Source organism: Bacillus sp. ISL-41 (assembly GCF_018613235.1).
Taxonomy (GTDB): domain Bacteria; phylum Bacillota; class Bacilli; order Bacillales; family Cytobacillaceae; genus Mesobacillus.
Genome location: NZ_JAGGQP010000031.1, coordinates 1 through 49,504 on the forward strand (window position 1 = coordinate 1; position 49,504 = coordinate 49,504).

Annotated in this window: 47 protein-coding genes; 37 read left to right on the forward strand and 10 right to left on the reverse strand. The window is 45.1% G+C overall.

Features of this window, described 5'->3' with window-relative positions; genetic code table 11:
* Positions 1–136: 136 nt before the first annotated feature.
* On the forward strand, positions 137–1,087 hold the full coding sequence (locus tag J7I80_RS16690; protein WP_251027823.1) for a TRM11 family SAM-dependent methyltransferase: 951 nt from the start codon (positions 137–139) through the stop codon (positions 1,085–1,087).
* A gap of 52 nt (positions 1,088–1,139) precedes the next feature.
* Here J7I80_RS16690 and J7I80_RS16695 read toward each other — a convergent pair whose 3' ends face one another.
* Both J7I80_RS16695 and J7I80_RS16700 read right to left on the reverse strand, forming a co-directional pair.
* A complete protein-coding gene (locus J7I80_RS16695; RefSeq protein WP_214739605.1) occupies positions 1,140–2,585 on the reverse strand; it encodes a DEAD/DEAH box helicase in 1,446 nt (481 codons plus the stop codon).
* A gap of 206 nt (positions 2,586–2,791) precedes the next feature.
* Positions 2,792–3,352, reverse strand: a complete 561-nt coding sequence (locus tag J7I80_RS16700; protein WP_251027825.1) for a uridine kinase family protein — start codon at positions 3,350–3,352, stop codon at positions 2,792–2,794.
* 254 nt (positions 3,353–3,606) lie between these two features.
* On the opposite strand from J7I80_RS16700, the gene J7I80_RS16705 reads away from it, so the two are divergent.
* Positions 3,607–3,789, forward strand: a complete 183-nt coding sequence (locus tag J7I80_RS16705) for a DUF3896 family protein (RefSeq protein ID WP_214739609.1) — start codon at positions 3,607–3,609, stop codon at positions 3,787–3,789.
* A gap of 120 nt (positions 3,790–3,909) precedes the next feature.
* Here the strand turns inward: J7I80_RS16705 and J7I80_RS16710 are convergent, their stop codons facing one another.
* Positions 3,910–4,407 carry a hypothetical protein gene (locus tag J7I80_RS16710; protein ID WP_214739611.1) on the reverse strand — a complete coding sequence of 166 codons (498 nt, stop codon included), beginning with the start codon at positions 4,405–4,407 and terminating at the stop codon, positions 3,910–3,912.
* 96 nt (positions 4,408–4,503) lie between these two features.
* Between J7I80_RS16710 and J7I80_RS16715 the strand changes: the two genes are divergently transcribed.
* The 8 genes from J7I80_RS16715 (at position 4,504) to J7I80_RS16750 (ending at position 13,248) form a co-directional block, all read left to right on the forward strand.
* Entirely contained in the window at positions 4,504–5,112 is a 609-nt protein-coding gene (locus tag J7I80_RS16715) for a vWA domain-containing protein (protein ID WP_214739613.1), read from the forward strand.
* Positions 5,099–5,683 carry a DUF4352 domain-containing protein gene (locus tag J7I80_RS16720; protein ID WP_214739615.1) on the forward strand — a complete coding sequence of 195 codons (585 nt, stop codon included), beginning with the start codon at positions 5,099–5,101 and terminating at the stop codon, positions 5,681–5,683. The genes J7I80_RS16715 and J7I80_RS16720 overlap by 14 nt, the downstream gene beginning before the upstream one ends.
* A 220-nt stretch (positions 5,684–5,903) precedes the next feature.
* Positions 5,904–6,980 (forward strand): hypothetical protein, encoded by a 1,077-nt coding sequence (locus J7I80_RS16725; protein WP_214739617.1) that lies wholly within the window; start codon positions 5,904–5,906, stop codon positions 6,978–6,980.
* A gap of 127 nt (positions 6,981–7,107) precedes the next feature.
* Positions 7,108–7,794, forward strand: coding sequence for a response regulator transcription factor (locus J7I80_RS16730; protein ID WP_214739619.1), 687 nt, complete (start codon positions 7,108–7,110; stop codon positions 7,792–7,794).
* Entirely contained in the window at positions 7,778–9,190 is a 1,413-nt protein-coding gene (locus J7I80_RS16735) for a HAMP domain-containing sensor histidine kinase (protein ID WP_214739621.1), read from the forward strand. The genes J7I80_RS16730 and J7I80_RS16735 overlap by 17 nt, the downstream gene beginning before the upstream one ends.
* A gap of 295 nt (positions 9,191–9,485) precedes the next feature.
* Positions 9,486–11,357: a polysaccharide biosynthesis protein gene (locus J7I80_RS16740; RefSeq protein WP_251027824.1), complete on the forward strand. Its 1,872-nt coding sequence runs from the start codon at positions 9,486–9,488 to the stop codon at positions 11,355–11,357.
* Positions 11,358–11,427: 70 nt separating this feature from the next.
* The gene (locus J7I80_RS16745; protein ID WP_214739623.1) at positions 11,428–12,576 is read left to right on the forward strand and encodes a DegT/DnrJ/EryC1/StrS family aminotransferase; all 1,149 of its coding nucleotides are present in this window, start codon (positions 11,428–11,430) and stop codon (positions 12,574–12,576) included.
* A 15-nt stretch (positions 12,577–12,591) separates the two neighbouring features.
* Positions 12,592–13,248, forward strand: coding sequence for a sugar transferase (locus tag J7I80_RS16750; protein WP_214739625.1), 657 nt, complete (start codon positions 12,592–12,594; stop codon positions 13,246–13,248).
* A 24-nt stretch (positions 13,249–13,272) separates the two neighbouring features.
* Here the strand turns inward: J7I80_RS16750 and J7I80_RS16755 are convergent, their stop codons facing one another.
* From J7I80_RS16755 to J7I80_RS16765, 3 genes are read right to left on the reverse strand one after another with little or no spacing between them, the layout of a single operon-like run.
* Positions 13,273–14,187: an SDR family NAD(P)-dependent oxidoreductase gene (locus tag J7I80_RS16755; RefSeq protein WP_214739627.1), complete on the reverse strand. Its 915-nt coding sequence runs from the start codon at positions 14,185–14,187 to the stop codon at positions 13,273–13,275.
* A gap of 4 nt (positions 14,188–14,191) precedes the next feature.
* The gene (locus J7I80_RS16760) at positions 14,192–15,196 is read right to left on the reverse strand and encodes a glycosyltransferase family 2 protein (RefSeq protein WP_214739628.1); all 1,005 of its coding nucleotides are present in this window, start codon (positions 15,194–15,196) and stop codon (positions 14,192–14,194) included.
* The gene (locus J7I80_RS16765; RefSeq protein ID WP_214739629.1) at positions 15,197–16,258 is read right to left on the reverse strand and encodes a glycosyltransferase family 4 protein; all 1,062 of its coding nucleotides are present in this window, start codon (positions 16,256–16,258) and stop codon (positions 15,197–15,199) included.
* Between the two features lie 162 nt (positions 16,259–16,420).
* Here J7I80_RS16765 and J7I80_RS16770 point away from each other — a divergent pair, with 162 nt between their 5' ends.
* The 4 genes from J7I80_RS16770 to proC all read left to right on the forward strand — a co-directional run bounded on the left by J7I80_RS16770 (position 16,421) and on the right by proC (position 20,745).
* Positions 16,421–17,071: a YveK family protein gene (locus J7I80_RS16770; protein ID WP_214739630.1), complete on the forward strand. Its 651-nt coding sequence runs from the start codon at positions 16,421–16,423 to the stop codon at positions 17,069–17,071.
* Between the two features lie 24 nt (positions 17,072–17,095).
* Positions 17,096–18,514, forward strand: a complete 1,419-nt coding sequence (locus J7I80_RS16775; protein ID WP_214739631.1) for an oligosaccharide flippase family protein — start codon at positions 17,096–17,098, stop codon at positions 18,512–18,514.
* Positions 18,511–19,704, forward strand: a complete 1,194-nt coding sequence (locus tag J7I80_RS16780; protein ID WP_214739632.1) for an O-antigen ligase family protein — start codon at positions 18,511–18,513, stop codon at positions 19,702–19,704. The genes J7I80_RS16775 and J7I80_RS16780 overlap by 4 nt, the downstream gene beginning before the upstream one ends.
* A 192-nt stretch (positions 19,705–19,896) precedes the next feature.
* Complete coding sequence (gene proC, locus J7I80_RS16785; protein WP_214739633.1) at positions 19,897–20,745, forward strand: pyrroline-5-carboxylate reductase; 849 nt, start codon at positions 19,897–19,899, stop codon at positions 20,743–20,745.
* A 40-nt stretch (positions 20,746–20,785) separates the two neighbouring features.
* Here the strand turns inward: proC and J7I80_RS16790 are convergent, their stop codons facing one another.
* Complete coding sequence (locus tag J7I80_RS16790) at positions 20,786–21,262, reverse strand: hypothetical protein (RefSeq protein ID WP_214739634.1); 477 nt, start codon at positions 21,260–21,262, stop codon at positions 20,786–20,788.
* Between the two features lie 169 nt (positions 21,263–21,431).
* On the opposite strand from J7I80_RS16790, the gene J7I80_RS16795 reads away from it, so the two are divergent.
* The 13 genes from J7I80_RS16795 (at position 21,432) to J7I80_RS16855 (ending at position 34,217) form a co-directional block, all read left to right on the forward strand.
* Positions 21,432–23,153, forward strand: coding sequence for an ABC transporter ATP-binding protein (locus J7I80_RS16795; protein ID WP_214739636.1), 1,722 nt, complete (start codon positions 21,432–21,434; stop codon positions 23,151–23,153).
* Positions 23,154–23,221: 68 nt separating this feature from the next.
* Positions 23,222–23,440 carry a hypothetical protein gene (locus J7I80_RS16800; RefSeq protein WP_214739638.1) on the forward strand — a complete coding sequence of 73 codons (219 nt, stop codon included), beginning with the start codon at positions 23,222–23,224 and terminating at the stop codon, positions 23,438–23,440.
* A 526-nt stretch (positions 23,441–23,966) separates the two neighbouring features.
* A complete protein-coding gene (locus J7I80_RS16805; RefSeq protein WP_214739640.1) occupies positions 23,967–24,350 on the forward strand; it encodes a GntR family transcriptional regulator in 384 nt (127 codons plus the stop codon).
* A complete protein-coding gene (locus J7I80_RS16810; protein ID WP_214739642.1) occupies positions 24,350–25,252 on the forward strand; it encodes an ATP-binding cassette domain-containing protein in 903 nt (300 codons plus the stop codon). The genes J7I80_RS16805 and J7I80_RS16810 overlap by 1 nt, the downstream gene beginning before the upstream one ends.
* The gene (locus J7I80_RS16815; RefSeq protein WP_214739644.1) at positions 25,233–25,979 is read left to right on the forward strand and encodes a hypothetical protein; all 747 of its coding nucleotides are present in this window, start codon (positions 25,233–25,235) and stop codon (positions 25,977–25,979) included. Before J7I80_RS16810 ends, J7I80_RS16815 begins: the two co-directional genes overlap by 20 nt.
* Positions 25,976–26,665: a hypothetical protein gene (locus J7I80_RS16820; protein ID WP_214739646.1), complete on the forward strand. Its 690-nt coding sequence runs from the start codon at positions 25,976–25,978 to the stop codon at positions 26,663–26,665. The genes J7I80_RS16815 and J7I80_RS16820 overlap by 4 nt, the downstream gene beginning before the upstream one ends.
* 90 nt (positions 26,666–26,755) lie before the next feature.
* Positions 26,756–27,814 carry an aromatic acid exporter family protein gene (locus J7I80_RS16825; RefSeq protein ID WP_214739648.1) on the forward strand — a complete coding sequence of 353 codons (1,059 nt, stop codon included), beginning with the start codon at positions 26,756–26,758 and terminating at the stop codon, positions 27,812–27,814.
* 409 nt (positions 27,815–28,223) lie between these two features.
* A complete protein-coding gene (locus J7I80_RS16830) occupies positions 28,224–29,174 on the forward strand; it encodes an ABC transporter permease (protein ID WP_214739649.1) in 951 nt (316 codons plus the stop codon).
* Positions 29,167–30,117, forward strand: coding sequence for an iron chelate uptake ABC transporter family permease subunit (locus J7I80_RS16835; protein WP_214739650.1), 951 nt, complete (start codon positions 29,167–29,169; stop codon positions 30,115–30,117). Before J7I80_RS16830 ends, J7I80_RS16835 begins: the two co-directional genes overlap by 8 nt.
* On the forward strand, positions 30,114–30,875 hold the full coding sequence (locus tag J7I80_RS16840; protein WP_214739651.1) for an iron ABC transporter ATP-binding protein: 762 nt from the start codon (positions 30,114–30,116) through the stop codon (positions 30,873–30,875). Before J7I80_RS16835 ends, J7I80_RS16840 begins: the two co-directional genes overlap by 4 nt.
* Positions 30,876–30,893: 18 nt before the next feature.
* Positions 30,894–31,838: a siderophore ABC transporter substrate-binding protein gene (locus J7I80_RS16845; RefSeq protein ID WP_214739652.1), complete on the forward strand. Its 945-nt coding sequence runs from the start codon at positions 30,894–30,896 to the stop codon at positions 31,836–31,838.
* A complete protein-coding gene (locus J7I80_RS16850; RefSeq protein WP_214739653.1) occupies positions 31,838–32,140 on the forward strand; it encodes an antibiotic biosynthesis monooxygenase family protein in 303 nt (100 codons plus the stop codon). The genes J7I80_RS16845 and J7I80_RS16850 overlap by 1 nt, the downstream gene beginning before the upstream one ends.
* 478 nt (positions 32,141–32,618) lie before the next feature.
* Positions 32,619–34,217, forward strand: coding sequence for an aspartate:alanine exchanger family transporter (locus J7I80_RS16855; RefSeq protein ID WP_353050129.1), 1,599 nt, complete (start codon positions 32,619–32,621; stop codon positions 34,215–34,217).
* 91 nt (positions 34,218–34,308) lie between these two features.
* Here J7I80_RS16855 and J7I80_RS16860 read toward each other — a convergent pair whose 3' ends face one another.
* The gene (locus J7I80_RS16860) at positions 34,309–34,758 is read right to left on the reverse strand and encodes an Lrp/AsnC family transcriptional regulator (RefSeq protein WP_214739654.1); all 450 of its coding nucleotides are present in this window, start codon (positions 34,756–34,758) and stop codon (positions 34,309–34,311) included.
* Positions 34,759–35,039: 281 nt separating this feature from the next.
* Between J7I80_RS16860 and J7I80_RS16865 the strand changes: the two genes are divergently transcribed.
* The 9 genes from J7I80_RS16865 to J7I80_RS16905 all read left to right on the forward strand — a co-directional run bounded on the left by J7I80_RS16865 (position 35,040) and on the right by J7I80_RS16905 (position 44,049).
* Positions 35,040–36,599 (forward strand): ABC transporter substrate-binding protein, encoded by a 1,560-nt coding sequence (locus J7I80_RS16865; RefSeq protein ID WP_353050130.1) that lies wholly within the window; start codon positions 35,040–35,042, stop codon positions 36,597–36,599.
* Positions 36,600–36,674: 75 nt separating this feature from the next.
* Positions 36,675–37,628, forward strand: a complete 954-nt coding sequence (gene nikB, locus J7I80_RS16870) for a nickel ABC transporter permease (protein ID WP_214739658.1) — start codon at positions 36,675–36,677, stop codon at positions 37,626–37,628.
* Positions 37,629–37,630: 2 nt separating this feature from the next.
* Complete coding sequence (locus J7I80_RS16875) at positions 37,631–38,518, forward strand: ABC transporter permease (protein ID WP_214739660.1); 888 nt, start codon at positions 37,631–37,633, stop codon at positions 38,516–38,518.
* 10 nt (positions 38,519–38,528) lie between these two features.
* The gene (locus tag J7I80_RS16880) at positions 38,529–39,185 is read left to right on the forward strand and encodes a DUF1028 domain-containing protein (RefSeq protein WP_214739662.1); all 657 of its coding nucleotides are present in this window, start codon (positions 38,529–38,531) and stop codon (positions 39,183–39,185) included.
* Positions 39,182–40,216: an ABC transporter ATP-binding protein gene (locus tag J7I80_RS16885; protein ID WP_214739664.1), complete on the forward strand. Its 1,035-nt coding sequence runs from the start codon at positions 39,182–39,184 to the stop codon at positions 40,214–40,216. Before J7I80_RS16880 ends, J7I80_RS16885 begins: the two co-directional genes overlap by 4 nt.
* On the forward strand, positions 40,173–41,162 hold the full coding sequence (locus J7I80_RS16890; protein ID WP_214739666.1) for an ABC transporter ATP-binding protein: 990 nt from the start codon (positions 40,173–40,175) through the stop codon (positions 41,160–41,162). The genes J7I80_RS16885 and J7I80_RS16890 overlap by 44 nt, the downstream gene beginning before the upstream one ends.
* A gap of 152 nt (positions 41,163–41,314) precedes the next feature.
* Positions 41,315–42,925: a gamma-glutamyltransferase family protein gene (locus J7I80_RS16895; RefSeq protein ID WP_214739668.1), complete on the forward strand. Its 1,611-nt coding sequence runs from the start codon at positions 41,315–41,317 to the stop codon at positions 42,923–42,925.
* 24 nt (positions 42,926–42,949) lie between these two features.
* The gene (locus J7I80_RS16900; protein WP_214739670.1) at positions 42,950–43,522 is read left to right on the forward strand and encodes a chromate transporter; all 573 of its coding nucleotides are present in this window, start codon (positions 42,950–42,952) and stop codon (positions 43,520–43,522) included.
* Complete coding sequence (locus tag J7I80_RS16905; protein ID WP_214739672.1) at positions 43,522–44,049, forward strand: chromate transporter; 528 nt, start codon at positions 43,522–43,524, stop codon at positions 44,047–44,049. The genes J7I80_RS16900 and J7I80_RS16905 overlap by 1 nt, the downstream gene beginning before the upstream one ends.
* 638 nt (positions 44,050–44,687) lie before the next feature.
* On the opposite strand, the gene J7I80_RS16910 is transcribed toward J7I80_RS16905, so the two are convergent.
* Positions 44,688–45,542, reverse strand: coding sequence for an amidohydrolase family protein (locus tag J7I80_RS16910; RefSeq protein WP_214739674.1), 855 nt, complete (start codon positions 45,540–45,542; stop codon positions 44,688–44,690).
* A gap of 11 nt (positions 45,543–45,553) precedes the next feature.
* The gene (locus J7I80_RS16915; protein WP_214739676.1) at positions 45,554–48,595 is read right to left on the reverse strand and encodes a GNAT family N-acetyltransferase; all 3,042 of its coding nucleotides are present in this window, start codon (positions 48,593–48,595) and stop codon (positions 45,554–45,556) included.
* A gap of 306 nt (positions 48,596–48,901) precedes the next feature.
* On the opposite strand from J7I80_RS16915, the gene J7I80_RS16920 reads away from it, so the two are divergent.
* The gene (locus J7I80_RS16920) at positions 48,902–49,351 is read left to right on the forward strand and encodes a methylated-DNA--[protein]-cysteine S-methyltransferase (RefSeq protein WP_214739684.1); all 450 of its coding nucleotides are present in this window, start codon (positions 48,902–48,904) and stop codon (positions 49,349–49,351) included.
* Positions 49,352–49,504: the final 153 nt, after the last annotated feature.

Sequence of the window (49,504 nt, forward strand, 5' to 3'; positions counted from 1 at the left end):
TGGACAGTCGGCTATACATTTTGATTTCGGTCCGCCCAATGAAGTCAAAGAACGACTTCAATGGTCAGCCCTCCAACGCTTGTCGGGGCTGAGCAAGACGCTTGCGCTTTTCTTACAGCGGAAGGATTTGAACTGATTGGAAGTCACTAACTTTGAGCCTAAGTTTTTTATATACAACTATGCATCTCCAGGTGAAGAAAAAGAGTTGTGCGCACTGGAGATGCGCTCGTTTTTTGGGGAGGATACAGAATCCAGCATCCTGGAGAGTACTTCGAAAATCGATCCAAGCCGAAGTCCTTTTATGAGGGGACGTATGGATGTCATCATTGAAAGTGAGCAATTTGAGGACCTGATTGAGCAAGTGAAGAAGATAGAATTGACAGGCTCTACTTTTAAAGTGATGTATGTAAAAGTGGCAGGTCCTGAAAAGGTGGATTTTGAAGAAAGGCGCCGAATCGAACGGGAAGTGGGTCTGCAAATTCCTGGAGAGCCTGAGCTCGTAAATCCAGATGTCCTGTTTGGGATCATGAATGTAAACGGGCGCTGGGTATTTGGTGAATACCACAGCAGTGAAGCGGTCTGGCTGAACCATCAGCAAAAACCGCATAGCTACTCAACTTCATTAAGCACGCGTGTCGCAAGAGCGGTCGCCAATATTGCCGTTCCTGATCCAACTGGAGTCAAAGCGATCGACCCATGCTGCGGAATTGGAACGGTAGTGGTGGAAGCATTGTCGATGGGCATCGACATCGTTGCCAGTGATATCAATCCGCTCATACTGCCTGGTACAAGGGAGAACATCGCGCATTTTGGTTATTCGACGGAAGTGAAATTCAGGGACATCCGTGAAGTGACGGGCCATTATGATGTCGCTATTATTGATATGCCATACAATCTGTGCTCCGTTATTACGCCAGAAGAGCAGCTCGAGATGCTGCAAAGTACATACAAATTCGCTGATAAAGTGGTCATCGTCACGATTGAACCAATCGATTCTATCATCGGAGATGCCAGCTTTGAAATTGCTGACCGCTGTGTCGTGAGAAAAGGGACCTTCGAACGCGAGATTATTGTATGTAAAAAATAGGATAAAATTAAGGACGATTATGGATGTCATAATCGTCCTTTCTTCTTGAACTCTATTTAATGGCCTTGCTGACTCTAAGTTTCTTTCCTTTGATCGTTGCATTCTCCATTGCCTGAATTACAAGGGAGCCTTTTCCGTTCAGGATATCTACATAGGACATTGTATCGTGGATCGTGATGATGCCGATATCGTCTGCCGTTACTCCGGGGATTTTCGCGATTGTTCCAACGAAGTCGACGGCGCGAAGCTTCTTCTTTTTGCCGCCGCTGAAATGGAGCTTCATGATATCCTGGTTGATGCGGGCTGTTTTGTTGTTTTTCACGACACGGCGCCCGCTGATTTTTTCATCGAAAGCAGCCTGGTTTCTTGCAACGTCCTGCTTGCTCGGGGCTTCTGCCACAGGAATCTCAAAGCCAATGTAACGTTCAATTGCCCTGATGAATTTACCTTCATAATGTGTAGCAAACGTTATCGCTTTTCCTTTGTTTCCGGCGCGCCCAGTTCGGCCTGTCCGATGTACATAGCCCTCTTTTTCCATTGGAACATCATAGTTGATGACAAGTGAAACGTTATCGACGTCAATTCCCCTTGCTGCCACATCGGTGGCCACAAGGTAGCGGAAATTCCCCATTTTGAAGCCATCCATCACAGCAAAGCGGTCTTCTTGTTCCAATCCGCCATGAAGTCTTTCACAAGAATAATTTGCTTCTTCAAGCTGGGCAAACACTGTATCAACATTTTCCTTCGTCCTGCAAAAAATGATGCAGCTGTCAGGGTTTTCAACAACCGTAATATCTTTTAGAAGGGAGATCTTTTCCTCTTCTTTCACTTCGATCAACATATGGTCAATCGTATTTGTCGTAATACCGGTAGAAGCGATTTCGATGTTGACAGGATCCTTCATATATTTATGGCAAAGATTTTCAACATCCTTGGGCAAAGTCGCAGAAAACACCATCGTAACCCGATTTGGAGGAAGTTCTTCTATAATGGATTCAACTGCATCAATAAATCCCATATTAAGCATTTCATCTGCTTCATCGATGATCAGATATTTTATTTGGTCCAAAACCAGCGTTCCTCTTTCAATATGGTCGATGACGCGTCCAGGTGTACCAACGACGACATGAGTTTTTTGCTTCAATTCCTCTTTCTGTTTCGAGAAGGGCTCCTTGCCATAAACGGCCATTGCCTTGATCCTTTTGAACCGTCCGATATTCGTGATATCTTCACGAACCTGAACAGCCAGCTCCCTGGTTGGAGTGAGAATCAGCGCTTGAGGATTCTTTTCCTCCCAATCAACCATATCGCAAATGGGAATTCCGAATGAAGCCGTCTTTCCGCTTCCTGTCTGGGATTTAACGACAAGATCCTGATCTTGCAACGCCATTGGGATCACTTCTGCCTGGACCTCTGTGGGACTTTCATATTTCAGCACACCAAGTGCTCTTTTGATTTCATCGCTTAAATGATAATCCTCAAAACTTCTTTCGCTCATGAAATAACCTCTTTTATTTTTTATTATCCGACTTATATATAGGATTCTCGCAAAGAATCATCATATGCATAAACTGAATGGTATTCATTATACTTGAAATGCAGAAATATGCGACCTGAATTTGAAACTGTAAGCAGAAGGGAATCTTAGAAAAAGTTGTGCTACTTTGGTCATCATGGGTAAAAGATCATATCGCATTGAAGATTTTACTTAGTTCCACTAATAACAATGTCAGCACGCTCAGATGGTTTTTGCTGTTGTACATACATATCCTCCGCTACCATCCAATTGGCTTCCCATATCTCCCGGGCACCCTCGCCATCTCTCTCGATACCGCGGGCAAGCCGCAATTCGCGTGGACAATCGACCCAGATCTTCAGGTCATAGAAGTCCTCAAGTTCCTTGCGAGTAGAATAGACACCTTCAATAATGACAATTCCGCCAGCTGGGACAGTATGGAATTCCGCCAGAGTATCTGTGTCCCAATCATAGCGCTGATAATAGCCATCCTGGTCGCTGCTCAAAGGGTCCAGTACCTGAGCCATAAGGCGTTTCCAGTCAAAATCAGCGCCAATCGGTTTATTTGCAGGCACATCTTTTATGAGCTGAAAGGAGGGGAGATAAAAATCATCCTTATGGACAACCGTAACATCAGGAAGATCATCCTTCAGCATTTTTGAAAGGGTACTCTTACCAGAACCGCCGCAGCCGTCCACACCAATCAGCAGGGTGGACTGTTTTCGCTGCAAATTTCGAATAGCCTCCATTAGTTCGCGGGATGAATGATAGGGACCTTTTAATATTTTCATGCTGATTTTCCTTTCAGCCAGTGGTGTCCAGGAAAAGGAAATGATCCTGACTGGAACATGGCTTTATATAGAATCTAACTTTTAAATATGACTGTAATTTCTATAATAAGGTTTCACAAAATCACAATATTTCGAATGATACCCAGAAGGGTGTAGGGGGTATAATGAGAATATAAAGAAAGCGATTTCATTTCAAAGGAAGGGTGTTGGACATGAACTACCAAGAAGTTAAATCTCAATTAGAAGCATTACAGATGCAGCTGGCGAATAAGATGCAAAATCCAAGCCTGTCTATAGATGAAAAAACTGAACTTCAGAGAGCCATTGCAAACTATGATTATATCATCGAGCTGACTTGCATGAACCATTTTGAGCGCGGTAAGGCGATTCATTAAAACGAAGCCTGGAGGCACATTCCCTCCAGGCTATTTTTATAGACAAAATATAAATTTCAATGAAACAATGCCAGCATCAAGCTATGCCGAATGACCAAGGCGCTTGTGCTTGTGCCTTACTTATAGGACTCCACTTAATGGCTTTTGGCTGAAATAATCAAGTGCATAGTTGACCTGGTCAATTTCATAGATTTTTCTTTCAATGCAAAACTGAATCACAAGGTCAGATGTTTCACTGTCTGACAATGAGTAGCCGGCAGAGCTTAATAGCTTGTCGGTTTCTTTTTTGTTCAGCTCAAGGGCCAAAGCAAGGGCTGTGACCGTATTCTTACTCGGTTTATATTCAGGGTTTGAGCGGATTTTTGAAAAAAGCCTTCGATCGAGGCCAGCTTTCTTATACACCTCGGAATCCTTGCAGCCTTTTTTATCTATAAAGCCAAACAGTACCTTCTGCAGAGTCGGCTTCCGTTTCTCTGCAATGAAGCTTTCAATCTCCAGCGGTGAAATGCTTTCAAGGACATAATCCTCGATTGGGCCCATTGACTTTTCACAAACGACATAGCTTAAATTACGATCTATATACTGCTGCAGTTCTTCCAATAGCATTTTATCCAGCATGTGGCCAGCCTCCTTAAAATGTCGCTTAACAGGCGACCAAAATATGGATGATTCTAGATATGATTATATCAGATTCAGCTTAGGAGGTTGATAGTGATGAAGAATAATTTAACGGAAATCATTTTTTTGCTAGACCGGAGCGGCTCGATGGCAGGACTCGAGGGCGACACAGTTGGCGGGTTCAATGCTTTTGTGAAAAAACAGACCGAACTGGAAGGAGAAACGATCCTGACAACGGTGCTTTTTGACGATCAATATGAAGTGCTTTGGAACGGGATTGATGCGAGGGAGGCGAAGCTGACCGAAGATGAGTACTATGTCCGCGGGATGACTGCGCTTTTGGATGCAGTGGGTAAGACGATACTTGATGTTGGCTACCGTCTCGCCAGGACAAGTGAAGAACACAGGCCAGGCAAAGTCATCTTCGTGATCACGACAGATGGGATGGAGAACGCGAGCAGCGAGTTCACTTATGGAAAGGTGAAAGAACTGATTCGGCACCAGCAGGAAAAATACGGATGGGAATTCATCTTCATGGGTGCAAATATCGATGTAGCCAAAGAAGCTGACAGCCTTGGCATCCATATTGAGAATTCCTTTAACTTCGAGGCTTCAGAAAAAGGTATTGAAAATATGTATGAAATGGTTTCTGAATCTATTATGGAAAAAAGAATGAAAGGAGTACATGATGATGAAAATTTTTAAAAAATGGTGGTTCTGGCTCATTGCAGTTATTATTGTCATTGCTTTAGCAGGGGGCGGAGGAGAGGAGGAAACAGTGACCAAGGTAGATAAAGCTGCGGAAACTTCAGCTCCGGCAGAAAAAGATGAAAAAGCTGTGGAAACCTCAACATCGGCAGAAAACGAAGAAGAAGCGCCGTCAGTAAAGGAAGAATTCTCGGTCGGGGAGAAGGTTCAACTAGGTGACAATGTGCTGACGGTCACGAAAGCTGAGAAGTCAGCAGGCAGTGAGTATGACCAGCCAAAGGATGGACATGAGTATGTCGTGGTAACGGTTATGATCGAAAATGCCGGCGATGAAAACATCTCTTATAATCCATTTGATTTTAAGATGTCGAACAGCCAGGGACAAATCCTTGACCAGGCATTCACCACAATCGATACTAATACCTCGCTCCAATCTGGAGAACTGGCTCCAGGCGGAAAAGTAACTGGAACGATTGCCTTTGAGCAGCCAGCAGGTGATCCTGGCCTGCAGCTTCAGTACACGCCTAGCTTCTGGTCCGATAAGACGATCAAGGTGAATTTACAATGATAGCAGGAAGCGGCTTGACCGCTCCCTGCTTTTGACGTTTTCCTGACATGTTAATCACTGAAAACTCCTTGCAGCAATCTATATTTATAGTATCGAAAAAATTTTTAAAAATATTTCACCTGACATTTTGCTGACATATTCACAGAGTAAAGTATGAGTATAAGGTTCATGTCCCATCTTGAATCTGAAAAAAGAAATGATTTACAGGAGGATGTCAGATATGAAAAAGAAATCAGTTATTGGCTTCACGATCGCAGGCGCATTATTGCTTGGAGGGTATGCAACTACTTCTCTGGCTAATGACGACAGTACGACAAGTACAGCTGCCGCCACTGTCAAAGGTTTTTTTGGTAAAGGTTTTGGCCATAAAGGATTTTACGGAGGGAACTCAGAAGTTCTGCTTGAGAGAGCAAAAGACCTTGGCATCAGTACCTCAGGAAAAGATGCTCAAACATTGATGGGTGAAATTCGCGAAACTACACTTAAAAATGAAGCAAAAGAATTGGGAATCAAGACAGAGGGCAAGGATATCGCAACGCTGGCTGAGGAAGTTCAACTGGCCAACATTAAGGAGAGAGCGAAGGGTTTGGGTGTCTCGACCGCTGGGAAGGATGCAGCAGCACTTCATGATGCGATCCGCTTAGAGAACCTTAAAAATAAAGCGAAAGAACTCGGCATCTCAACAGACAACAAGGATGCTCAGACTCTAATGGAAGAAATCCGCACAGCGAACTTGAATAAAAAAGCCAAGGAGCTTGGCGTTTCCACTGAGGGCAAAGACCTTCTGACACTGCAGCAGGAAGTTCATATTGCATATATAAACAAAGAGGCAAAGAAATATGGGATTACAGTAGACGGCAAGGATATCCGTGAAATTACGCAGGAGGTCCAGTCTGCCAAAGTAAAAGCAGACGCAAAAGAGCTGAACATCACGATTGACGGGAAAACAATCGGCGAAATTGCCCAGGAAGTACAGGAAAAGAAAGTCCTGAACCTGGCCAAAGAACTTGGAATATCCACTGCTGATAAAGATACACGCCAACTGATGGAAGAAATTCAGGCCAAGGATGCTGCCAAACTTGATGAGTTGTTTGAGGATGGCTTAGGGCGCCATGGAATGGGCTTTGGACATGGCGGAGGTTTCGGAAAGGGCAATGGCATGGGAAATGGTGAAGGTTTCGGAAAAGGCAATGGTGTTGGACATGGCGGCGGCAAAGGCGGTATGGGACAAAGCGGTTTCGGCGGTGAAGGCGGTCGTGGCGGCATGCACCAAAACGGCGGCGGACGCGGGTTTTAATTTAAATATATCGTCATAATCCCCCGGTACAAGCGGGGGATTTTCTTGTAAGATTAGAATAGAAAAGTCACCGGGAATGATCCAGTTCAGCCATTGGGACTTGTTGATGATAATGGGAGGGGCGACGATGAAAAGCATATTAATCGTAGAAGATGAACAAACAATCTCTAGAGTGCTGGCGGTTTACCTGAAGCATGAAGGCTATGAAATCGTACAGGCCTTCGATGGAAAAGAAGGCCTCCATTTATTCACTCAGAACCAGCCTGATCTTGTGCTTCTGGATGTGATGCTTCCGGAAATGAACGGCTGGGATGTTCTGAAGGAAATTCGCAAAATCAGCTCCTGTCCGGTCATCATGCTGACTGCCCTTGGGGACATTGACTATCGCTTAAAAGGGCTGAACCAGGGAGCAGACGATTATATTTCAAAGCCGTTTGTTGGCGAAGAGGTAGTTGCCAGAATAAATGCCGTGCTGCGCCGTTCTTCGAATGTCCTGGATACGGATAATACAAAACAGTTTGGCAGCCTGAAAATCAATATGGATTCACATGTCGTAACGGTCAATGGCGAAAAAGTGGTTTTGACGCCCAAAGATCTCAGTTTGCTGATTTTCCTGGCGGAGCGGCCAAACCGGACCTTCACAAGGGAAGATTTGATCGAAAGTGTTTGGGGAATGGATTATGACGGAAGCGATCGCGCGGTAGATCTCTCGATAAAAAGAATTCGCCATTCACTGGCAGAGTGGCCGGCGTCACAGGGAGAAATCAGGACATTAAGAGGATTGGGGTATCAGTTCAGTGTTTACGAAAAATAAAAAGCACGTTCCATTATTGAGATATTGGACAACCAGATATCTTCTGACCTTGATTGTCGGGCTGCTTTTGCTCGGTGCCGGTTCTGTGTGGTGGATAAAGGAAACCACACTGGAAAACCGATTGAAGTTAATGGAGTACATGGCTGTAGAAACTGCCGACCGGGTCGCGCAGTCCAGTGATTTCGGCGGTTTTGACAAAAGGATGGGTGACCGGACCAGATTCTTCGAAATGGAAAATCAGCCACTGCTTATGATTACTGATATGGAAGGGAACGTACTGAACACCGGTCCGATGCATGGCGGATGGGGGCCCCGTCATTTTTCAGGAAAAGTTCCCTCAGAAATCATTGCAAATGATGACAGTATTAAGAGATTCACTGAGAATGGAACAAATATATATGCGGTTAAGGCGCCGATTACCATGAATCAGCTTCAAGCCGGATGGGTCATCGTGATGCAAAACGCTGGCGACTTGACTAACGTTGACCAGGAATACCGTTTGCTGCTCATTTTATTGATGGGACTTGGCTTGCTTGGATGGATTGTCATTTATCTTCTCACCAAAAGAATATTGAAACCAATCCAGAATGTAGCGGCGGCAGCGGCCCAGGTGCGTGAAGGGGATTATGACATCAAGCTTGATTCGGATCAGAAGGAACTTGAAATTTACGAACTTATTACTTCCTTTAAAGAAATGACCAGCCGACTGACCCAGCTCGAGCAAATGCGTGCTGAATTGCTGGCTGGAGTGACACATGATTTGAAAACACCTGTCACCTCGATCAGCGGTCTCGTCCAGGCGGTCCGGGATGGGGTTGTAACAGGGGAGGAGCGCCAGGAGTTTCTCGACATCACGCTAAAAGAAATCAATAGATTGCAAACCATGATTTCTGACCTGCTGGAATTCAATTCACTTGCAGCCGGCGCGTTCAGGGTCCGAGAGGAGAATTGTGATTTGAACAAACTCGTTGAGGACATTGGGCGGCAATGGCAGTTGACTCAGACTGAACCTGTTGATCTGAAGGTCATCACTCCCGGCCACACCATACGAGCTATGACGGATCCTTTGCGTTTGCAGCAAATCCTGATAAACTTGCTGAATAACTCCTATCAGGCAATCGGTGACAAAGGCACTATTACCCTCCAGCTTTCAGAGGGAAGAATTGATGTAAAAGACACAGGATCCGGCATACCAAAAGCTGAGCAGGCATTAGTGTTTGAACGTTTCTTCCGCGGCGAGAAGAAAAAGCTCAAGGTCAGGGGCCTTGGCCTCGGCCTGTCTTTCAGTAAAATGCTCGCCCGGTCATTGGGGGCAGACTTGATTTTAAAAGAAAGCAACCGTACTGGAACGACATTTTCTCTTGTGTGGGAGAAAAGGGGAGATTCAACTTCATAATAAATAGATTGCCTTCCCAGTTTGGGGAGGTTTTTTTATGTCCACCTCCCTGCGGCTGGCCAGGTATTTCTCCCTGGTTAAAATAATACCGGCATCCGTGAGCATCCTTAACATGAGTAAATCGAATTGAATTGTAGGTCAGGAGTCCTCTATGGTATTTCGAATGTAAGAATTAAAATAAATCAATTAATTATCAGATTACAGTAGCAAATGGGCGCATAGGTCAATATCCTAATGTGTATAGGAAGATATTCCCTTAAAGAAGGAAGTGAACGGTAATATTGCAGGAGGGGTTATGATAAAAGTTTTTATAGAAGAGGGTAAAAAGATGCGTAAGCAAAGAAGACGATTGATGTTTTTAATCAGTGATATGGTCATTATTTCCCTGTCAGTCGTAGTGAGCTTTTATATATTAATGGAAGGGAATACGACACGCTTAGATGGTTACAGCATCTTTCAAAGCTTGTTGATTGTTCTTCCAGCGTGCCTGCTGGCCTTTATTTTATATAAGGTTTATCACAGGCTGTGGAAATATGCGAGCATTATCGAAGCAATGCTTGTCTTTAAGGCTGTTTCTCTTGCGGTTATCATCTCTTTTTTAATCCAGTTCCTCCTTGAAAACCTTCGGGTCATAAGCCATATTTCACCTGTTGTTTATTTGCTTTTCTGGTTATTTATATTGACTGGTATATTCACCTCACGCTTTATATTCAGGTATAGACATGAGTCAAAATATCCAATCAGCCTGGAAAGGGAAAGGGCGTTGATCGTTGGTGCGGGGGATGCGGGAATGCTTGTTGTTAAGGAGCTTAAAAACTATCGGAAAACATTGCTGCCAGTAGCCATGATCGATGACAATTCTTCGAAGCAGAGGATGAGGGTTTTTGGCATCCCGATCGTGGGTGGCAGGGAGGATATCCCTCTGGCTGCCGAGCAATACCAGGTTCATACGATCGTTATCGCGATGCCTTCTGCTCCCAAGCATGAAATAGCAGAGGTCGTGAATATTTGCAGGAAGACAAAATGCAATGTGAAAATCCTGCCTCGTGTCAGCGATATTATCGACGGCAAAGTTTCGGTCAACAGGATCAGGGATGTGGAGGTTGAGGATTTACTGGGCAGGGATCCTAGTATTCTTGATCTGGAAGGAATAGCAGAATACCTTGAATTTAAGACGGTTTTGGTCACAGGTGCGGGCGGATCGATCGGGTCGGAATTATGCCGCCAGCTCACACGGTTCAAATTGAAGGAGCTGATTCTATTAGGCCACGGAGAAAACAGCATTTACCAGGTTAAGAGTGAATTAATGCAAAAAAATCCTGATTTCCCTCTTATAGGGCTGATTTGCGATATCCAGGATCAAAAAAGAGTGAACAGCATTTTCAAGAAATATAAGCCGCAGATTATTTTCCATGCGGCAGCGCACAAGCATGTTCCGATTATGGAAGAGAATCCCCTGGAAGCGATCAAGAATAATATTCTTGGCACGAGAAATTTAGCGGAAGCAGCCGATACTAGCGGAGCAGAACGTTTTGTACAGATTTCAACAGATAAAGCTGTAAGGCCGACGAGTATCATGGGAGCCACGAAAAGAGCGGCTGAAATGATCATCCAGGCCATGGATGAAAAAAGCGCTGCTAATTTTTGTATTGTGCGCTTCGGCAATGTATTGGGAAGCCGTGGCAGCGTTGTGCCCTTGTTCAAAAAACAAATCAGAGAAGGTGGTCCGGTGACGCTGACACATCCTGACATGGTCAGGTATTTCATGACCATTCCCGAGGCCGTGCAGCTGGTCATCCAGGCTGGTGCCTTTGTTAAAGGAGGAGAGCTTTTCCTTCTGGATATGGGTGAGCCAGTAAAAATCAAGCATTTGGCCGAGACCTTGATCTCCCTGTCCGGGCTCGAGCCGGGTATCGATATCGAGCTGAAGTACACCGGCATCCGTCCGGGAGAGAAGCTCTATGAAGAATTACTGACAGCTGAGGAAGAAGTAATGGATACAGAGCATCATTTAATATACAAAGCAAAAAATGTCTCGGTCATCGACCCTGACTTTTTTAGAAAACTGCATCAGCTTGAAGATCTGGCAAAACAGGAAATAGAGGACCCAGACCTTCTGCTGCCGGTTCTTAAGTCGATTGTTCCAACCTATCAACCAAACAGATAACAGCCGCACTTTTATCCCCAGTAAGTTTCCTGCCATGACACTGTGACCAACCAGAGAAAGGAGGCTTTTTGTGAAGGTTCCCTTTTATACCCCTTACATTGGCCAGGAAGAAATTGATGAGGTCACTTCGGCAATTCAGTCAAATTGGCTGACCAAGGGCCAGCGGACGAAGGATTTCGAAGGGAAGTTTGCCCAATATGTAGGAAGTAAACATGCTCTGGGCCTGAGTTCCTGTACGGCAGGCCTGCACCTCGCCCAGAAAGTCCTTGGCATTGGAGAAGGAGACCAAGTTATCACCACCCCTTATACTTTTGCGGCAACAGTAAATACGATTCTCCATTGTGGTGCAGAACCCGTACTTGCAGACATTGATCCCCTGACCATGAACATTGACCCTCAGGAAATTGAAAAAGCAATAACTCCAAAAACAAAAGCGATCGTACCGGTCCATTTTGCGGGTTTTCCGTGTGAAATGGACCGGATCATGGAAATTGCCAGGCGCCATAATATTAAGGTGATCGAGGATGCTGCCCATGCGGTTTACACAAAGTATCATGATCGTTTTATCGGAAGCATAGGCGATATAACCAGTTTCAGCTTTTACGCCACGAAGAACCTTTGCACAGGTGAGGGCGGGATGATTACGTCAAATGATGATGAGCTCATGAATGAGCTTCAAATCCTTAGCCTGCATGGAATGAGCAAGAATGCCTGGAACCGCTATTCTGATAAAGGAACGTGGTTTTACGAGATTGAAAGTCCAGGATACAAATACAATATGACAGATATTCAGGCATCGTTCGGAATCGTCCAGCTTGGAAAATTAGAAGAAATGCAGACTTTGAGAAAAAAGATAGCTGATCAATACCAGACTTCATTTTCGAAGGTTGAGCAGCTGCTGGTCCCGCATGATGATCCAAAGCACCGCCACGCCTGGCATCTGTATCCTGTCAGATTGAAGGGAGACACCCTGAAAATTGGCCGGGATGAATTCATCGAGAAGCTGAAGGAAGCGGGAATTGGCACAAGTGTGCATTTCATCCCGATCCCAATCCATCCGTACTATAAAAAGCTAGGTTATAAAATTACTGACTACCCGCACACATTGGAGGCCTACGAAGGAGTCATTTCGCTTCCTTTATTTCCGGGGATGACCGAAAAGCAGGTGGAGTATGTGATTGAGCAGGTATTAAAACTGGCAGATCAGTATAAGAAGTGAGAAGGTGAAACAGCTATGCTGAAAAGGATTCTGGATCTCACTGTGTCGATTGTTGCCCTTGCTCTGTTAATCCCCGTTTTAATTTTGGCTGCTGCCGGGATAAAATTAACAAGCCCCGGCCCTGTATTTTACAAAGCGAAAAGAATCGGGCTGGGAGGGGAACCATTTACCATGTATAAATTCAGGACGATGCATGTTCTTCAGGCAGAAAAAAGACTGGTCACCAGCGTGGGTGATCCAAGAATCTTCTCCTTCGGCGCAATCCTTCGAAAAGCGAAGGTGGATGAACTGCCCCAGCTGTTGAATGTACTGTTGGGAGACATGTCAATCGTGGGTCCGCGTCCAGAGGACCCTGTTATCGTGGAAAGGGACTATACGGAAGAGCAATTAAGGACTCTTGAAGTCCTGCCCGGCTTGACGAGCCCGGGAAGCCTTTATTACTATACATCGGGAGAGTCTTTGTTGACTGGGGAAAATACCGATCAAAAATATATTGAAGCCGTCATGCCTATGAAACTGGCAATTGATCTCTATTACACCGAAAATATCTCATTTATGTACGACTTGCAAATCATGCTTCGGACCGCTTATGTGATCGTTGCGAAGCTGGCTGGCCGGAACAATTTCAAAGAGATTTGGGAATGTTCCAAAATAAAATCGGAAAAGAAGTAGCCCCTTGATGCCAAGGGGCTGTTTTTATGGCTTATAAAAGGATAAGGTCTCTGCCAAACCTTGATCGAGGGTGTATTGCGGAGTCCATTTCAAATCTTGTCTGGCTAGTGTATGATCCAACTGGCTGTGGAGAATGTCGCCTGGACGCAATGCTTCATATGAAACAACTAATCTTGAGCTGGAGATCGCCTCTAAGCGTCTCACTAGCGTATTAAGAGAGGTTTGAGTATTAGTCCCGATATTGAACGTAGATTTACTGCCGGCTGCCAGTGCCGCCAGATTGGCAGCTGCGATATCTTTTACATAAATAAAGTCACGGGTTTGCTCGCCATCGCCATAAATGGAAAGCGGCTTTCCCTGAACAAGCCGGTCCATGAAAATTGAAATGACACCACCTTCACCAAGGGGGTCCTGTTTTGGGCCAAATACATTAGCGTAGCGAAGAATGCTATAATCGACCCCGAAAAGAGTGGAGAACATCCTGATATAATGCTCTGCGGTTAACTTTGAAAGTCCGTAAAATGATTCTGGTTGCAATGGATGGCTTTCATCCACTCCAATGTATTGAGGGTTGCCATATACAGCTGCGGATGATGCAAAGATGATTTTTCCTGTCTTGTATTGTTGACATAATTTCAGAAGGGAAAGGGTGCCGGCAATATTGATATCAGCGTCATTGCGCGGGTCCTCCAGCGATTTTTGGACACTGATCTGGGCTGCCTGGTGGATTACCACATCGGGACGGACCAGCTTGAAAACGACAGCAAGATCGCCGCTATCCAGCAGGTCAACAGGGAAGAAAGCAGCTCGGGCTGGTACGTACTCTCTTTTTCCAGTTGAAAGGTTATCGACAATGAACACCTCATGCCCTGCCTTAAGCAGTTCCTCTGCTATGGTAGAGCCAATGAAACCGGCGCCGCCTGTTACCAGAACTTTCATAACATCAACTCCTGTTTTTTAGGATCAAGCTTGCTATTCCAAACATGTTGCCGAATCCATAAGAAAAATGAAGGGTTGGGAAAGACAGCAGAAGGCATAAAATGAAAAGGATTTTTGGTTTCTTAATAGTCCTGCTCGCTTTAACAGCAAAAAATGCTGCTGCGGCCAGGTACAGAATGAACTGGAGGCAAAATAGAATTGGTATGAAGGCAGCAAAGAATACTAGAGTTGCCGTGAATAAGAAAGGGATGCATTTGCGGAAGGCAGGAAGCTTTTTGTGCTTAACGAAGGTTCGGGTTGTCCAATAGCCGTAGCGATAGTATTGCTCCCATAAATCCATGTAAGTTGGACGAGAGTAATAATCAAGGATAATCGCAGGATTCAGGATGATCTTCAGGCCAATTGCCCGGGCTCTGAGGCAGAAATCATAATCTTCATCACCCAAGAGCTCTTCGTCATATCCACCTAAGAGCTGCCATGTTTCCTTTGTAAAAGCGCCAAAGGGAACCGTATCAGTCTCCAACATTTCATGTCCCTGAAAGGTCCGGTATGAAGCATTGCCAATGCCGAATGGATGGCAGACCGCAGTGGAAATAGCGGTGGATACTAGCGTGCCTGAACCTGGAGAAATCCGGAGCCTTCCGCCGGCTATACCGTTAAAGCCAATAGATTCCAGGGTTTTGACTGCTTCGGAAAGGTAGTTTTTCGGTGCCTTTGTATGCCCGTCGATCCGGACGATGATATGAGAAGATGCAGCTTCACATGCCATATTCAGCGATTGGGGAATCGCCCTGTGCGGGTTGGTCAGCAATCTGATTTCCCGGTTGGCCTTCAGGTTTTGTGCTAGCTTTAGAATCACATCCCTCGTCCTGTCAGTTGAATGACCGTCGACAATGATGATTTCAATCGGGCCGTCCCATGATTGGTCATTCATGCTCTCGATCACTTCTGATATATACTTTTCTTCATTGTATACGGGAATGATGACCGAAATTTTACTTGTTCCCATTTACATCCTCCTCTCCTCGAGTACTTCCAGGTACACTTGCTTTGTTTCATGGGTCATCGTCTGTAGATTGAATTTGGATTCAGCTGCTTTTCTTGCAGCTGCCCGAAGCCGTTCTGCCTTCTCTTTATCCATCAATAGCTCGGTAATCTTTGAGGCAAATTGATCCGCTGAATGCGTCCCAATAAGGATTCCTGTTTTCTCATCGACAACTGCTTCGCTGATTCCCCCGACATCAATTGTCACTACCGGGGTGCCAACCGCGAATGCCTCGAGGATGCTCATTGGGAAAGCCTCCCGAAAGGATGTCAGGACAAAGACGTCAATTGATGCCAGAAAAGCATCCGGGTTGCTGATATCCCCGAGCATACGGACTCTGTTCTCCATTACAGCCTGTTTGATTCTCTGCTGTATTCTCCCCCAGTCCGGCCCATCCCCGGCAATAACGAATTCATAGCTCTCTTCATCCAGCTTTTCGGCGATCTCCAAGAAGAAGGGAATGTTCTTTTCCGGAGAGATTCTGCCGAGGATTCCGACCGTCTTTTTGCCTCGATTTTCCCTGCTGTTCACATATTGGAACTGCTGCAGATCCACCCCGTTATAAATGGTCTTGATTTTTGCCGCCGGGACACCCATTATGGCCAGTTCATCTGCCTGGGCACGATAAACAGTGATCGTTCTTTCCACAAAGTATTTTAAAAGAACCACAAGCAAGGATGGAAAATGATGATCCAGCAGTGTCACATTATGCTTCGTATAAATCAGCTTTATCCGAGGGAAGCAGCATTTTAAAAGAAGGGCGTGAAACAGCATTCTCAGGCTGTTGGCATGGATGGCTGAAATGTCTTTATTCACGATTAGCCAGAACAATATGAAAAGGTTCATAATGGGGTTGCCGCTAATTGCCGTAAAGTTGGCTGGATTGCTTAAGTATTGGACAAATGAGCCTTTCCTGGCAGCGGTATAAATCTGCAGCTTTTCGTCAGGAATCAAATTCTCGCACTTAACAAAATATCTCTCGGCACCCCCCGTATCCAGGAAGTCTGTTATAAATAATAGATTCATTAGATTCATCCTCATTTTAAAAAAGATATCTCGAAAAATAGTTTATGCTCGACATGGGAATTTGGTAACAGCCGCTGTATGCCTGGGCAGTAAAAAGGAACCTTTTTCTTGAAAATCGATATAAATAATACAGTCATATGAACGTGGAAGGGGGAATTTTGTTTGTCAATCATAGAACTATTAGGGGTGCTGAAACAGAGAGTGAAGCTGATTGCTGTTGCGTTTTTTAGCATCGTCCTCCTGGCTTTGATATTGCTGCAGTTTGTCTTAAATCCTGTCCATCAGTATAAAAAGCAAATTTTAATTGGAAACATCAATACTTCCTCTTCATATGTAGACCCAATTACAAATGAACAGCTAATTCAAACGTATATAGATTTGGTTGAAAGCTCGGCGGTACTTGAGCCTGTCATTTCAAAACTAGAGCTGAAGCGTACAGTCAAGGAGGTCCAGGATCACTTATTCATTTCAAATAATAAAAACTCTTTGGTCGTGACTTTGGCAGTCCACGATAAGAGTCCGGACCTGGCGAGGGAAATCGCAAATGAGATTGCTGAATCGTCTGCCGTTGAATTCAAGGAAGTCACCGAGGTCGATGTTGTCCATATCCTCGAAGGAAAGGGCAATCAGACAAAGCCGGAAAAGATTTTTCCGAATATGGTTGTATCGATGGTGATCGCTGCCGTGGTTGGCCTTTTTGCTGGACTTGGAATAGCGCTGCTGAAGGATTATTTTGATAACGCCGGAAAGAATTCATCAGCAAAGGAATTCACCAGGGTGCGCACCAGCAAGGGCGAAAGGAATAAGTACTAGGTCGGAATAAAAGTGGGGAAGGTTATGAGCAAGGCTGGCAAAAACGGTATCGGAAAAAATGTCTTTCATCTGTTTTACAGCACAGCCCTTTCCAGAGGGATCAATACGGTGGTGCTGATTGTACTGGTCAACTATTTAAACGCTGAGAATTATGGAATGTTCAGCGTGGCACTGGCATTTGCGATGGTCATGGGGTATTTTACCGACGCTGGCCTGAGCAATACTGTGCTGAGGGAGGGGTCCAAACAGAATGCGGATGTTGCGGCCATTGTTGTTTCGTATATAAAATTGCGGGCCATCCTTCTTGTTGCAACATTTTTGGCTTCGTATGCCATCATCCATTTTTCATATGACCAGCCACAGTTGAAAGGAATCATGCTTTCCCTGGTTATTCCAATGGTTGCCGGACTTGCGCTGCAAAGTATTGGGGTCACGTATTTCCAGCTGAAAGAGAAGATGGAGTATTTAGGTTATATTCGCATTTGTTCATCGCTGGTGCTGGTGATCTTCATTCCAATCGGCATGTTGTTATCGCTTCATGTGCTCATGATCGCCTTTTTGTTTGGGCTTTCCTATCTGATCGCTGGTTTTTATGGCCTGTATCTTGTGGGAAGGCAGGTCAAGCTTGACCTCCGGACTCCGTTCAAGAAATCTCTGCTTAAAAATATCTGGTCCTTTGTGCTGAGCGGTTTGCTGATTATGCTCCTGCCACAATTAGGACCGCTCGTATTGGAAAAAACAATCACAATGACTGAAGTGGGGATTTTTGCAGTGGCATACCGGATTCCATCGGCACTATATCAAATTCCAGGTGTCATCGCGGGGGCGTTTTACCCGGTGCTGTTCCGCCATTTCCACCATGGTAATCAGCAGGAACACTTGAGGCTGAACATTCTCCAGGCAAAAATGATGGGGGTCATCGGCATGCTTATGACCATTCCGGTTTTCTTTTTGTCGGATGAAATGGTTTCCCTGCTTTTCGGAGCAAAATGGGCGGCAGCGGCAGAACCGTTGAAAATTGCCGGACTGATTTTATTTTTCCAGAGCATCAGTATCGCTTTTGCCGACGGACTGACGACAAAAAATCTTCAGAGTAGACGAACGGCAGTCCAGTTTGCGGTCGTTGTGGCAGCGCTGTTTCTCTATTACCTTTTAAGTGGAGAATTTGCTGTCATGGGGGCCGTCTATGCTGCAGTCTTGATCGAAATCATTTCCGTCCTTGGGTTTCTGGCAATGAACCCGGATCGCTGGGCCATCGCTAAAAAGGCCTGGATTTATATTGGTTTTTTTGCAGTGTGCTTCTATAGCATTGATTTTTTACTGCCAGGGAATCCGTACTTAGCATCTTTCATCTGCTTTGTTTTCATCTGCCTGCTCTGCGTGCTGGATCGGGAGCTTCGCGAATTGATCCTTTCTTTGAAAAAAAGGAGGGATGTCTTTTGAAGCAAGATCGAAAGTACCTCGTCCTTATGGGACTTTTCATATTGATTCATCTGGGGAAATACAGCATTGATGTCGGGTTTTCATTACAACCATATATGCTGCTGCTGTTTGGGTATTATCTCTTTCATCTTCGCGAAGTCGTTTTTGAAAAAACAACTGAACATGAAGCGGCCATGTATTTGTTTTATCTGTACTATGCTTTTACAGGAGTGTTTTCCTTATTCCCGGCAAGCAGCCTGCGGATCATCCTCGGCTTCATTCTTGTCATCTGCTGCTATCTATTAATGAAATCGTTAATAGTCAGCTTTTCGACTAAGGTGATAGAAAAGGCTGTGGCAAATGCAGGACTGCTATTCAATGGCATGAGTCTGCTTCTGTACTTTTACGGGCTGAAACAGCTGGGATTCCAGCTCTCGTCCGGGGGAGATGAAGACGTCCGCATGCATGGGGTCCTCCTCGACCGGGATTATCCACGGCTGATCGGCCTTCTCGATGACCCGAATTTTTATATCCTCCACAATACACTTTTTTTTGCCTATTACTTAACTAACCTGCAAACTCGTAAAAATCGATATGGTCTGTTGTTGGCTGCCGTATGCAATGTGCTGACCTTTTCGCGTGGTGGGCTCGCTGCCATGCTGCTCATCGTTGTGATGTACATTTTTATCAAGCGGGTAAAAATATGGACACTCTTGAAAACCTTCAGCATCTCTATTGCTGCAGGATTCATTATTTCTCGCTTCACGAATTTCAACATATTTGGAATGATCACAGACAGAATGACTGGAATTGGAAATGACGGCGGCAGCGGCCGGTTTGAGATATGGGATAAAGCGCTGCAGTATTTCCTTGGCAGTCCACTGGTGGGAATCGGTGTATTCAACTTTTCAGACTATTATCTGAGAGATACAGGCAAGCTTAAGTACGCGCATAATACCTTCCTGGAAGTGTTAGCCGAATCAGGAGTGATTGGCATTTCATTATTCCTGATCATGCTGGCTTTTATCTTTGCTAAACTGCAGACAGGTAAGATTTACAGAAATGCCCCATACCTTTATCTTGCTTACTTTGGCATCCTGATCCAGATATTTTTCCTTTCAAGCATTCCCAATGAGATGTTTTTTCTGTTTTTAGCTGTTCTCTATCCTTACATCATTAAGGAAAATCTCACTTCCCGTATTCGGCCGTAATATCCATTCTCATGTCATTAACGATGGTTTACGCCATAAAATGTACCTTATAAACAGAATGTTTCCGCTTTCATTCACTATCTCGCCAGTATGCTCCTGAATTGGCCTGATATCCTTGAATCTCATTCTGAGGATGTTACTATAGGTAACGTTGATAAAATGTGAACGGAAAATAAACTTTTTATGAGGTGAATGCGGTTGTTAAAACATAAAAAAGTAGCTTTTTTAGGTGCAGGATCAATGGCGGAAGCGATGATTTCAGGTGTAGTAAAGTCAGGTAAAATGCGCGCGGAAAATGTTTATGTTACGAACAAGAGCAACGCAGCGAAACTGGAGCGATTGGAATCCAGATATGGAATCAATGCGATGCCTCAGGCTGAATTGCCATATGAAGATATCGATATGTTTATTTTAGCGATGAAGCCAAAGGGTGCAGCGGGAGCACTTGAGGCTTTGAAGGATAAATTAGTGCCTGGCCAGGTGGTTGTGTCCGTTTTGGCAGGTATATCAACAGGTTTTATGGAAGATAACCTGAAAGATGGCCAGCAGGTTGTCCGTGTCATGCCGAACACATCAAGCATGATCCAGGAATCAGCCACTGCCATTTCTCCAGGGCTGCACACAACGGATGAAAACATCGAGGATGTAAAAGAGCTTTTAAGCAGTATGGGTAAGGTGTTCCTGATTGAAGAAGAGCAGATGGATATCTTCACAGGCCTTGCCGGAAGCGGACCTGCGTATTTTTACTACTTGATGGAGCACATGGAGCGTGTCGGCAGGGAAAACGGCATGGACGAAAAAATGGCACGTGAAATCATTGCCCAGACCATCCTTGGTGCGGCAAAAATGATCATCGAAAAAGACGAAACTCCAGAGGTCCTAAGAAAGAATGTAACCTCACCGAATGGAACGACAGCATCCGGCTTGAACGCATTAAGGAAGTATAACGGCGGAACGGCCATCTCCCAGGCAGTCAACCATGCGGCAAACCGGTCGAAAGAAATCAATCGAGAGCTTGAAGGAGTCCTTATTCCTTCTTAAAAGACGAACGCTCCGGGCACTGCAGCCCGGAGCGTTTTTTTTACATATATAGCCGATAACCCCTTATTTTCTCATACAGATATTGCACCCCATACAATAGGTAGGCTTTGTAATGTATGTAGAAAAAGAATTGAAGGTGATTCAGCTTGTTCAGCTTGATGATTTTTAACTTCTTGAGTACATTCATAAAAAAGAATGCAAAAAATGCATCGGCAATCGCATTTAGCGTAATAAACTTTTTGAAATTCCCATATGAGATTTTCAGAAGCCACATTGATAGCGGCATATATGGTCCAATGCTGAATGGAAGTTCATCCCTCATGAAAGATTTTCGTTTGTTGAAAAACTTCCACCACCTGCGCTTGTGGCCATACAAATGGTTGATAATCTCAAAACCAATAATAAAAATACCAGCAAAAGAGTAGCGCTTGAAGCTTCTTCTGCCTATGAACAACAAGGATAGCCAAGGAACAGCTATAATTATCACATTAAACAGGAAATGTCTTTTAGAAATCAATGATGTATTCACCTCAACCACTTTTCGATTCTCTCTATAAACTGTCCAACATTTGGCAAATATAACCGCGAGTTGAAAAATTATCCTTTGGTTTTATTTTTTCAAAATTATTGAAATAGTGTTACTCCCTGGCATATAATCACTTGAAGATATTAAAGGAGATAGGAAAATGATACGCAGATTCTTTACTTATTACCGCCCACATCGGCGGTTATTCATCATTGACTTCAGCAGTGCGGTAATCGTTGCCTTGCTGGAACTTGCTTTTCCGCTCGCTGTGCAATGGTTCATCGATACCTTATTGCCCGGCGGGAACTGGAATATGATCGTCAGTGTTAGCATCGGGCTGCTGCTGTTGTATGTCATCAGCACATTGCTTCAATTCATCGTTAATTATTGGGGCCATAAGCTGGGGATCAATATTGAGACGGACATGAGGCAGCAGCTGTTTCAGCATGTGCAGAAGCAATCGTTCCGCTTTTTCGATAATACGAAGACAGGGCATATCATGAGCCGGATCACCAATGATCTTTTTGATCTGGGAGAGCTTGCCCACCATGGACCGGAGGATTTATTCATTGCGGTGATGACCTTCGTCGGCGCGTTCTGGATCATGCTGACAATCAACGTCAATCTGGCATTGACGACGATGATCATCGTGCCATTCCTGATCTGGCTGATTACCTATTCCAACCTGAAGATGAACGCGGCGTGGAAAAACATGTACACAGACATTGCCGATGTGAATGCCAGGGTTGAGGACAGTGTTTCCGGTATCAGGGTGGTCCAGTCTTTTACGAATGAAGATTATGAGATTGAGAGATTCACAAAGAATAACCGCAAGTTTCGCCGTGCCAAATTACGTGCCTATAAGGTCATGTCCTTCAGTTCATCGGGCATTTATATGCTGACAAGGCTGATTGTTCTCGTAGTTCTCGTGTACGGTGCATGGCTGAGTTTCCAGGGGACATTGAGCTATGGTGAATTGGTCGGGTTCGTCCTGTATGTGAACGTACTTTTCAAGCCAATCGATAAAATCAGTGCAATCCTGGAGTTGTATCCAAAAGGGATGGCAGGTTTCAAACGATTTACCGAGCTGATGGACCAGAGTCCTGATGTCGTGGACCGGGATGATGCAATTGAGGTCCCTGCTTTGAAAGGGAATATTGAATTCAAGGATGTTACGTTCAGCTATGATGAGAATAAACCAGTTTTAGAAGGAATAGATTTGAGAATCAATCATGGAGAAACGGTCGCGTTCGTCGGACCTTCTGGAGCAGGGAAAACGACGATTTGTTCATTGATTCCGCGCTTTTACGATGTGAATAGCGGCGCTATCACAATCGATGGCATCGATATTCGGGAGATGACGAAGGAATCGCTGCGCTCGCAAATCGGAATCGTCCAGCAGGATGTGTTCCTTTTTACCGGAACGCTCCGTGAGAATATTGCCTACGGTTTACTAGGGGCAACACATGAGGATATCGTTAAAGCCGCTAAGCAAGCGCATCTGGAAGATTTCATCGCTGCCCTGCCGGAAGGCTATGAAACGCAGATCGGAGAACGCGGCCTAAAGCTGTCGGGAGGACAGAAGCAGCGAATTGCGATTGCGCGTATGTTCCTGAAGAATCCGCCGATTCTGATTCTTGATGAAGCGACCTCGGCCCTCGATACCGAAACAGAAAGAATCATCCAGAAAGCTCTCGGGGAATTATCCAAGAACCGGACAACACTCGTCATCGCCCACAGACTGGCAACGATTCGAAGTGCCGACAGAATTGTCGTCGTGACGGAGGACGGAATCGCCGAAGAAGGCAGCCATGATGAGTTGATCGAGCAGGGAGGAATCTTCGCGAACTTGCATAAAGTCCAATTTGAAACTTCCGTTTAGGATTGGTTTATTTTTCCTGCATTTGCTATGATAGAGGTAAAATCATGATAGATTTGGAGTGAAGTTCCATGACAGGAACGATTACAATCATAATGGTATTTTCGATCCCGCTAGTCGCTATCGTCACAAGCCATTATCAAAGAGTAGCCAAAATCAAACACAGCATGATTAAAGACGAAATCGAGCTTGAAAGACTAAAACATGAAAACTACCTACTCGAAACGGAAAAGATGAAGCTTGAACTTATGAAGCTCGAAAGCCCGATGGATAAAACAAAAGTGTTATAGGATGTGCCCTCTCGTGAAATGAATGCGAGGGGGTTTTTTATATTTCTGAATCGAAGTTAATAGAATCAGTGAGGTGATTTCATTTTTCCAATTTTAGGATGAAGAGGAGATTATCCTGTTCTTTCGGGAGATTATGCTTAATGATCGGGAGAATAACCAGGTTTTTTGGGAGATTATACTTATTGATTGGGCGAATAACCATGTTGTTCGGGAGATTATGCGCAATCATCGAGCAGTCAGCCAGGTTGAACGGGTAGAAAGATGATTTGCCATGAAATTTCCGAGTTAAAATTGTACCAACAATCAAGTTTGTACTCAATTTTTATATGAAACTTTCAATTTTAGAGTAAATTACCCTCCCACGGGTTTCTCGAGCCTCTTCTCCGTCCAGTTCCAAGTCTAATTCCAGGCCCAATTCTCCTTATTTTTAAAAAATGGTTAAATATCCCTTGAGATATAGCATAAATTGTTATATAGTACATTACAACAGTAATGCACTATGATGCCTGTTAGAGGAGGTGCGGGGTTGATCCTTAATTCAGATAGCATGAAGCCGATTTACGTCCAGATTGCTGAGTGGCTGGAAACGGAGATTCTCAGCGGAAGTATCAAGAAGGATGAAAAGGTTTATTCGCAATATCAGCTCGCGGAAATGCTGAATATCAATCCGGCGACAGCGGCAAAAGGGTTGAATATTTTGGCGGATGAAAACATTGTTTATAAAAAGCGCGGTCTCGGGATGTTCGTGTCTGAGGATGCAAAGAAAATGATTATGGCGAAACGGAGGAATCAGACATTGAAGTCATTGGTGGCTGAGTTGGTGCGGGAAGCGGAGCATCTCCAGGTGACGGAAGAGGAATTGATACAGATGATCCAGGAAGCCAAACGGGATTTAAAGGGGGATACATGATGAGTGTGCTGGAGTTTAAAGATGTAACCAAAATATATGGGAAGAAAAAGGCTTTGGATAATCTTACTCTCTCACTAGGGGAAAACAAAATCACCGGCTTGATTGGCCGGAATGGGGCAGGGAAGACGACCATGCTGAAAATTGCTGCCGGTTTCATGCGCGAGAGTTACGGTGAAGTTAAAGTGTTTGGAGAGCATCCATTCAATAATCTAACGGTGTCAGCCAACATGATCATGATTGATAATGACATGAACTTGCCAGCGGCATTGAATCTCGGAGAACTGTTTGAAACAGCGGCTGATTTTTATCAGAACTGGGACATGAAATTGGCGCGGAATCTTCTTGGTTATTTTGGCCTGGATCTTAAGCAGACGCATAATGGGCTTTCAAAGGGGATGAAAAATACTTTCAACGCCATCATAGGGCTTGCGGCTCGATGCCCGCTGACCATTTTCGATGAACCGACAAACGGAATGGATGCGGGAGTCAGGAAGGATTTTTACCGGGCACTCTTGAAGGATTACATCGCTAATCCCCGCACGATCATCATCTCAAGCCATCACCTGAATGAAGTGGAAGATATCCTTGAAGACATACTGCTCCTGAAGGACGGAAAGCAATTTTTGCATATGCCGATTGAAGAACTGCGAGAGTTTGCTGTTGTAGTCAGCGGCAAAGAGGGTGCAATGAAAAACTGGCTCCGCGACCAAGAGGTATTTCATAAAAGCAATACCGAATTTGGAAGGACGTATGCGGTGATTCGCAATGACCTTTCCGATGATCAGATTGCATCAGCCATGAAAAATAGCCTGGAGTTCTCGACGATTTCTAACGAGGACCTCTGTCTGTACTTGACGAGCCAGGAGAAAGGCGGGATTGACGATGTATTTAACAAAGGTTAGCCTTTGGGATGTTGTAAAAAAGCAGCTTCGTTTTAAAGTGAAATCTTACCGGGGGGTATTCACTTCCTTGATGCTGCTGCAGATCATCGGGCTTCTTTTTTCACTAGGAGGAGAAGGAGGCGGTGGCGGAGGATCGGAAAGTTTCAGTTATGATATGAACTATTACTCTGGCAACTTCATCCTTGCTTTTATGATGATCTGGGCATTCATTTCAGCGATTATTGTTACCACCCAGGCTTATCGATATGATGATTACTCTTTTGTGGCTAACAGGCTGAGCAGTCATTTATCGAATATTTTGTTCCTGGGCTGGGCAAGCGTCATCGGCGGTGTCACGTTCGTGCTTGCAAGCCAATCACTGAAGCTCGTATTTTTATTCCAGAAGGACCGTAAATTCATTGAAAGCGAACCAATGACAGTGTTGCAAATGACAGAAGGTCTTGCTGCTACGATTCTCTATTTGTTCCTGTTCACAGCGCTGGGCTATTTGGTCGGAATGTTAGTCCAAAGGAGCAAGATTTTTACCATCGTCCTTCCTGCGCTCCTATTTGGAAGCTTATTTTTAAATGTGTTCCTGGCAAGTGAGTCTACCTACGTAATTGATATCGGCCAAATTTTTGTGAGAGAAACATCCTTTCTGTTATTTACGTTAAAAGTACTGCTGACATCCGCGCTTGCCTATGGAATAGCGGCCTGGATCTCTAACAGCCTGGAGGTGAGGAAATGAGTTTTATAGTTTTACTATTATTTGTCATTCTGGTGATTGTCAGTTTCGGCAGCTTTTCAAATAGATTTCTTGGTGCCAGATTCATGAGCGGCAGCATCGTCACAAAGGTCTTTGCAGGGTACCTCATCATTCTGCTGGTGGCGGGAATTCTCGCATTCATGGTGCCTGTGGAGGATACGATCAAAGGCGAGTATCTGACTGATGAGGAATTAGCGGAAAATGATCGGTTGAATAGCGATATTTACCAAACGGTCCAATCAGGAAAAATTGACGAAGCGGAAGGGCTCACCAAAAAAGGATCCTGGGATTTTCCGCTCGACGGGAAGCATCTGGACATGAATATCATGGCGCAGAATTTAATGGTGTTCATCGAAAAGGACCCATCTGTTGAGGGGAAAGTAGAAGTGACTCATTACTCCACTTATTCCTATATCGACAATATAGATATAACCAACCGCATCAAATCACCGGACATTGAGTTAAATGGAACCACTCTAAAAATCTTCCCGCTCGACCCTGTGAGTATCAAGCTTATTAAGTACAAGAACGCATTTCCTTTTACTCAATTCACCGAAGACGAAGTGCAATTCACCAGCGGTTATGGAATGATGCAAGGGTTGGAATTCATCTATATCACTGTCCCTCCTGATACCGAGGTCAGCGGCGGCGGATATGTGATCAACTGACTATAGAGTCCCTCTGATCAGGGGCTCTTTTTCGTATCCGGGTTACGTACGGTATAATGAGAGTATGTATTTAAAAATGAGGAATGCAAAATGGCTATACTAAAAAAATTCAATTTTGTCGGAGGAAGGGTTCTTAAGACAGGGATTGCGGTGTTCATTACGGCATTGATCTGCGAGCTGTTAGGCTGGCCGCCGATGTTCGCCGTGATTACCGCGATTGTAACGATTGAACCTACCGCGGCCGATTCGATAAAAAAAGCATATGTAAGGTTCCCGGCATCGGCGATTGGCGCTGCTTTTTCAGTCGTCTTCAACTTTGCGTTCGGCGACAGCCCGCTAACCTATATGCTCGTTGCCGTCGCAACCATCATTGCCTGCCACAGGCTGCACCTGCAGGATGGTGCGCTGGTGGCAGTGCTGACCGGCGTCGCCATGATTTCTACTGTCCATGACCACTATCTGTCCAACTTTTTCATCCGGCTTGGAACGACTTTGACCGGGCTGACGGTATCGACCCTGGTAAACCTGCTTGTGATCCGTCCTGATTATTCAAAATCGATCAAGGCAAAAATCCGGCAGCTGATTGTGGAAACGGGGGATTTGATAGAAGGCAGGGGAACGGAAATCACAAGGCATCAGCCTTTGCACCGGGAAACAAGGTCCGACTTCCAGAAAATCCTGAAAGACATGGAAGCGATTGAAACACTTTGTAAGTATCAAAAGAAAGAATGGAAACTGCATCAATTTGATCGTAAGGACATGCGGAACATCCATTATGAATTCAAGAAGCTGACGATTTTGAGACAAGTCCATTATCACGTCGGAAATCTCGTTTCTCTCCCATCGATGCACCTGCCCGAGCCAAAATCACAGATAGTAGAAGCCATGGTAAAATCGATCAAGTCCGCGTTCCACCATCCCGATTTTACGATGGATGAATCCCACGATGCTATCGTAAAAGAGCTGCTGAATTTATTGAGACATGAGGTAGATGGGCGGGAAGCTTGCTCCCACCGATTCTCCGAAGAAACAGTCATCTATTACGAACTGGTCTCGATCCACGACCTGCTGGAAGAGTTGAACCACATTCACAAATTCGAAATCAGGCATCAAAAGCTGCTCGAAAAATCATTGGATATAAGCTCCTGATCGGGGCTTTTTGTTTTGCAAAAAAAGCTTCGGACACAGGTATGCAGGAAAAGGCAGAAAAGTAATCCGAACCTTGTGACAGGTTTGGCGAGAGAAGAAGAAAAGTTGTCAAAAGAAAGTCCAACTTAAGACGAGTTTGGAGGAAAAGGCAGAAAAGCTGTCAGAACATCGATCGAGTTCTAATACTGCTAATCTGTTGGAGATAATGATGGGCAATTCCTACCACAAACCCATAGATTTTATAAAACCTCAAATCAAAGATATCATGACATTTTCCTACAACTTTCCAATCTAATTGAAATAAATTCTCAATTAACTATTGACTTTATTTATATAGTCGATTTAATATTTAAATAGGTTAATTGATAATGATTTTCATTATCTATCGATAGAGACTAGGAGCATGGCCATGAAAAAGCGTTACTTGATTACATCTTTGATCATACTTTCCTTGCTTTCTCTCTTTGTAGGAGTCAGCAGAATCACACCACTGGAACTGCTTGATTTTCAATCGGAGGAAACGGAAATCTTCCTGATCAGCAGGGTACCACGGCTGATTGCAATCCTGCTTGCCGGGGCGGGGATGAGCATTGCCGGACTGATCATGCAGCAGCTGAGCCGCAATAAGTTCGTGTCGCCGACAACGGCGGGCACGCTCGATGCGACGAGATTGGGCATTCTCGTTTCGATGCTGTTTTTTGCAAACGCGTCCACGATTGAAAAAATGCTGATTGCGTTTGTATTCGCTCTGGCTGGAACCTTTTTGTTCATGCAAATCCTTGACCGGATCAAGTTCAAGGACGCGATTTTCATTCCGCTTGTCGGGATGATGCTGGGTAATATCCTATCATCCATATCGACATTCTTTGCTTACAAAGCCGATGTCATCCAGAACATGTCCGCGTGGCTGCAAGGTGATTTTTCGATGATCATGAAGGGGCGCTATGAGCTGCTGTACATAAGCATTCCCATCCTGGTGATTGCCTATTTATTCGCAAATCGCTTCACGGTAGCGGGAATGGGAGAAGATTTTTCGAAGAACCTGGGGCTAGCCTACAAACGGGTCGTCAACATTGGATTGATCCTTGTCGCTTTGATTACGGCCACGGTCGTACTGACGGTAGGAATGATTCCGTTCCTCGGTCTGATCATCCCGAACATCGTCTCGATTTTCAAAGGCGACCATCTGCAAAAAACACTGCCGCATACGGCTTTGCTGGGAGCGAATTTCCTCCTGGTAACGGACATCCTGGGCCGCGTGCTGATCTATCCTTACGAGATCTCGATCTCCTTGATGGTCGGCGTCATCGGCAGCGGAATTTTCTTGTACCTGTTGTTTAGGAGGAAGGCTTATGCGTAACTCGATAAAATTAATCTTCCTTGCTTTAATCGCAATTGGTGCAAGCATGCTGTATTTATTCCATGACCTGAATGGCAGCTTCGATTATGCCCTGCCCAAGAGGGCGATGAAGGTGGCTGCAATGGTGATCACCGGTGTGGCAATCGCCTATTCAACCGTCGTTTTCCAGACGATCAGCCACAACCGTATCCTGACACCGAGCATTATCGGACTGGATTCACTTTACATGCTGCTGCAGACCGTACTGATTTTCTTTCTTGGTTCTGGCCATGTGACTGTCGTCAATAAACAGGTGAACTTCATTTTAACAGTGGCAATCATGGTTGTGTTCGCCTTGCTGCTTTACCGGCTTCTTTTTAAAAAGGGAAGTCAGCCAATCTACTTTTTGCTGCTGGTGGGAATCATCGTCGGAACCTTTTTCTCCAGCATTTCGACATTCCTGCAGGTGCTGATCGACCCGAACGAGTTCCAGATGGTCCAGGACAGGATGTTTGCAAGCTTCAACAACATCAACACCGACCTGGTTTGGCTGGCGATCTGCCTGATTGTCCTGCTGACCATTTATGCCTGGAGGTTCACATCCTATCTCGATGTGCTGTCGCTCGGCAGGGAAAATGCGATCAACCTTGGGGTTTCCTATGATTCTATTGTAAAAAAAATGCTGGTGCTTGTAGCTGTATTCATTTCGATTTCCACCGCTCTTGTAGGGCCACTGACTTTTTTAGGTTTGATTGTTGCGAATCTATCCTATCAAGCTTTCAAAACCTACAAGCACAGCGTCCTGATCAGCGGAGCAATTTTAATCAGCGTGATTTCCCTTGTTGGCGGGCAATGGGTCGTGGAAAGAGTCTTCACATTCTCCACCACGCTTAGTGTCATCATCAATTTCGTCGGTGGCGTGTATTTCATCTACTTACTGCTGAAGGAGAGTCGATCAACATGATCACAGTTCGTTCACTGTCCAAATTTTACGGAAAAAAGAGTGTCGTTGAGGATGTGACTGTCAACATCCAGAGAGGCCAGATTACTTCGTTCATCGGGCCGAATGGTGCCGGGAAATCGACGCTGCTTTCGATGGTCAGCCGGCTGCTCGATGCTGATTCCGGGGAAGTGCTCATCGACCAGACCGATATCCGGAAGATGAAGTCGAATGAGTTTTCCAAGGTCGTCTCGATTTTGAAGCAGTCAAATTATATGAATGTTCGCCTGACGATTCGCGAGCTTGTGTCGTTCGGAAGATTCCCTTATTCAAAAGGGAGGCTGACCGAGGAAGATGAGAAGTTTGTAGACCAGGCGATTGAGTATATGCACCTGACCGAGATGCAGGACTGTTACCTCGACGAACTTTCTGGCGGGCAAAAGCAGCGGGCGTTCATCGCGATGGTCATTGCCCAGGATACGGAGTATATCCTGCTTGATGAACCGTTGAACAACCTGGACATGAAGCATTCAGTCCAAATCATGAAAATCCTCCGTCAGCTTGTTGATGACCTGGGCAAAACCGTCGTCATCGTCCTGCATGACATCAACTTTGCCTCCGTCTATTCAGACCGCATCGTCGCACTGAAGAATGGCAAGGTCGTCAGGGATGGCCCAACAAGGGAAATCATACAGTCAGACGCGCTAAAAGAAATCTATGATATGGACATTCCAATTCAGGAAATGAACAATTGCCGGATTTGTGTTTATTTTAATTCTTAGTAAAAGGGGAGTTTAACTATGAAAAAACTTAGTTTATTAGCACTTGTTTTAGCGATGGTATTAGCATTGGCAGCATGTGGTTCTGAGGAAAAGGCAGAAACGACTGCGGCAGCAGGAAAAGGCGAAGCGAAGGAAATGACCATCAAGCATGAGTACGGGGAAGCAACTGTCAAAAAGAGTCCTGAAAAAGTTGTCGTGTTTGATTTCGGTGTATTGGATACTCTTGATGAACTTGACGTGGAAGTTACAGGCGTGCCGCAGGCAATCGTTCCTGAATACCTGGAAAAATACGCTGGCAAGGATTATACAAATGTTGGCAGCTTGAAAGAGCCTGATTTTGAAGCCATCCACGCAATGAAGCCAGACGTCATTTTCATTTCCGCAAGACAGGCTGAATTGTACGACCAGTTTGCGGAAATCGCTCCTACCGTTTTTGTTGGCATGGACTATACAAAATACATGGAATCCTTTGAAAAGAACATGAAACTGATCGGTGAGATTTTTGAAAAAGAAGAAGTTGTAACGGAAAAACTGGCGGAAGTTAATAAGAGTATAGATGAAATCAAAAAAGAAGCTTCCGCAGCAGATGAGAAAGCATTGCTAGTATTGGCGAATGAAGGCAAAGTCAGCGCTTATGGTGCCGGATCTCGTTATGGTTTCCTCCATGATGTATTCGGGTTTAAGGCGGCAGATGAAAATATCGAAGCATCCACTCACGGCCAGAGCATCACATTTGAATATATTCTCGAGAAAAACCCTGGAATCCTGTTCGTCATTGACCGTACAGCAGCTGTAGGTGGCGAAGTCGGTGCGAAGGAAACAATCGAAAATGAACTTGTGAAAAAGACTGACGCCTTCAAAAACGGCAAGATCATTTACCTTGACGGTACGAACTGGTACCTGAGCGGCGGCGGCTTGCAGTCTATGCAATCCATGATCGATGAAGTGAGGTCGGCATTATAATGTTCTATCAAATTAAGAAGATCCTTGTGAAAGAAGGACATTCCAGCAATGTGATCGACCGCTTTTCGAAAAAAGGCATGCTGATTGAACAGCAGCCTGGCTTCCTGGATAAACAGGTTCTCGTAAAAAAGAGTCGCAGAGGCGACGAAGAAGTCATGGTCATGATCAGCTGGCAATCCGAACATGACTGGAAGAACTGGGAGAAGCATCCCGACCATATCGCCGGACACAAAGCCAAAATCGGCCAGCCTAAACCAGATTATATCCTTGAATCCTCCCAGGATATTTATGATGTGATTTAAACTGAAAGAGACTCAGGGATGGGTCTCTTTTCAATTGGTAAAAAAGAGTGTTTTTTACCAATTCGCTATAAAAACAAAAAAATCGCTATAAAAACAAAAAAATCGCTATAAAAACAAAAAAATCGCTATAAAAACAAAAAAATCGCTATAAAAAAGGAAAAGTCGCTATAAAAAAGAGAAAGTCGCTATATAAATTTATATTTCAGCTATGCAAAAGTAGAGCAACGTGATTTCTCCGCTAAAAAATAGTGATTGTAAACTAGTCTTACTGTTTGAGCATCAAAAGTACCGTTTACAGACCCCTTCTTTGAGGAAAACGCATAAAAGGCATCCACCTTTAATAGAAGAAAACGTTTTCAACAGCATGATATTGTTTTTGTACTAATTTCGTCACTGTCTGGTTATGAATAGTGTAGGCATCGTGATATTCTAGATTGTATAGATTTTCACAATCGCACAATCATTGGAGGAATCATCTGTGGACGGCATAATAGGTTTGCTTGAGGAACCGTTAATTTTATTATTCGTCATTTTATTTCTTGGCTCAGCGCTAGGAGAAATCAAAATTCGGGGACTTAGCCTTGGAACTTCCGGCGTCTTGCTGGCGGCTATGGTGTTCGGCCATTTCGGCTACCAGGTGTCGCCGGTCATCCAGCAGCTGGGCCTTGGATTATTTATCGTGGCAGTTGGCTTATCCGCTGGGCCGCGCTTTTTCCGGATGATGAAAACGAGCGGTGTAGTATTTGGGATCATAAGCCTGTTGATTGTTCTCGTCGCATCAGTGACGACCATTGTTGTGGCCAAGCTGTTCAATCTCTCTCCTGCGTTAAGCATTGGAATCATGACCGGAGCACTTACGAGTACACCTGGACTTGCGGCAGCCCTCCAGGCAACCGGCGACCCGCTTGCGTCTGTCGGTTACGGGATTGCCTATCCATTCGGCGTCCTCGCGGTTGTCCTGTTCGTACAGCTTTTGCCGCGGGTGCTCAAGGTGGATTTAGCGGAGGATTTAACAAAGAAATCAGGCCCCGTACGAAATGATGAATCGCCAGAAGTCATCACCATCGAGGTGTCGGACCCTGCAATCAATAAAAGAACCTTAAAAGAACTGGAGTTTAATCAATATAATACGGTCGTCATCAGCCGCGTCATCCGCGGAGACCGGAATATCATCGCCCTTAACGATACAGTTATACTCGTAGGGGACAGGCTTGTTGCTGTTGGACTACGGAGTGATTTGACGAAGATTTGTGAAGACATCGGCAGGGAGGTCGAGACAAACCTCAAGAATCATGACAATGTTGAGCTTCGCAAGGTGACCGTGGATTCGCTTGATTTAATTGGGAAGACGATCAGGGAGCTTGATTTAAGGCGGACATATGGGGTCACGGTAACGAGGATTGAACGAGGCGGGTTTGAATTTAACCAGAACTCGAAATGGCGGCTGGAGCGCGGTGATGTCCTGACACTTGTCAGCAGTGAAGACCGATTGGATGACGTTGAAAAGCTGTTCAACAGAAAGAAGCTGACGGTTACCAATATCCATATTCTGTCGCTTAGTCTGATATTACTTCTGGGAGTACTCGCCGGTATGATACCGTTCCACTTTCCGAAGCTTGGCACGATTACATTTGGCGTCGCTGGCGGTCCGTTGTTCATCGCCTTGATCATCGGCCACTTTGGGAAGCTCGGCCCCATCCATGCGCGTTATTATCAGCCGTCGAACCAGGTCATCCGCGATATTGGACTTGTTTTATTCCTTGCGGGCGCTGGCACTACAGCCGGAAAAGGAATCGTGCAGGTCATCCAGCAGGAGGGCTTCAACCTTGTCATCGGCGGTGCGATCATTACAATCCTGCCAGTCGTAGCCGGCTTTTTCATCGCAAGGAAGCTTTTCCGATTGAGCATCATTCACTCATTAGGAGCATTGTGTGGCGGAATGACAAGTACACCTGGACTTGGGGCCACCAACCAGTTGATGGATTCCGAAGATCCGGCGATCGCCTACGCTGCCGCCTATCCATTTGCGCTCATATCGGTTGCAGTGGCATCACAGGTTTTGGTTTTCTTTTTATAAGGCTGCTTTCGCATTGCCACAAAGTTTACGAAAAGAGCCTTTTATAAACACAAAAAGACACGGACAAAAAGTCCGTGTCTTTTCTCATCTGTCACAACTTCAAGCCAGTACGGCTCTTGAATCTCCTGAGTAAAATATGGCTTTCCACTCTAGTGATTCCTTCCAAACTATAGAGTTCCTCGTTGATGAAATTCTCCAATCTTATAAAATCCTCTACGAGGACATGCATATGTAGTGTGCTTGGACCAGTCATCTGGTAGCAGCTTGCTACACTTGGATTATTCGCAAGTGCCTCCGCAACCCTTACAAGGGATGAAGGTTCGCAATCCACTTCGAAGAATGCTGAAACAGATTTACCCACTTTTTCCGAATTGATGACAACAGAGAATTTCTCGATCACACCATCTTCGATTAATTGATTGACTCTTTCCCGGATTGATACCCTTGATAAATTCAACTGTTTGCCGATATCGACATAAGACATCCTGCCGTTTTCGGATAATAGTTGAAGGATCTGGCGGTCAGTTTCATCGATTACCATTTAAACACCACTCTTTTATAAACGTATGTAAATGTATCTTAGCTTACAATTGATAACATTTTCAACGAAAATTGGAAAAACTGCACAGAAAATTATACCAATAAAAAATATTTTAATATTTTCTGAATATTATATAGATTTTTTAAATTTAATATAATATAATAATACGAAATTCGAAATGATATTAAATTTGGTGAAACGCTTTCATAAAGTAGTCTGATGTTACCTTTAGCCTGCTTATGTTAGGAGAGCTGTTTTACGGAAGAGGGGGAGAAGAAAAAGTGAGTAAAAAAGTAAAAGTATTTGCAGCCGTATTTATGAGTTTATTATTGCTTTTGACTGGATGTAACAATAGTAATTCTTCCAGTTCGGAAGGAGAGAAATCGGCAACGGCCAGCGCTCCTGCTAAAACGGACAACACAGAATTGGTAGTCGGGCTGGATGATGATCCGCCGCAGTTGGATCCTCATTTCTCTACAGCAGCTGTTGACCGACAAGTATTCCATAGTATCTATGACAAACTGGTTGATGTGGATGAAGAGCTTAACTTTGTTCCGATGCTAGCAGAAAAATGGGATATCTCAGAAGACGGAAAAACATATACCTTCACTTTACAAAAGGGAGTTACATTCCATGATGGAACTCCGTTCAATGCAGAAGCAGTTAAATTCAACTTTGAGCGTATGATGGATCCAAATGCAGGTTCACCTCGTGCATCTGAATTATCATCAATTGAAAAAATTGAAGTAGTTGACGAAACGACATTGAAAGTTGTCCTTTCCGAACCGTACAGTCCATTCCTGGCAGCATTGTCTGACCGTGCCGGCATGATGGTTTCTCCAAAAGCTGTACAAGAAAAAGGCAAGGATTTTGCTAACTCACCTGTTGGTACAGGTCCTTTCAAGTTTGTATCCCGAGTGAAGCAAGACAAGATCGAAGTAGAAAAAAATGCTGAGTATTGGAACGGGGCACCAAAGTTTGAAAAAATCGTCTATCGTCCATATTCAGATGAAAACGTAAGACTGACGAACCTTACATCAGGCGATGTTGACATTATCAGCAAGGTTCCGCCAAAAGATGTCGAGAAGTTAAAAAATGATTCAAACCTTACATTATCTGAGACAAGCGCTCTTGGATTCCAAGGTCTATATTTGAACCACAAAAGTGAACCGTTTAATAACAAAGCGCTTCGTCAGGCATTGGATTTGGTCATTGATCGAGAAGCCATTATAAAGGTTGCGCTTCGTGATACTGGTGTACAAGCTGCGGGAGCCATTCCTCCTGGAACTTGGGCACATGACGACTCTATTAAACCGACAAAGAAAGATGTTGAAAAAGCAAAGAAAATCATGGCTGAAGCAGGTTATCCTGATGGATTTGAATTTACATTGCAGCTTTCTCCTAAGCCAGTGGAAGAGCAAATCTCGCAAATGATCCAATCAATGGCTGCAGAAGCGGGAATCAAGGTTAATCTTGAAATGGTAGAATTCGGGACAATGCTTGATAACATGGATAACTATAAATTCGATGCAGTCCGTTTAGGCTGGAGCGGAAGAACAGATCCAGATGGAAACATCTACGCGCTATTCCACACTGACGGCTCAATCAACTACGGTTATTCTAACCCGGAAATGGACGAGCTGTTGGAACAGGCACGTGTTGAAACAGACCAAAAAGAGCGTAAGAAGATTTACAGCCAAGCAACTGAATTAGGACAGGAAGAAGTTCCGTTCATTTTCATCTACCACGAGAAGGATTACAAAGCATTCAAAAACAACTTACAGGGCTATAAACACATCTCGGATCAAATGATGCGCTTCCACGACGTTTCATTTAAATAAGCATTCAACTTGATTCGGCTTGGAGATCCATCTCCAAGCCGATGTATTTTAAGCTTGGGAAAGGGAGGGAGCAGCGTGGTAAAATTTTTAATTCGCAGATTGGGACTTATGGTCGTTATCTTATTTTTAGTCAGCATCATCGTTTTTTCTTTGGTCCATCTTACTCCAGGCGACCCTGCAAGGATGATTTTAGGACAAGAGGCTACAGAGGAGTCGCTGCAGGCATTGCGGGAACAAATGGGATTGAATGATCCTCTATACGTGCAATATTTTTCCTGGGTTACGAATGTCCTCCAGGGAGACCTTGGAAATTCATTGAAGGATAATACGCCAGTGCTTACCGTGCTGCTGCAAAAGCTGCCGGTAACGATCCAGCTGTCAATCATGTCATTTGTTATTGCGATGCTGATTGCCATCCCAGCTGGTATTATTTCAGCGACAAGAAAAGGAACCTTCTGGGATTACTTTGGCACAACTTTTGCTTTATCCGGAGTTTCAGTTCCACCGTTTTTCTTGGGGATTTTGCTTATATTCGTCTTTTCCATCTCCTTAGGATGGGTTGCTCCTTCAGGCTATGTAGAACCATGGAAGGATTTTAAACAGAGTATGCTGTTAATGATTTTGCCTGCGATTGCAGTAGGAATCAGATTGAGTGCTGAAATCACGAGGATGCTGCGTTCGAGCATGCTTGAAGTGCTTGAGGCTGATTATATCCGCACAGCATATGCAAAAGGGGTTTTAGAAAGAGGAGTCGTGATCGGCCATGCTTTGAAAAATGCACTTATACCGGTTGTTACTGTTAGTGGATTGCAGTTAGCTACTTTCCTCGGCGGTGCCGTCATCACAGAAACGATTTTTGCGATACCAGGAATTGGGCGACTAGTAATCGATGCGATATTGACAAGGGATTTCCCGGTGGTGCAAGGGGCCGTTCTATTTATGGCCATCGCTGTTGTCGTCGTTAACTTCTTTATTGATGTCCTATATTCCATTCTTGATCCAAGAATCAAGCTGACAGGGGGCCAGTGACCATGGAAGCACAATTAGAACAAAAAATCGTCGTCGTTGAGAGCCCAAGAAAACGCCGGATGAAAGAAATGAGCTCTCGTTTCTTCCAGAATAAATTAGCCGTTGTTGGCGGTGTCTTTACATTGCTCCTTATTCTTATGGCGATTTTCGCACCGCTCGTTGCGCCTTATAACCCAACGGAGCAGAACTATGCAAAGTTCCTCCAGAGTCCTAATGCAGAGAATCTGCTGGGCACAGATGAACTTGGCCGCGACATTTTCAGCCGAATCATCTTTGGAGCAAGAGTGTCGATCCAGGCTGGGATTATCTCGGTTGGCATCGCACTATTGATCGGTATTCCAATTGGTCTTTTTTCAGGATATTACAGAGGCGTTTTAGATGAGTTTGTAGTCATGCGTTTTACCGATGCCTTGCTTTCATTCCCGCCGCTGGTACTGGCGCTTTCACTGGCAGCAGTGCTGGGAGCCGGATTGCAGAATGCGATGATTGCAATCGGTATTATCTTTACACCTAACTTTATCCGGCTGGTGAGGGGAGAGGTCCTGAGCCAGAGGGAGCGTGAATATGTCACGGCTGCAAAAGCTTCTGGAATCAGCGACCTTAAAATCATATTCAGGCATATCCTGCCAAACTGCATGCCGCCAATTTTGGTCCAGGCAACACTCGCAATTGCGGCAGCGATCATTTCAGAAGCCTCTTTAAGCTACCTTGGACTGGGGACTCAGCCTCCAACACCTAGCTGGGGAGCCATGTTATCTATGGGACAGGGCTACCTTGGAGATGCACCCTGGATTTCTCTATTCCCGGGCCTGTTCATCTTTTTGACAGTCCTATCAATCAACTTATTTGGTGATGGCCTTCGTGATGCATTAGATCCCAAATTGAAGTGAGGTTACTAGAATGACATTTTCGATCACTGCTAGATGTGAGAAAACTGGACTGCTGGGCGTGGCCGTATCAACTGCGAGACCAGCAGTTGGCTCACTTGTTCCTTATGTGAAGTCGGGGATTGGAGCAATCGCCACCCAGGCCACTGTTAATCCGTTTTACGGCGTTGACGGAATCAAGCTTTTAGCTGAAGGAAAATCACCAGCTGATGTGCTGGAGCAGTTGCTGGCTTCAGACCCAGACCGGGAGAGACGGCAATGCTCCATCGTTGACAAGGATGGAAATGCGACAGGTTTTACAGGAAAAGATACGGTTCCATGGCAGGGTCATAAAATCGGAACGCAGTTTGTTGTCGCTGGCAATATGCTGACAGGACCGGAAACGATTGAGGCCATGTTCGAAACGTATCAAGCATTGGAAAATGAAAGTTTGCCAGAACGGCTTTTAGCGGCTCTTGCCAGCGGACAGGAAGCAGGAGGCGACAAAAGAGGAAGGCAGTCGGCCGCTCTTTATGTTGTTGACCGCGAAGAGTATCCGCTTGTGGATGTCAGGGCAGATGAACATCCTGAGCCTGTCCAGGAATTAATCAGAATCTATAAAAAGTGTCAGGAAGATTTATTTCCATACACTGCTAATCTAGTAAAACGAAAGGAGGAGGCAATCAAATGACACAGCCATTATTGGAAGTGAAGAATCTGAAGGTCAGTTTTGCCGGGAAAAAGAAGACCACAAATATAGTAGCCGGATTATCCTTTAATGTGGAAAAAGGGAAAACCCTTTGTATTGTTGGAGAATCAGGCTGTGGAAAAAGTATGACCTCCCTTTCGGTCATGGGTCTGCTTCCTAAGACGGGGGAAGCGGAAGGCGAAATTTTATTAAAAGGCGATAATCTGACAGATAAGTCGATGAAACAGATGAGCAAAATCAGAGGCAACCAGATTTCTATGATTTTCCAGGAACCGATGACTTCGCTTAATCCTGTACAAACAGTTGGAAAGCAAATTGCCGAGACCATCATTCTCCATCAGAATGTAACCAAAAAGGAAGCACGACAGAAAGCGATTGAGATGCTTCAGCTGGTCGGCATTCCTTCACCGGAAAAACGGATCGATGCCTATCCCCATGAGTTAAGCGGCGGAATGAGGCAGAGGGTCATGATTGCGATCGCCCTTAGCTGCAATCCGGAACTGCTGATTGCGGATGAGCCGACTACAGCTCTTGATGTAACGATACAGGCGCAGATTCTTGATCTGATGAAGAACCTGCAAAAAGACCTGGATATGGGAATCATCATGATTACCCATGACCTGGCGGTTGTTTCTGAAATGGCGGATACAGTACTGGTCATGTATGCAGGAAAAGCGGTTGAATATGGCACCAGAAAATCGATTTTCAACAATCCGATGCATCCATATACACAAGGGCTGATGAAGTGTATCCCCGATGTCGATGCGGAAGACCATGTGGAGGAGCTTTTTGTGATAAAAGGTTCTGTGCCATCTCCGGATGCCATGCCAGCAGGCTGCAGATTCGCTGATCGCTGTCCGCATGTACAGGAAATCTGCAGGGTACAATCCCCGGACCTCGAGCAAGTCGATGCACAACACACAGTCAGCTGCTGGAAATACACTGATTTATGGAAGGAAGGTGAGGCAAATGGGCCAGCCATTAGTGAAGTTGCCGTCGGAAAATCTTCTTGATGTACAGGATTTAAAGAAACACTTTCCTGTCGGTGATCAAGGGTACTTTGGAGAAAAACAGGTGGTAAAGGCATTGGATGGCATCACCTTTACTCTAAAAAGAGGCGAAACGCTGGGAATCGTAGGCGAATCTGGATGCGGCAAATCTACGATGGGCCGGGCCATCCTCAGGCTTCACGAACCAAGCTCAGGAACGATCGTTTATGACGGAAAGGATATCACCAATGTTTCCAAGCGGCAGATGCGTGATAACCGCAAAGATATGCAGATCATCTTCCAGGATCCATATGGTTCCCTGAACCCAAGGATGACTGTGGGCGCGATGCTGTCAGAAATCGTTGAAACCCATAAAATCGTTCCGAGAAAAGAGCTGTATGACTATGTTTGTAATCTGCTCGTAGAAGTTGGGCTTTCGGAACAGCATTATTACCGCTTCCCGCATGAGTTTTCCGGCGGGCAGCGCCAGAGGGTAAGTATCGCGCGTGCGCTGTGCACGAACCCAAAGCTGATTGTTTGCGATGAAGCTGTCTCCGCTTTGGATGTATCTGTACAATCACAGATCCTCAACCTGCTGCAGCGATTAAAAAACGAGCACCAGCTGACATACTTATTTATATCCCATGACCTTAGCGTAGTGAAGCATGTAAGCGATCGTGTTGCCGTCATGTATTTGGGGAAAATGGTCGAACTTGCTGATAAAAAAGACCTTTATGATAATCCGCTTCACCCTTATACAAAAGCCTTGCTTTCCGCCATTCCTTCAACCAAGGAAGAGAAGAAGCGGGAGAGGGTTATTTTAAAAGGGGATGTACCAAGCCCGATCAATGTTCCGAGCGGCTGCCGTTTCCATACAAGATGTCCGCTTGCTACCGATCGATGCAGGGCAGAAGAGCCGGCATTCAGGGAAGTAAGCGAGAACCATTTTGCTTCTTGCCATTATGCATAACTTGGGGAGGTCCTTGCCTTGAAGGTAAGGACGTTTCTTTCGAGATGAAAAAGGAACGTTGTTTTTTAAAAAGAGAATATTTCATTTGTAAGGCTAATAAGCTAAATTGACTTACAAATGAAAGTGACCATCTTTGAGGGGGAGATCAATTCATGAACGTAGATTATCTAAATTATCCATATCAATCACAAAGAACCGTAACCTTTGCCAGGAATGGCATGGTTGCCACTTCTCAGCCGCTGGCCGCACAAGCGGGGCTGGATATTTTAAAAAAAGGCGGAAACGCCATTGATGCAGCGATTGCGACAGCGGCATGTCTGACAGTTGTTGAGCCAACATCTAACGGAATCGGCGGCGATGCGTTCGCATTAGTTTGGGTAAAAGGGGAACTTCATGGCCTGAACGCCAGCGGCCCGGCACCGCAAAGCATCTCGATTGATGCCGTCAAGGGAAAGGGACATGAAAAAATGCCGACATTTGGATTGGTCCCTGTTACAGTTCCAGGTGTACCCGCAGCGTGGGCTGAGCTATCGAAACGATTTGGCAAACTGCCGTTAACAGAGGTTTTGCAGCCAGCGATTGACTATGCAGAAAAGGGATATCCTCTGTCTCCGGTTCTGGGCAAGTACTGGAATATTGCTTATGAAAAGTTTAAAGAAATTTTTACAGGTGATGAATACAAAGGGTGGTTTGAAACCTTCGCGCCTAATGGAAAGGCGCCGCAAATCGGGGAAGTCTGGAAATCGGAAGGCCATGCAAGCACATTGCGCCAGATTGCCGAAACAAACGGGGAAAGCTTTTACCGCGGGGAACTTGCAGAAAAAATTGATGAGTTCTCCAAACAGCATGGCGGCTTCATCTCAAAAGAGGACTTAGCTGCATACAAGCCAGAATGGGTACAGCCGATCAAGGTAAATTACAGAGGCTATGATGTCTGGGAAATCCCGCCGAATGGGCAGGGCATTGTTGCCTTGATGGCACTGAACATGCTGAAGGGCTATGAACTGAATGAAAAAGAATCTGTGGATACATACCACAAGCAAATTGAAGCGATGAAGCTTGCGTTCGCGGATGCAAAGAAATATGTAACTGATCCTGAAAAAATGACCGTCACATCCGAGCAGCTTTTATCTGAAGAATATGCGGAAGCAAGAAGAAGCTTGATTGGAGACACCGCCCGCCTGCCGGAGCCTGGCACACCTCCTAAGGGTGGAACCGTTTATCTGGCTGCCGCGGATGGTGAAGGAAATATGATTTCATTCATCCAGAGTAATTATATGGGCTTTGGCTCCGGGATCGTCATCCCAGGAACAGGCATTGGCCTTCAGAACCGCGGAGCTGATTTTTCATTGGATCCGTCACATGATAATCGCCTTGAGCCTGGCAAAAAGACCTACCACACAATCATTCCAGGATTCCTGACAAAGGACAATGAAGCAGTCGGTCCGTTCGGAGTCATGGGCGGATACATGCAGCCACAGGGCCACGCCCAGGTGATCATGAACACAATCGACTTCAACCTGAACCCGCAGGCTGCGCTGGATTCACCGCGCTGGCAATGGATGGAGGGCAACAAGGTAGTTGTGGAGAATACCTTCCCTGCCCACATTGCCCAGGCACTGGCCAGGAAAGGGCATGATATCCAATTTGCACTGGACGGCGGCGGATTCGGCAGAGGCCAGATTATCTGGAGAGACCCTGTAACAGGAGTGTTATCCGGCGGAACAGAGTCAAGGACGGATGGGGCAATCGCAGCTTGGTAATCTCAGAAAAGGTGTTGAATGAAAATGAAACAGCTTGATCTATTCCTGGCATTTTTCCGAGTCGGAATGCTGGGGTATGGCGGCGGCCCATCATCAATCCCACTCGTCCATAAAGAAGTAGTCGAGAAATATAAATGGATGAATGATGATGAGTTTGCTGATGTTTTAGCCCTGGGCAATACTCTTCCAGGACCGATTGCCACCAAGATGGCAGGCTATATCGGGTACAGGGTTGCGGGTTTCACAGGAATGGTGAATGCCGTAATGGCCACCATCGTCCCGACTATATTGTTGATGATTGTTTTACTGACCTCGATTTCTTCATTTAAAGATCTGCCATGGGTTGCCGGCATGACAAAGGCAGTCGTTCCAGTCGTAGGTGTCATGCTGGCGACCTTGACCTGGGATTTCTTTAAGAAATCGAATGAAACGCTGGGCAAGGTGAACGCGGGCTTAATGGTTGTTGGCGGACTTATTCTGATGGAAGTTTTGAACATCCATCCAGCCATCCTGATACTCGTGTTGTTAATACTTGCTATTGCTAAAAAAGACAAAACTCCTAAGGTGGAGAAAAAGATTGAAAGAGGGGTGGGCTGATGATTTATTGGCATATATTCCTCGCCTTTTTCATCCCGGGAATCGTTGGTTACGGAGGAGGCCCTGCATCAATTCCCCTGGTGGAAAATGAAGTGGTCGACCGCTATGAGTGGATGACGGTACCGGAATTCAGCGAAGTGCTGGCGATTGGAAATGCATTGCCGGGCCCGATTGCGACAAAAATGGCAGGTTATATTGGATATGAGCAGGGCGGGGTACTAGGTGCTGTTGTCGGCATTTTCGCTACAGTTGCTCCTTCACTGATCTTTATGATCTTCCTTCTTGGAGTATTGTACCGTTTTAAAGATTCACCAAAAGTGAAAAGAATGACGAATTACATCAGGCCGATCATTGCCGTCTTGCTCGGTGTCATGACTTTTAACTTTTTCTTTAATTCTTATGTAGATACAGGCATTATACAAACGATCTTTTTGGTTGTTGCCAGCTACCTGCTGCTTGAAAAGTGGAAGGTTCATCCTGCTTATGTCATCACAGCATCGTTAGCGTATGGCGGTTTATTCTTATAATGGTAAAGAGCCCATCCCGGGAAAGGATGGCCCAAACTGTAGACAAACTCGATGGAAACGGAGTTTGTCTACTTTTTTATGCCAGCAGTGAATAGCAAGTGAATCTTTCCTAAAAGACTACCAATGAAAAGTACCCTTATGAGAAGTGAACCCCTGACATAAGGATTGGATTAATGCCTAAATGTACCCTTATAGGAAGTGAACCCCTGACATAAGGATTGGATTAATGCCTAAATGTACCCTTATAGGAAGTGAACCCCTGACATAAGGATACGATTAATGCCTAAATGCACCCTTATGGGAAGAAAAACTCCGTCATAAGGGTACAATTCAAGCCAAAAGGCACCCTTATGGGAAGAAAAACTCCGTCATAAGGGTACGATTCAAGCCAAAAGGTACCCTTATGTGAAGGAAAGCTCTGTCATAAGGGTACGATTCAAGCCAAAAGGTACCCTTATGTGAAGGAAAGCTCTGTCATAAGGGTACGATTCAAGCCAAAAGGTACCCTTATGTGAAGGAAAGCTCTGTCATAAGGGTACGATTCAAGCCAAAAGGTATCCTTATGTGAAGGAAGGCTCTGTCATAAGGGTACGATTAAATCCTACTTTTGATGCAAGAAACTAAGGCTACGGAAAAGCCTACTTCAAAAATGGCTTGATCTTCGGAAACACCTTCAGAGCGGTATTGTAAAATACGTCCTCATGGTGCTCGGGAGGAATCAGGTCTTTAATGAACTCGATATACGGACCGACCGGAATCAGCGGCCAGTCTGTGCCGAACAGCAGCTTGTCGTACGAGTCGGCAAACTCAAGCGCATGGCGCAGGTGGTCAAGAAAACGTCCCTGGCTCCGTTTATCCAGTTCTGCCTTCGTGCCGACAATCAACCCTGACAGATCAGCGAATACATTTGGATTTTTATAAATGATCTCCGCTCCAGTCAATGTCCATGGATCCCCAAAGTGGGCCATCATGAAGTTCACATCGCGGTGATTGACCGCGACTTCGTCAATCGCCATCGGATGGGAATATTTCAAATACCCGCGTTCCGAATAGGTGTCTCCGGTATGGAACACAACAGGAAGCTGGTATTTCGCGGCCAGCTTGTAGACCGGTTCGTACACCTCGTCATACGCATAAAAAGGATAGTATCCAAGATAGATCTTGATTCCGACTGTCTTTGGATTTTGCAGTTCTTTTTCAAGACGGGCAAGAGCTGCCTCACCGAGGTCATATGGGTTAACCCCGGCGCAGCAAAAAATGTTGGCCGGGAGCTCAGCTTCCATATCTAGCCCCATCGGCGTCCGGGCTTCATAATCAGGGAATCCCATTTTATCGGTTTCCGTCAGGCCCATGCCGATTCCGAGCACTACATTGGCTTCCTTGAACTCCTTTAGGATGCCAGCTGTGGAATAGTCGACGAACGACAGCTTCTCGGCCGTTTCATAAAAGGATTTAATATTTGATAGATGTATATGGGCATCGATGATTTTCATGTTATCTCCTTTTAAAATTGGACTCTTCTCAGTTTTTTAAGCAAGTCGCCAGTCAGTTTGCGCTCATCGAAAAGCAGGAACAGCGGAGCGCTTTTTTCGAATTCGCCTTGGTGCCTTGAGACAAGCTGCAAAACTTCTTTATTTGTGTACGCGTCAGTTGGATAGGCATCGTTGTTTGGAACGAGGTAAAACTTATCCTCTGAGCTGTTGCTGCTAAAATATGAATCTTCATCCAGCATCAATGGAATTTCCTCGCTGCCTGCATGATAAGCATGACCCTGCTGGCTGTCACTGACGGAAATTCGCACATCGGTCAGCTCGCTGCCACCGACGAACAGGTCTGTGATCCAAACCTCATGTGCAAGATTTTTCCCGCCAGCATCCTTCACTTCTGCAAAAGAGGCGACAACCGGCACGCCAGGAAGCATCAGATAATATTGCGTGTACTGGACACCGTTCCACTGCTTATGTTCCTTAAACTCCGTTGTGATTGCCAATCCAATCCACTTGTTGTCGTCACTGTCCTTCGTTTCAACCACTTCAGCATGGCTGGTTTCTTTTAACAGTGAGAAGGTGTTGATTCCATTTGGTGCGGTCTTCATTCCGCCTGCCCATGGATTCCACCAGCTCTTCGCCGTCAACTCTGGATAGGAGTGGTCGAGCCATTCTTGGCCATTCACTTCCATTGAAAAGATACCAGGATAGAAGTTTGGGTCTGCTTTCAGGGTAATGATGCCGTTATCAATGATCAAATTGCCATCCTCCGTTGCAGAAGTAACACTTCCCGAAGGAGAAATCAGTAATTCTTGGAATCTAGCTTCCGTCCCATTGCCTTCGTATGAGGCATCGATAATGGACAGTGGTTGCAATGCTGCGAATGGCACTGTCATAGTATGAGAGGTTTTCTCCATTTCTGCGGTAATTTCATGAATCTCATTCCCAATCTTTAATGTGCCATCCAGGTAGCTGTTTCGGTATGTTTTCAAAGTGAAATCCGTGTCAGCATCAGGCTGGATTACGAGCTGATCAGCTTTGAAGCTTAGCTCACTGCTCTTTTCAGGCTTTTTTCGGACCGGCACTTGCTCTGCATAGGCAATGAAATCGTCGAAATTCTGGAAAGCACCAAGTGACAGGGTAATGGTTCCTGACACTGCTCTTGCTCCTGGCTCAAGCTTTCCGAATTGGTCCTCGATGATAAACTGCCAGCTCTCAGGCCCGGCGCTGCTATCTTTAGACCAGGCCAATCCTATCGGACCGTACTGGCCTTCGGAAAAATACCAGTTCCCTGTGATTCTCTCAGAATCCAGCTCGCCAATTTCCATGATTCGATTTTCGGTAAAATGAACAACCTCGCCATCGAGCGGGAAGTAAACTTTTTCGAGTTCATGGTAGACAGGCTGGCTGAAGGCCACTTCAGGATGAAGGCTTTCACCTTTATTTTCAACTTCTCCCCATGTGTGGATGATTCCATCACCGAACAAGCGGTACGTCTGCGTTAAAAGCAGTCCCTCCATCTCGGCAGATTCCAGGTTGATTTTTATATCAATCGAGGAATCGTTAATCTCCCAGGTGACAGAGGAAGGCTTTTTCTTGGTAAACTCCAGCGAATATGGCTTTCCGAGCTTCGGTGTCATAAAGGCAAAAGGCTGATTTTTCTCGTTGTTTCTAGCAGCTGAAGTCAGAAGGTCCCGTTTGCGGACATTGATCTGACCAAGTCCGTTGAAAATATGCCAGAAATCCTTCGATTCACCGCCGAACTTTTCGCCAAGACCTTTGAAAGCAACCGAGATGTCCTGCTCGAAGGTGAGCTTTTGTCCATCGTTTTTTGTTGCCGTAATCGTAAGCTCAGGCTTGTAAAATCCATGCTGTTTTACTGTTAAAGGCACAGACACCGTCTTCCGGCCGCGGGCAGGAACTTCCACTGTGAATGTATGTTTTGTTAAAACGATCTGCTCATTTAAAGGGAAGTCTAATTGGAATTCCGCATTCTCTCTTAGGTTATTCGTTATTTCAACCTCGATAGACGTCGCTTTGTTTAAGAATGAAAGATTGCCAGAGTAGCTGGCTTCTAATTTTGCCGGGTTGATCGGAAAGACGCCAAGCTTCAACTTGCATTCAAGCCCATTGATCGATACGGTGGCCTTGATGCCTGGATGCGTCCGCCAGTGGCTCGGTTCTTCTCCTTTTTCAACGGTAAATGACGCAGTAATAGTAAACTCATCTTCTACCATTTGATCCGCAGTGAAATCATACTTGATTCGTCCTGTGTCCGTCCCGCTTGCTTTGAAGTTGAGCGGTGCTGCGCCCTTGTTTACGACCGTAATTTTAAATTTCCGTTCTTCCTCCTGGATGACTTCATGGTCAGCCAATTTCATTTGCAGGATGAACTCATCCGTTTCAATCAAGCTAATGCCGCGGCTTGTTCGTTCGAATTGGACCCTGGCACGCGTGTCGGAATTCTGCCAGCTGTATTCATAAAATGTAAAGCCATTTTCCTTAACGCCATCCGGCTTCACTTCTATCAATCTAGTGCTGTCCTCGTACCAATCTACTTTTTCAAAGACAGGTTTTAATAGCGGTGTATTCAGGACCTGCGGAATGAAATTCATCAAATGGGTCGAGTCATCTCTGTCCTCCCAGAAAAAACCGCACTTCTTATAAAGAGGAACGGCCTTCGTGTTCCCGGCCCAGGTGTAAAGGTCTAATCGCGGCCAGCCCAGCTCCACCGTTTTTTCCAGCGCCTGAAGCACGAGCTTTTTGCCAATCTTATGCCCCTGGTAATCGGGCCTGACATTGAGCAGGGGGATATACAAAGATCCCGTATCTTCCTTATACTCAGACAAGCCGCAGTAACCGACGACTTCTTCACCGTCCAGCGCCAGATAAAGCTCAATGTTGTCAGAGTTAGCTTCCTTCTTTTTCACCTGCTCCTCCGTCATGACGCGCGTATCTCCGCCCCAGCCGTCACGACTCAGATTCCACATGTTGGCGACCCCAGCCGCCAACCCTTCATGATATTTCTCGATTTGGATAACCTTGTTCAATTGTGCCATTACCTTTCTCCTCCTTGGCTATGGGCCATCTTCCTTTTTAGTTAAAATAAGCTTCTTTTTAGAATTGTCCATCCTACTGAACCTCCTTTGTTTTAATGGGAGTGTTTTGCACTCCATATCCATCGTAAAGGGAAATTTTACTAGTGTAAAGAAAATTTAGAATTTAATGTTTTTTAAAAATATCATTATAAATATGGTGGTTTCCATTTTTTAGTTATAATGAGGGAAAGACTGTAAGAAGGAGTGGGAGTTGTGGAGCAAAAAATCTATTATGACATCTTTCATTTTAATGGAGACGAAATTTTTATGTCGGCGACCGACAAAGGCGTATGCTATGTCGGCTCACCAGAAGAAGATTATGAAGATATGGCTAAACGTTTTCCCACTGCTGTATTTGAAAAGAATCCAGAATTCTTAAAACCATACAGGGAAGAGCTGGCTGAGTATCTTGAAGGGAAGCTCAGACAATTTTCCTTGCCAGCTGATGTAAAAGGGACCCCTTTTCAGGAAGCAGTCTGGACGGCCTTGAAGGAAATCCCTTATGGCGAAACATGTACATATTCAGATATTGCAGAAAAAATCGGCAAGCCTGCTGCAGTGCGGGCAGTCGGAACAGCCATCGGCGCTAATCCAGTCCTGATTTCCGTACCCTGCCACCGGGTCATCGGAAAAAATGAAGCAATCACAGGCTACCGTGGCGGGATTTCAATGAAGCAGCAGTTGTTGGAACTGGAGAAAGTACATTGTAGGAGTTAATGTGCAAGAGGTTTAGTAAATAAGAAAAAAACTGGTTATAAGCAGAGGCAACATGTGCCCGAAAAGAAAGAGGAGCCACGATTTCGGTCACAAGAGGAGGCAACATGTGCCCGAAAAGGAAGAGGATCCACGATTTCGGTCACAAGAGGAGGC

Bases quoted from the DNA above. Each gene is read 5' to 3' on its own strand.
- J7I80_RS16695 (WP_214739605.1), bottom strand. From the start codon at position 2,585: ATGAGCGAAAGAAGTTTTGAGGATTATCATTTAAGCGATGAAATCAAA.
- J7I80_RS16700 (WP_251027825.1), bottom strand. From the start codon at position 3,352: ATGGAGGCTATTCGAAATTTGCAGCGAAAACAGTCCACCCTGCTGATT.
- J7I80_RS16705 (WP_214739609.1), top strand. From the start codon at position 3,607: ATGAACTACCAAGAAGTTAAATCTCAATTAGAAGCATTACAGATGCAG.
- J7I80_RS16710 (WP_214739611.1), bottom strand. From the start codon at position 4,407: ATGCTGGATAAAATGCTATTGGAAGAACTGCAGCAGTATATAGATCGT.
- J7I80_RS16715 (WP_214739613.1), top strand. From the start codon at position 4,504: ATGAAGAATAATTTAACGGAAATCATTTTTTTGCTAGACCGGAGCGGC.
- J7I80_RS16720 (WP_214739615.1), top strand. From the start codon at position 5,099: ATGAAAATTTTTAAAAAATGGTGGTTCTGGCTCATTGCAGTTATTATT.
- J7I80_RS16725 (WP_214739617.1), top strand. From the start codon at position 5,904: ATGAAAAAGAAATCAGTTATTGGCTTCACGATCGCAGGCGCATTATTG.
- J7I80_RS16730 (WP_214739619.1), top strand. From the start codon at position 7,108: ATGAAAAGCATATTAATCGTAGAAGATGAACAAACAATCTCTAGAGTG.
- J7I80_RS16740 (WP_251027824.1), top strand. From the start codon at position 9,486: ATGATAAAAGTTTTTATAGAAGAGGGTAAAAAGATGCGTAAGCAAAGA.
- J7I80_RS16750 (WP_214739625.1), top strand. From the start codon at position 12,592: ATGCTGAAAAGGATTCTGGATCTCACTGTGTCGATTGTTGCCCTTGCT.
- J7I80_RS16755 (WP_214739627.1), bottom strand. From the start codon at position 14,187: ATGAAAGTTCTGGTAACAGGCGGCGCCGGTTTCATTGGCTCTACCATA.
- J7I80_RS16760 (WP_214739628.1), bottom strand. From the start codon at position 15,196: ATGGGAACAAGTAAAATTTCGGTCATCATTCCCGTATACAATGAAGAA.
- J7I80_RS16765 (WP_214739629.1), bottom strand. From the start codon at position 16,258: ATGAATCTATTATTTATAACAGACTTCCTGGATACGGGGGGTGCCGAG.
- J7I80_RS16775 (WP_214739631.1), top strand. From the start codon at position 17,096: ATGAGCAAGGCTGGCAAAAACGGTATCGGAAAAAATGTCTTTCATCTG.
- proC (WP_214739633.1), top strand. From the start codon at position 19,897: ATGCGGTTGTTAAAACATAAAAAAGTAGCTTTTTTAGGTGCAGGATCA.
- J7I80_RS16795 (WP_214739636.1), top strand. From the start codon at position 21,432: ATGATACGCAGATTCTTTACTTATTACCGCCCACATCGGCGGTTATTC.
- J7I80_RS16800 (WP_214739638.1), top strand. From the start codon at position 23,222: ATGACAGGAACGATTACAATCATAATGGTATTTTCGATCCCGCTAGTC.
- J7I80_RS16810 (WP_214739642.1), top strand. From the start codon at position 24,350: ATGAGTGTGCTGGAGTTTAAAGATGTAACCAAAATATATGGGAAGAAA.
- J7I80_RS16815 (WP_214739644.1), top strand. From the start codon at position 25,233: ATGTATTTAACAAAGGTTAGCCTTTGGGATGTTGTAAAAAAGCAGCTT.
- J7I80_RS16820 (WP_214739646.1), top strand. From the start codon at position 25,976: ATGAGTTTTATAGTTTTACTATTATTTGTCATTCTGGTGATTGTCAGT.
- J7I80_RS16825 (WP_214739648.1), top strand. From the start codon at position 26,756: ATGGCTATACTAAAAAAATTCAATTTTGTCGGAGGAAGGGTTCTTAAG.
- J7I80_RS16830 (WP_214739649.1), top strand. From the start codon at position 28,224: ATGAAAAAGCGTTACTTGATTACATCTTTGATCATACTTTCCTTGCTT.
- J7I80_RS16835 (WP_214739650.1), top strand. From the start codon at position 29,167: ATGCGTAACTCGATAAAATTAATCTTCCTTGCTTTAATCGCAATTGGT.
- J7I80_RS16840 (WP_214739651.1), top strand. From the start codon at position 30,114: ATGATCACAGTTCGTTCACTGTCCAAATTTTACGGAAAAAAGAGTGTC.
- J7I80_RS16845 (WP_214739652.1), top strand. From the start codon at position 30,894: ATGAAAAAACTTAGTTTATTAGCACTTGTTTTAGCGATGGTATTAGCA.
- J7I80_RS16850 (WP_214739653.1), top strand. From the start codon at position 31,838: ATGTTCTATCAAATTAAGAAGATCCTTGTGAAAGAAGGACATTCCAGC.
- J7I80_RS16860 (WP_214739654.1), bottom strand. From the start codon at position 34,758: ATGGTAATCGATGAAACTGACCGCCAGATCCTTCAACTATTATCCGAA.
- J7I80_RS16875 (WP_214739660.1), top strand. From the start codon at position 37,631: ATGGAAGCACAATTAGAACAAAAAATCGTCGTCGTTGAGAGCCCAAGA.
- J7I80_RS16880 (WP_214739662.1), top strand. From the start codon at position 38,529: ATGACATTTTCGATCACTGCTAGATGTGAGAAAACTGGACTGCTGGGC.
- J7I80_RS16885 (WP_214739664.1), top strand. From the start codon at position 39,182: ATGACACAGCCATTATTGGAAGTGAAGAATCTGAAGGTCAGTTTTGCC.
- J7I80_RS16890 (WP_214739666.1), top strand. From the start codon at position 40,173: ATGGGCCAGCCATTAGTGAAGTTGCCGTCGGAAAATCTTCTTGATGTA.
- J7I80_RS16895 (WP_214739668.1), top strand. From the start codon at position 41,315: ATGAACGTAGATTATCTAAATTATCCATATCAATCACAAAGAACCGTA.
- J7I80_RS16900 (WP_214739670.1), top strand. From the start codon at position 42,950: ATGAAACAGCTTGATCTATTCCTGGCATTTTTCCGAGTCGGAATGCTG.
- J7I80_RS16905 (WP_214739672.1), top strand. From the start codon at position 43,522: ATGATTTATTGGCATATATTCCTCGCCTTTTTCATCCCGGGAATCGTT.
- J7I80_RS16910 (WP_214739674.1), bottom strand. From the start codon at position 45,542: ATGAAAATCATCGATGCCCATATACATCTATCAAATATTAAATCCTTT.
- J7I80_RS16915 (WP_214739676.1), bottom strand. From the start codon at position 48,595: ATGGCACAATTGAACAAGGTTATCCAAATCGAGAAATATCATGAAGGG.
- J7I80_RS16920 (WP_214739684.1), top strand. From the start codon at position 48,902: ATGTCGGCGACCGACAAAGGCGTATGCTATGTCGGCTCACCAGAAGAA.